We start from the raw sequence: 49,874 nt of genomic DNA on the forward strand, positions 1-49,874 counted from the left end.
GCCGCCAGGCTGGCGTCGGCGGCGGCTACCGCGCGCTCGGCCTGGGCGATGTCGGGCCGGCGCCGCAGCAGCTCGGACGGCAGGCCGGGCGCCGGCAGGGGCATGCGCAGGGCAAGCAGCGGCACGCCCCGTGCCACCGGCCCGGGGCTGCCGCCTGCCAGCAGGTTCAGCGCCTGTTCCTGCTGCGCGATCGCGCGTTCCAGCTGCGGCACCACGCCGGCGGTGGCGTGCAGCTCGGCCTCGGCCTGCGACATCTCCAGGCGCGAGCTGTAGCCGACTTCGAACTGGTGCCGCGCCAGCGCGAACGAACGCTCGCGCGAGGCCAGTGTCTGCCGTGCCAACGCCAGCTGGGCATCCAGTCCTAGCAAATTGAGGTAGCCGGAAGCGGTATTCGCGGCCACCGACAGGGCGGCCGCTTCCAAGGCCGCTTCCTGCGACAGGGCGTCGAAGCGCGCCGCTTGCGTGGTACTGGCCAGGCGCCCGAACAGGTCGAGTTCATAGGCCGCCTGCACGGCCCCTACAAGAGAAGTGACTTCCACCGGCTGCCCCAGCGGCCCGATGGCGCGCGCACGCGTCGGCGCAAACGAGAAGTTCAGGGACGGCTGCTGCGCGCTGCCGGCAATGCGCACGCGCGCCGCATATTCCTGCAGGCGCGCGCGGGCGATGCGCAGGTCGCCGTTGTTGTCGAGGGCGCGCCGCACCAGCATGTCCAGTTGCGGGTCGCCGAAATGCTTCCACCAGTCGCGCGTGACCGCTGCGTCAGCGGCGGGCGCGGTGCGCCAGGCAACCGGCACCTGCAGGGTCGGCGCGGGCGCCGGCTGCGGCGCCATCGCACAGCCGGCCAGCACCAGCGGCGCCACGAGCAAGGCCGCCCTCTTCATCGCGCTTCCTTGTTCGCCTGGGCGGTGTCGATCGTCGCCACCACCGACATGCCGGGCCGCAGGCGCTGCGCCAGCGGCTGGTTCGGGTCGATGCTGATCCGAACCGGGATGCGCTGCGCGATCTTGACGAAGTTGCCGGTCGCATTGTCCGGCGTGATCACCGAGAACTCCGAGCCGGTCGCCGGGGATATCCGCTCCACGTGGCCACGTAAGGTTGCGTTGTTGAGCGCGTCCACCGTGAAACTCACCGGCTGGCCCAGGCGCACATTGGCCATCTGCGTTTCCTTCATGTTGGCGATGATCCAGAGCGTGTTCGGCACCAGGGCGGTGAGCTGGGCGCCGGCGTTGACGAACGCGCCCTGGCGCACCGTCACCTGCCCCAGCTGGCCGTCGCGCGGCGCCAGGATGTGGGTATTGGACAGGTCGATCTCGGCCAGCCGCACCGCGGCTTCGGCATTGGCCACCGCGGCCTCCAGGGAAGCGCGGCTCACGCCGACCGAACGCAGGTTCTGGCGCGCGATCTCGAGCGCCGCCCTGGCCTGGTCGCGCGCAGCCACCGCCTGGGCGCGGGTGGCGCGTGCGGCATCGCGCTCGCGCGCCGACAGCGAACCGTCGGCCGCCAGCTCCTCCACCCGGCGCAGGTCGGCCTCGGCGCGGCGCGCCTGTGCCTCGCTCGATGCCAGCGTCGCCTGGTTCTGCGCGATCGTCGCCTGCGCGCTGCGATTGCTCTGCGCGTAATTCTCGAGCGCGGCGCGGCGGGTGGCCAGTTCGGCGCGCGCCTGTTCCAGCCGCTGGGTCGGGATGCGGTCGTCGATGCGCATCAGGAGTTCGCCCTTGCGCACCGGCTGGAAGTCCTGCACCAGCACCTCCACCACGTAGCCGCTCAGCTGCGGGCTGATGATGGTCACCTGCCCGCGTACCAGTGCGTTCTCGGTGCTTTGCAGCGTGGTGCGGAAAGGCGGCAGCTGCCAGGCATAGAGCACGATCAGCACGCCGGCCAGGGCGATGGCGGCGAAGGCGAGTGCGCTCAGCAGGATGCGGCGCGAACGTTTGTTGACGGGGCTTGTCGATGGTTCGGGCATATCAGTCTGTTACCGGTTCGGGTGGCGGCGGCGCCCCGGGCGGCCGCACTGCCGGCACGGGTTTCGGGGCGGGGAAATAATGCAGCCAGACCGCGTGCACGAAGATCCACACGGCGGCCGTGGCGGCCAGGATGGAAAGGACGAGGAACACGTCGTTGTAGGCCAGGATGTTGGCTTCGCGCGTGGCGCTGGCCGCCAGCGAGGCGACGCCCTGGCGGGTGCGCGCGGCCGGGTCGGCCACCAGCTGGCCGACGGCGGCGGCGCCTGACTGGATGCGGCCGGCCACCAGCGGGTCGAGGCTGCTGAGGTGTTCGGCGATGATCGAGGAATGGTATTTCTCGCGCAGCACCTGGAAGGTGCCGACGATGGCGGAACCGAGCAGGCCGCCCAGGTTCTGCGTGAGGCCGAACAGCACCGAGAAGCTGATCAGGTTGGCCGGATTGGCGATCACGGTGCCGATCAGGGAGATCACCAGCGGTCCGAGGAAGAGCGTCCCGCCGAAGGCGAGCAGGCTCTGGCTCAGGTACATCTGTTCCGGGCGGGTCTGGTTGGTGGCGTGGGCATCCAGCCAGGCGCCCAGCGCCATGATCAGGAGCGAAATCACCTGCGGCGCCATCAGGTGCTGCACGTTGATGGTCAGCGCCGAGACCACCACGCCGGCGATGGTCGCGCACAGCACGATGGCGAACAGGGTCTGCAGCTGGTCGTTGTCCAGGCCCACCAGGCGCAGGAAGCCGACCGCGCCGACGCTCTGCTCGGACAGCACGATGCGCACCAGGATCATCGACAGCGCCAGGCGCAGGATGTTCGCATTGGTGAAGAAGCGGATGTTCAGCAAGGGGTTGGCGCGGTTGTGCTCCACGCAGATCGCCGCCGCCAGCAGGACGATCGAGACCGCCAGCGCAACGCCGATCCAGGGCGCTTCGAACCACCAGCGCACCCGGCCGAAGCTCACCGCCGCGCACAGCAGCGCCATGCCGGGCGCGAACAGCGCGAAGGTGACGAAGTCCATCGGGCGGAAGGCCTGGAAGCGGTCGCCCGGGGGCAGCTTGAGCATCAGCACCGCGCCGAGCGAGACGATGGCCAGGCCCAGCTCGAACATGTACAGGCCGCGCCACTCGGCGATCTGCAGCAGGTCGTTGGAGAAGAGGTAGGCCAGCGGCAGCGCCAGCTGGGCGCAGCCGAGCGCCAGCGCCACGCCGCGCAGGCGCCACTCCTTCTTGAATGCCTGCAGCACGTAGTACAGGCCGAGCGGCGACACCGCCGCCGCCAGCATGCCGTGGGCGGCGCGCACCGCGATGGCCGAGCCGAGGTCATTGACGAACAGGTGGGCGAAGGTCACCAGCGCGTACAACACCAGGAAGAATTCGGTGAACAGGCGTAGCCCGAACTGCTGGCGGAACTTCACCAGCAGCAGGTTCATGGACGCATTGGCCATCACGAAGACGGCCGGCAGCCAGGCGGTCTCGGTGGAATAGGCGCCCAGCGTGCCCTGCAGGTTGACCAGGTTGACGGCCACCAGCGCATTGCCGAGGCCGCCCGTGATGGTGATCAGGATGCCGACGAAGAGGTAGGCGAAACGCAGCGGTGTCGGATGGGCGGGCGTGGACGGAGAGCCGGGGAGCATCGGCTTCTCGTCGGGCGCCCACTCGCGCGGCGCGTACTTGCTCATCCGATCATTCCTCTACCTTTCGTTGCCAGGTTTGCATGATAACCGTTCACGAAAAACCACGTCGGACGGTGGCTGGGGCGTGAGCGGCGCAATAAAGATAAGGAACACGTGATCACTTTGTTACGGCACAAAAATTTACCTTCGGAATTGCCAGATTGAGTATTGCCCTGCCTTTTCTACGTACCTAGAATCAATTTATGCCATGCGGAAATTCTTCCGTGTTTGTTTCACCCGGTACGCAGTCGAGACAGAGTCACCATGGTTCCACGCTTCACGCTCCGCAACATCCTGGCAGCCGCCCTGGCTGCCGCCGCACTGACCCCAGGGATCGCCGTGCAGCAGGAGTTGCAACTTGATCACCGCATGAACGAGCACATCGAGCAGGTGCCTGCCGGCCCGCAGGGCCGCGCCATGCTCGAGACCACCGTGTTCCAGCCGAACGGCCCGGGCCCCTTCCCGCTCATCATCATCAACCACGGCAAGGATCCGGGCCGCCCGAACCTGCAGCCGCGCGACCGCTTCTATCACATGGCTTCCGCCTTCGTGAAGCGCGGCTACGCCGTGATGGTGCCGATGCGCCAGGGTTTCGCCAATTCGACCGGCCGCTACCGCGACTTCGGCTGCGACATGACCGCCAACGGCTATGCCCAGGCGGAAGACATTGCCGCCACCCTCGCCTACGCGCGCCAGCAGAAATGGATCGACGCCAACCGCATCGTGATCGCCGGCCAGTCCTATGGCGGCCTGGCGACCATCGCCCTCGGCACCAAGGAGCTGCCGGGCGTGCGCGGCCTGATCAACTTCGCCGGCGGCCTGCGCGACGACAGCGACCGCTGCGCCTGGCGCTCGGCGCTGGTGACCGCCTTCTCAGAATACGGCGCCAAGACGAAACTGCCGACCCTGTGGATGTATGGCCAGAACGACTCGCTGTTCGGCCCCGAGCTGGCGCAGCGCATGCACGCGGCGTTCGAACAGGCCGGCGGCCGCGGCCGCCTGGTCGAGTTCCCGGCCTTCAAGCGCGATTCGCACGGCATGCTGGCCAGCCGCGACGGCGAAAAGGTATGGCTGGACGACACCATGCGCTTCCTGGCACAGGTCGGCATGCCGACCAAGGTGATCCACGACGTGCCGCCGCCGCCGAGCCCGGCGCGTACCGACTATGCCCAGGTCGACGATGTCGAGGCCGTGCCCTTCCTGTCCGAGAACGGCCGCCGCGCCTACCAGGAATACCTGAGCAAGATGACGCCGCGCGCCTTCGCGGTGTCGCCGAGCGGCGCCTGGACCTGGGCCGAGGAAGGCGAAGACCCGGACGGCCGCGCACTGGCCATCTGCACCGCCAAGAGCAAGGAACCGTGCCGCCTGTACTCGGTGGACGACTACGTGGTCTGGACCGGCGACCTCGACCAGGCAGAGAAGACCTCGGTCACGGCGTCGGTGATCGATGTGCCGAAGCCGGCGGTGGATCCGACTGCGTCGGCGCCGACGACGTCGATCGGCTCCAACAAGGCCACCAACTAGCTTGTCGCGGGCTGGGCGGCTGTCAAGCCTGCGACGCACTGTTTCTGTGCGTAAAATCTAACAGCCGCCAAGAGTCCGACCCAGCGCAAACCGCGCCCCGCCCGCAGCTCCGACAATGGCCCTGACGTCATTTCGGAGAATTGCATGTTTCGCATCATCCACGCCCTGCTGGCGCTGGCCGCGCTGTGCGCCAGCGCCCCGGCCAGCGCCGCGAACAACCACCCCGTGATCCTGGTCCACGGCTTCCTCGGCTTCGGCCCGGACACCTTCGAACACAGCGGTTTCAACTACTGGGGCGGCTACGGCGACATCGCCTCCCACATGCAGGTCTACCGCGGCCCGCGCACGGTGTTCGCGGCCGTGGTCGGCCCGATCAGCTCCAACTGGGACCGCGCGGCCGACCTGTACGCCCAGATCAAGGGCGGCTGCGTCGACTACGGCGCCGCGCACGTGCGCAAGTACGGCCTGCCGGGCCAGCAGCAGAAACCTGCCGGCAAGTGCTGGGCCGCCGATCCGAAGAACAACCCGGAGGCTTACCCGCTCGCGCTCTACCCGGCCTGGGATGCGGAGCATCCGGTCCACCTGATCGGCCACAGCCAGGGCGGCACGACCATCCGCGCCCTGATCGAACTGCTGGAACACGGCTCGCCAGACGACGAAGGCGGCCACGAGCTGTTCAAGGGCGGCAAGGTGGGCTGGATACGCAGCGTCACCACCATCTCGACGCCCCACAACGGCACCACTTTCGCCGACGCCGTGCTGAACGTGGTGCCGCCGCTGCAGTCACCGCTCGGCGACCTGCTCAAGCACCGCTGGGCGAACTGGGAGCTGTCGCCGGACGGTGCGCGCGAATTCAACTTGTGGGCGCGCACCTCGCCACACATCTATTACTACTCGGTGGGCACGCAGGCGACCGAAGCCGGCAGCTGGTGCTGCAACGAGACCGACCGCGTGATCGCGCCGATCCAGACGACGCTCTACCAGTACCCGCGGCTCGACATGATCCCGGCCTTCAAGGCCATGGCGGGAGAATGGATCGTGCCCTCGCTGCTCCAGAACGGCCTGGGCGGCTATACCCAGACAGGCGCCGGGCGGGTAGCGATCGACAGCGAGTGGTTTCCCAACGACGGGGTGGTGAACACGGCCAGCATGCGGGCGCCGACGGGGCATCCGGTGCGGAACTACGACGGCAAGTCGGTCAAGGGGACCTGGAACTTCCTCGGCACCTACAAGGGGTATGACCACTTCGACATCCTGAACTGGCCGAATCCGGGGCCGTCGGCAAATCCGGTGTATGAGCGGATCAGCGACATCATCTTCAGCTTGTAAGATGACTTGACGCAATAGCCTTCGCCTAAGTCGAACGTATCGTGGCTGACGTTTCATTTGAAAAATGGAGCGTCTGCCATGAGCAGCGACTTGACCGATCAAATCACTGCTACGCTTGCGGAGTTCTCGAGCGCGACCAGGCTGTTCGAGTTCAAAATCGGTGACGCCCCGTGTTCCACACTTCTTGTCGAGGCTTTCGCTGCCGAGGACGCTTTGCTCGACATTCCGGTATGCGACGTCGTTGCGCTATCCACCGACGCCTATCTGGAAGCGGAGCCCCTGCTGGGCCAACCGGCCTCGCTGCAAATTACCCTCGCGGACGGAGAACAGGAAAGCATCGGCGGCGAAATCTGCGCCGTATCCGTTCTTGGCAGCGATGGCGGGCTGGCACGATACCGACTCCGTATCTCTCCCTGGATATGGCGGCTAGAACATGTTCGTAACAGTCGTGTGTGGCAGGACAAGACGATCGTGGAGATTGTCGATGAGGTATTCGCCTCCTACCGGCCCGTAGCGCGCTGGCGCTGGAGCGCCAATACCGCGTCGTATATGGCTACTGTGCCGTCACGCAGCTACTGCTGCCAATACCGCGAACGGGACCTCGATTTCGTGCGCCGACTCCTGGCCGAAGAAGGCCTTGGCTGGCGAACCGAGCAAACGGAAGACGGTCCTTGCCTGGTGTTGTTCGCGGACAGTACCTCGCTCGATGCAGTGCCGGATCACCGAAGCTGCCGCGATGGCACCGGCGTCCGCTATCACAACGCAAGTTCTGTAGAAGAGCACGATACCGTGCAGGTGCTGGTGGAACACAAGCGCCTGCACGCCTCGCTGACGACCCTGCAAAGCGCTGACTACAAGGCCAAGCAACTGGTCGGCGCGGCGTCTCTTTCCGTCACGAAGGCCAAATCGCTGCCGGAACTCGAATCCTACGACGCTCCCGGGCAGTACGCATTCACCGACGCGGCGTCGGCGCGGCGCCATGCCGATCTGCAGATGCAAGCTGCCGAAGCAAGGGGGCAACTGTGGCAAGGGCGCTCCACCGTTCGTACCATGCGCGCGGGAACGCGGCTGACCGTCACCGGCATGCCACTGGGGCGGCTCGGCGATGCTGCCGCGTTCACCATCCATCACGTCACGAGCATTGGCGTGAACAACATGCCGCCGCCGGCGCAGCTCGCCCTTGCCGAACTGTTCGGCCCGCTTCCAGAACTGCTGGCAGAGGCTGTCCGCGCCCGGCAGGACGGCCTGGCCCAGGTCATCGAGCAGGCCCAGAAAACCGGCTATGCCAACTGCTTCGCTGCAATTCCCGCAGGGGTTCCATGGCGCCCGCAGCTGCACCAGGGAGAGGACCGCATCAAGGCCAGGCCGACCGCACATGGCGCACAAACTGCGATTGTCATCGGCGCCGATGGCAACGACCGCCCAGACAAGGCTGACGACGCTTACTGCGATCGTCTGGGACGCATTCGCATCCGTTTCCATTGGCAGGACAGCGGACATGCGAGCTGCTGGGTACGGGTAGCGCAGCGCCTGGCTGGTAGCGGCATGGGGTGCCAGTTCCTTCCCCGGGTCGGACAGGAAGTGCTGGTGCAATTCCTTGAAAATGATATCGATCGGCCGGTCGTGATTGGGGCACTGTACAACGGCCGGGGTGAAGGCGGCATTGCGCCCACGCCGGGCGGCCGGACTGGTGCGCCGGACGATCGGGAATGCTTCGGGCGTGCGCACGACCATGCGTACTCGGCACAAGCCAACCTCGCTGGCGGCAACAGCCCGGCCTGGCATGGTGCGTCGAGCGACACCGACGGCCACCGCAACGGGGCTGCCCAATGGGGCCTGCGCACGGCCGGGATTGGCGAGAGTGGCTATAACCAGCTGCTGATCGACGACAGCGATGGGCAAGGCCGCGCCCAGCTCAGGACCACCCAGTCGGCGACCGAGCTGAATCTTGGACATCTACTCCACGCCGCCGACAATTACCGTGGCAGCTCGCGAGGGCGCGGCGCCGAACTGCGTTCCGACAGGTATGGCGCGGCGCGCGGCGGATCGGGGCTGCTGGTATCGAGCTGGCAGCTCAGGCACGATGCAGCCTCGCACGATGTCGCCGGTGAGAATGCGACTGGCGCCAGCCTGATCCGCCAGGCAGCTGCCACGGCTGGCACGCTGCACCCCGCAGCGACGCTCCATCAGACCGTGGGACTGGCGGCTCACGCCGGCAGCGTCAAGGCCAACGCAAGCGTCCTGGACGGCAAGTGCGGACCAGTCAAGGCGATGTCGAATGCCGTGTCGGCGCCGCAGACCGAGAACGGCGCTGCCCTCGTTACGGTATCCGCCAAGGACGTCTTCGGCGCCAGCGCCGGGCAAAGCCTGCAGCTGGCGAACGGCGAGACCGTCACCTTGGTAAGCGTACAGGACACTCAGCTGGCCGGCGGCGCAGGGCTTCGGCTGCACACCGGCCAGGTCATCGGCGCGCTGGCAGGCGCCACCGGCTCCGGCGCGGGCAGCGCCGGCCTGCAACTGATCGCCGCCCAGGACGAGATCGGCCTGCAGGCGCAGGCGGACACGCTCGCCGTACAGGCACGCGACGACGTGAAGCTGGTCAGCGCCAGCGCGCATATCGACTGGGCCGCCGCGCAAGGAATCGTGCTGTCGACCGCCGGCGGCGCCAGCCTGACGATCGATGGCGGGAACATCAGTGTGCAATGCCCCGGCAAACTCAGCGTCCATGCGAACAAGAAAAGCCTGACCGACCCGCAGCAACTGGGGTATCCAATGCCTGCCCTACCCCGCAGCGTGTGCGTCGAATGCCTCAAGCGCGCCCTTGCAGTGGGTGCGGCCTTTTCCATGGTGGAGTGAGATGCTGACTGATCCATTTGCCGAAGACTGGCTGGACATGCTGCGCCAGCGCTTTCACGACCGTCCAGCTGCTCACGCACTGCATGTGCTGATCGATGGCGCCTTCGTACCGGGCCTGCACCGGCGTATTGGCGTCGACCGCAAGGCGCTTCTGTTCGAGGGCCTGCCGGCGAGTGGGCCGAGCACGCTGGACGTGTCGCCCTTCATTGTTCCTTTCGATCCCGAAGACCGTGCGCTCAGGGCCGTGCTGCGCAAGTGCCAGGGCTGGCCCATGGTCAGCGCGATCGAATCGCCGGAACCATGGCCGGACCTGGCGGCACGGCTGGCGGCATGGTGCATCGTCGAAGTGGACGGCCAGCGTTTCAATTTCCGTTTCGCCGATACCCGGCGCCTTCCCGTCATCGTGAAGACGCTCGAGCGCGCGCAGCGCGGGCAGTTCACCGGGTCTGCCGTGAGCTGGAGCTACATCGGAAGAGACGGCAACTGGAAGACGCTTGCGCTCGAAGGATCGGGCGAGCCCATCGCTACCGCTCCGCGACTCGACGATGCCCGGTTCGCGCCGCTGGTGGAAGACAGCCGCGTCGACGAGGTGCTGGCGCGGCTCGCCGACCACCCCCATCGTGGTGCGTACCGCCCGTCGCAGGCCCATGCACTGGTTTCCTCCGCACTTGCGCCGGCTCTCGAAGCCGGCTTAGGCGACGGTGATATCGTCGGCTGGTGTGGCTGGCTGCTGGCGCACGGCAAACGGGACGATGAACCGGACATCGCGCGATTGTTCACGGCGTGGAAGGCACACGCGCTCTTGATGGAGGCGGCTGATGCAACTGAAACATAAGATTCTCGTTGGCGTACTGAGTGTTGCAGGCGTGGTTGGCGTCGCTCTCTCGCAATACCGGAGCTCGCATGCAAGCGTTAGTCTGCACGGTGTGAACTACAGCGACCGCGAATTCAGCTATTTCATTTCCGATCCCGAGAACCCGCAAAAAACTATCGGGGGCGAACATATTGCCCCTTTCGCAGGCGGTGGTACAACCTGCTGTGCCGTGCTCCCATGGAAGTGGAAACCGGGCACCAAAGTACGACTCACGACGACTCACTGGCTGAAGAAGCTGCCTGACGGGAGCCTGCCTGAGGTGACCGAAGAACACGAGGTCGAAGTGCCAGAGTATGCCGAGGCTGGTGAGCTTTGGGTCATCAGAAATGGTGAAGGAAAGATCAGCGTAGTTTCCAGCAATGTTCAGCCGGATCATCTTGCTTGGCCCGGCGAGATAAAAGGTTGGCCGGTCCCATCTGTTCAGTACCAGCGTGAAAGATGGGAGATCTATCGCGACGTCGAGAGATCCTATGTTGATGCTTTCGAATCCTTGTTAAAAGAGCTGGAGCAAGATCCAGACAATCATGTAATAAAGATGTGGAAACACGACACTGAATACAGCTCCTCGGAAATAACAGGATTTACAGGCCCTAATGATCCGCGTTATATCAGACACCTGAAGAAAACCTACATTGAAGGGCTCGAGCGAAGCAGAAGCGATCTTGAAGAAATCATGAAAGCCAAACCATGAATGCATTTCTTTCTACACGAGTCGGCCCTGAATTTGAAAAATCCTCCATACCCGACGCCTTTTTTGACAAGGCACAAAAAATGGAACTTAAACAGTTTAGCAATAGGGAAACCGTACCAATTTGCTCACCAAGATCCTCATGCGAAACTAACTTATTCTTCGGCTTCTTCTTCGACGGCACAGGCAACAACTACACCGCCGCCGAAAAAACAAAAGACCATTCGAACATCGCCCGCCTGTACGACTGCTTCCCGGGAATGAGCGTTCCTGGCGTGCTCCCAAAGTCCACCGACTGGGAATACAAGCCCACGGAGCACAAGCACTTCTTCAGGGTCTACGTGCCTGGCGTCGGTACGGAATTCCCGCAAGTGAAGGACAACGGAACCGGCACCGACAAGACTTTTGGCGGCGGCACCGGTCTCTGGGGCGAGCGCCGCATCATCTGGGCGCTTGCTCAGGCCATCAATAATGTTCATCGCTTTTTTGTCGGCTCTGTCTTGATCTCGCCTGCAGAGATGAACAACTTATTCGAAACGCTGTCGCTCACGAAAAGCACGCGTAGCGTTGTTGAGGGAAGATTTGATCCCGATGCCGGCGCGGACATCTCGACTACTGGCACGCAGACGAAATACATCCTGAGCGGGGTGCTCTCCCGCCTGCACAAGGCCGTCTCCGCGCACTGGATCGACCAGAGAACCGGCAAACCTGCGAAGAAAGAGCCCGGCGTCGTCAAGACAATCTACATTTCCATCTTTGGCTTCTCGCGTGGCGCAACCATGGCACGGGCCTACACCAACTGGCTACACGCGCTGTGCCTGCTCGACGCCCAACTCTGCGGTGCGAAGCGAATGTCGCTTGGCGGCTTCCCAGTGGTGTTCGACTTTCTTGGCATTTTCGATACGGTCGCCTCGGTCGGCGTGGGCAACACGGTATCCGGTCGCAACGGCCATGGCGCCTGGGCCGATGCGGAAGACAGCCTCCGCATCCCCTCCGGAATGAACTGCCTCCACTTGGTCGCCGCACACGAACTCAGGCGCAGCTTTCCCCTGGATTCGATTTCAGTGAATGGCACCGTTCCCGCCGGCTGCAAGGAAATCGTCGTTCCCGGCGTGCATTCCGACATCGGAGGTGGCTATTGCCCGCGCGAGCAGGGACGTGGCTCCGATCCGAACGGTGCGGACATGCTGTCGCGGATCCCCCTGATCATGATGTACAAGGAGGCTCGACTGAGCGGCGTACCACTAAAACTCGAACTGGCGACGGAAGCCACCAAGGCCAAGTTCGCAGTCAGCAGGGAGACGATCCAGGCCTTCAATGCCTATCTCGACACCTGCAAGGAAAAGCAGGGGCCCTTGCACCGCATCGTGCGCGAGCATATGCGCAAGCAGATCGAGTGGCGTGTCCACCGCAAGGTATCAGGAAAAGCGCCGCTGCAAAACAGTCGTAGCTTCCTTCAGGCGTCCACGTATTACCAGAACGACCTGCACAGTGCAGCGCTGCAGTTCGACGACGAAATCAAGGCTTTCTTATCGTGGCTGCAATCCAAAGGCCCGCACTTTCGACCAGCCCCCCAGCAACCCGGCTTTGGGGACCAGCTTTATTCGGAATGGGAAGAAATTGCTACCTTCTGGCAAGCGCTCGCACATCCATGCGATGCGACGCTCGACCTGTTCGACAACTATGTCCATGACTCACGAGCTTCATTCAAGCTCAGCGGACCCGATACCGAGCAAAAGATGCATGACTATCTGCGTCGATGCGTCAAGGAGCGTGAAAAGGCATTCACCGTCATCAGCAAGGCAGATCACAGGTCACAGGTGACGCTTGAAGAACATCGCGCTGCTGAAGAGTATGCAAAAACAAACAAGATTCCGCGCTTTCGTGTCGGTGGTCATGAATCATGGGACGGGGCATTCGGCGTCATGTCGAGGGCGGGCTATCTCAGATACAGGAAAATCTATGCCGGAAGCGACACGTCCTTGATTTCTTGAACGATGACGCTGGAGACCATAGTCACCAGCGTCATCGGATAGACAAGCGCCGACGCTTCTGAGCAGAGCAGCGGGTATTCAGTGCACGCTGCGCAGCCCCCGCGCCAGATCCGACAGCCGGTAGGGCTTGCTCACGAAGGTGAAGTCTCCCAGCCGGTACTGGTCCAGCTTGAGCGCCGGCTGCGGATAGCCCGAAGCCAGCATCACCTTGATGCTCGGGTAGTTCTCGCGCGTGTACTCGGCCAGCTCGATGCCGTTGACGCCGTTCGGCATGACGATGTCGGTGAACAGGATGTCCACGTCGCGGGTGGCCAGCACGTTCATGGCTTCCTGGCCGCTGGCCGCGGTGGTGACCTCGTAGCCCATGCTCATGAACAGCGCCGAGGCCACGTCCAGCAGGTCCGGCTCGTCCTCGACGATCAAGACCGTTTCCGAGTCGGCGCGCGAGAGCTCGCCGTCCTGCGAAGTCACGGCCGGCAGGTAGATCGCGATCGTGGTGCCCTCGCCCAGCGTGCTCTGGATGACCACCTCGCCGCCCGACTGCTTGATGAAGCCGTACACCTGCGACAGGCCCAGGCCCGTGCCCTTGCCGGTCTCCTTGGTGGTGTAGAAGGGTTCGAAGGCGCGTTGCACCGTCTCGGGCGCCATGCCGGTGCCGGTGTCGGTCACCGAGGTGCACACGTAGGGTCCCGGCGCCAGCCCCGGGACCTCGCCTTCCTGCAGCGTCAGCTGGGCGGTGTCGAGCGTCAGCCGGCCGCCGTCGGGCATGGCGTCGCGCGCATTCACGACCAGGTTGAGCAGGGCCGATTCGAACCGGGCCGCGTCCACCACCGCGCTGCCGGCCTGGGGGTCGAGGTTGAATTCGAACTCGATGCCGGAATGCCCGGCGCGGCGCAGCACCGACTCGAAGCCGGAGATCAGGCGGTTGATGCTGCGCGTTTCCGGCTGCAGCGGCTGCTGGCGCGCAAAGGCGAGCAGCTGCTGGGTGAGCGTGGCGCCGCGGTCGATCGCGCGGCGCATGCTGTCCAGGGTCTTGGCGTCGCCGCCGCCCTGGCGGTTCATGCTCAGCACCTCGAGGCCGCTGGCCAGCACCGACAGCAGGTTGTTGAAGTCGTGCGCCACGCCGCCGGTGAGCTGGCCGATCGATTCCATCTTCTGCGACTGGAACAGGGCGAGCTGGGCCTGCTCCAGCGCTTCCTCGGTGCGCTTCTTCTCGGTGAGGTCGCGCGTGATCTTGGCGAAGCCCAGGATCTTGCCGTCGTCGTCGCGAATGGCGTCGATGATGACGTGGGCCCAGAAACGGGTGCCGTCCTTGCGCTGGCGCCAGCCTTCGGCCTCGTAGCGGCCCTCGCGCGCGGCGGTGCCGAGCGCGCGCTGCGGCATGCCGCCCGCGCGGTCTTCATCGGTGTAGAAGCGCGAGAAATGACTGCCGAGGATCTCCTCCAGGCTATAGCCCTTGATGCGTTCGGCACCGACGTTCCAGTTGGTCACCAGGCCTTCGGGCGAGAGCATGTAGATCGCATAGTCGGTGACGCCCTGCACCAGCAGGCGGAAGCGCTGCTCGCTCTCGCGCAGCGCGTCCTCGGCCAGCTTGCGCTGGGTGACGTCGCGGGTGATCTTGGCATAGCCCAGCAGGTTGCGCTCTTCGTCGTAGATCGGGTCGATGACGACGTGGGCCCAGAAACGGGTGCCGTCCTTGCGCACGCGCCAGCCTTCGGCCTCGTATTTACCGTGCTCCAGGGCCTGCGCCAGCGCGCGCGCCGGCAGGCCGTCCTCGCGGTCTTCCGGCGTGTAGAAGCGCGAGAAGTGCTCGCGCAGGATCTCGTGCGGCTGGTAGCCCTTGAAACGCTGCGCCCCGGCGTTCCAGCTGGCGATGTGGCCGGAGGGATCCAGCATGTAGATGGCGTAGTCGCTGATGCCGGCGATGAGGTACTGGAACCGTTGTTCCTCGGTCAGCGGCGGCTTGGACGGGTGGTGCGTGTTCATGACCGGGACCTTGCTATGTCTGGAGCGGCAAATATCCTATCATACCGATACTCAGCAATAGGATGCCACGCAATTGACCCGCATTCGCCTTGTATACGCAAGATCAATATTGGAAATTGCGCCACCCTCCGCGTGATCTGCCGGATTTGACGTTACAATACCGAGTTGTATCCTCAGCAGGCCTTCCGTTTGACAATGACCCAGGCACCTACCGACACCCTCGACCTCAGCCGCTGTGCGGACGAACCGATCCGCACGCCCGGCAGCATCCAGCCGCACGGCTTCATGCTGACGCTGTCGCCGGCAGCGCTCGTGGTGCAGCAAGCCAGTGCCAACCTCGAAAGCTGGATCGGCACCCCGGCCCAGGAAGCCATCGGCCGGCCGCTCGCCGAGGTCGTGGGCGAGACGGCCGCGGCGCGCATCGGCGCCGAGATCGAATCCAACGCGGCGGTGTCGCGACCAGCCTATATCGGCACGATCACGGCCGGCAACGGCGCCCATTTCGACGTCCTCGTCCATGCCTGGGACAGCCTGCTGATCCTCGAATTCGAAGGGGTCGAGCGCCGCCGCGCCGCCGACTTCCGCCACCTGTACCCCCTGATTGGCGACTTCCTCGTCAAGATCAACCAGCCGGCCTCGATTCCCGAGATGTCCGAACTGGCGGCGCGCCGGGTGCGCGAAGTGACCGGCTACGGCCGGGTCATGGTGTACCAGTTCGACACCGACGGCCACGGCCAGGTGCTGGCCGAATCGAAGGAAGACGGCTACGACTCCTACCTGGGGCAGCATTTCCCGGCCAGCGACGTGCCGGCCCAGGCGCGCGCCCTGTACACGCTGTCGCCGATCCGCGTGATCCAGGACGCCAACTACGTGCCGGCGCCGCTGGTGCCCGGCCTGAATCCGGCGACCGGGGCGCGCAACGACCTGTCCTTCGCCTCGCTGCGCAGCGTCTCGCCGGTGCACCTGCAGTACATGCGCAACATGGGCACGCTGGCCTCGATGTCGGTGTCGCTCATCGTCAAGGGCAAGCTGTGGGGCCTGATTTCCTGCCACAACGCCGAGCCCCGTCCGGTCTCGGTCGAGAAGCGCACCGCCTGCGAGCAGCTGGGCCAGATCCTGGCGCTGGTCATCGAGTCGCGCGAGGACGCGGCCGAACTGCAGTTCCGCCTCGACGTGCGCCGCATCATGGTCGAGATGCTGGGCCACCTGACCAAGGGCGCCGACTTCCTGGAAAACATGAGCGGCGTGTTCCCCGAACTGCTGCGCTTCGGGCGCGCCGGCGGGGTCGCCATCGTGGTGGACGACCGCGTGCTGACCTATGGCGACACCCCAAGCGAGCCGCAGATCCGCGCGCTGGCCGACTGGCTGTCCCTGCACGGGCACACCGAGGTGTTCCACACCGATCACCTGAAAGAGGTCTATCCTCCGGGTGAAGACATGGTGCGCAATGCCAGCGGCCTGCTGGCCCTGCCGATCTCGCGCATCCACCAGCATTACCTGCTGTGGTTCCGCCCGGAGGTGGTGCAGACCATCGAGTGGGCCGGCAACCCGCGCGGCAAGCAGGCCGCGCCCGACGACCCCACCCAGCTGACGCCGCGCCTGAGCTTCGACGCCTGGCGCGAGACCATCCACGGCCGCAGCCTGCCCTGGCATGGCGCCGAGATCGAGCTGACGGTCGAATTCCGCAGCGCCCTGCTGGGCATCGCGCTCGAGCGCGCCGAGCAGATGGCCGAACTGGCCGAGGAACTCGGGCGCGCCAACAAGGAACTGGAAGCCTTCTCGTATTCGGTCTCGCACGATCTGCGCGCGCCGCTGCGCCACATCGTCGGATTCTCCGACCTCCTGATCGAATCGGCCGGCGCCGAAGACCCGGAACGGCGCCAGCGCTTCCTGAAGAACATCAAGGAGTCGGCCCGCCTGGCCGGCAAGCTGGTGGACGACCTGCTGTCGTTCTCGCAGATGGGCCGCGCCGCCCTGCGCCCGACCACGGTGGACATGAACGACCTGGTGTCGGCCTGCATCGACAAGCTCGGCATGGAAATGCAGGGCCGCAACGTCGACTGGCACATCGAGCCGCTGCCGAAGATCTGGGCCGACCCGACCTTCCTGCACCTGGCGGTGACCAACCTGCTGTCGAACGCGGTGAAGTTCACCAGCCAGCGCGACCCGGCGGTCATCACCATCAGCTCCGAGGAAGACGCCGACTTCACCGTGTTCCACGTGGCCGACAACGGCGCCGGCTTCAACATGGAATACGTGCACAAGCTGTTCGGCGTGTTCCAGCGCCTGCACCGCATGGAAGACTTCCAGGGCACCGGCATCGGCCTGGCCAACGTGCGCCGCATCGTCGAGCGCCACAACGGCCGCGTCTGGGCCAACTCCGTACAGGGACAAGGCGCAACCTTCTCCTTCAGTATTCCGAAACACAATCCTACCGAGGCAGACAATGCTCAAGCCCATACTTCTCGTCGAAGATAATCCGCACGACCTGGAACTGACGCTGATCGCGCTGTCGAAGAGCCAACTGGCCAACGAGGTCGTGATTGTGCGCGACGGCGCGGAAGCGCTCGACTACCTCAACCGCCGCGGCGAGTTCAAGGAGCGTGCCATCGGCAACCCGGCCGTGATCCTGCTCGACCTGAAGCTGCCCAAGGTGGATGGCCTGGAAGTGCTGAAGGAAATCCGCGAAACCGAAACGCTCAAGAGCATCCCGGTCTGCATGCTGACCTCGTCGAAGGAAGAACAGGACGTGGTGCGCAGTTACGAGCTGGGCGTGAACGCCTACGTGGTCAAGCCGGTGGACTTTACCGAGTTCGTGCGCGCCATCGCCGACCTGGGCATCTTCTGGGCGGTCCTGAACGAACCGCCGCCGGGCTCGCGCCGCTACGTCAAGCCCAAGTGATTCTGCGCCGCCGGCTGCGGGGGTGACACGCCGGCCTTCTGGTCGCGCTTCGCGCGGCGCAGCAGGTGGCGGATGCGCGCGCTCAGCGCGTCCGGATGGTAGGGCTTCTGCAACAGGTGCACCGACGCGTCCAGCTTGCCCTCGTGCGCGAGCACGCCTTCCGCATAGCCCGAGGTGTACAGCACCTGCGCGTGCGGCAGGCGGCGGCGCACGATCTCGCCCAGCTGCAGGCTGCTGACCGGTCCCGGCATGATCACGTCGGTGAACACCAGGTCGATGTGGCGGCCGCTGTCGATGATCTCGAGCGCGCTTTGCGCGTCTTCCGCTTCCAGCACCTCGTAGCCCAGCGCCGACAGGATGCCGCAGGTCGAGCTGCGTACGTCAAGCTCGTCCTCGACCACCAGGATCGTCTCCAGCCCGCCCGCCAGCGGCGCGCTGTGCACGGGCTCGATGACCGCGGGCGCGGCGTCGCTGCGCGGCAGGTAGATGCGCACACTGGTGCCCCGCCCCACTTCGCTGCGCATCACCAGTTCGCCGCCCGACTGCTTCACGAAGCCATAGGCCATCGACAGGCCCAGGCCGGTGCCCTGCCCGGTCGGCTTGGTGGTGAAGAAGGGCTCGAAGGCGCGCAGCAGGATCTCCCGCGGCATGCCCTTGCCGGTGTCGGCCACCTCGATCATCATGAAACTGCCCTGCGGGACCTCGGGGGGACGCTCGTCGTCGGGAGCGACGTTGCAGGCGCGGATGGTCAGGGTGCCGCTGCCGGCCATGGCGTCGCGCGCATTGATGGCCAGGTTCAGCAGCACGTTGTTGAGCTGGTTCGGGTCGACCATGGTGCTGCCCAGGCCCGGCTCGATGTCGGTGACGACGCGCGCGCTCGGCCCCAGCACGCGGCGCATCATGTCGTCCATTTCGCGCAGCAGGTGGCCGGGATCGACCACCACCGATTGCAGCAGCTGGCGCCGCGCGAAGGCCAGCAGGTGCGCGGCCAGCTTGGCGCCGCGCTCGACTCCGCCCAGGGCCATGTCGACGCGGCTTCTCGCGTTGTCGTTCAGGTTGCCCACCAGCTTGAGCAGCTGCAGGTTGCCGCCGATGATCTGCAGGACGTTGTTGAAATCGTGGGCCACGCCGCCGGTGAGCTGGCCGATGGCTTCCATCTTCTGGGCCTGGTGCAGCGCCGACTGGCTGGCGGCCAGCTGTTCCTGGCTCACGCGCAGCGAGGCAAAGGCGGCATCGCGCTGGCGCCGCGCGATGCAGGCGCCGCTGTGGTAGCGCACGCGCGCCACCAGCTCGCGCGGGTCGGGCCACTTGACCATGTAGTCGTTGGCGCCCACGGCGAAGGCGCGCGCCTTGATCTCCGGGTCGTCTTCGGAAGACAGGACGATGACGGGAAGGTCTTCGGTATCGGGATGGGCGCGCAGGCTGGCGGTGACGTCGAAGCCGTCCAGGTCCGGCATGCGCAAGTCGACCAGCACGACCGTGGCACGCACCTCGCGCGCCACCTCGACCGCCCGCGCCGGACTCGACTCGTAGCACAAGGTGTGGCTGATACATCCCTGCAGTCCATGCGCAATGATGTCTTGCGCAAAAGGCTCATCATCGATGAGGAGAACGGAGCATTCGGGACGATCGTCAATCATTGCGGCGGGCTCGTTAATACGACACGATCTTGCAAAAAGGTAAGCATTGATTCTACTATATTTTACAAATACGGCGCACGATTGACGGATTTGAGTGGCATCTTGCAAGTGGGCGCTAGCGCCGCCATCTATGCGGCATGCCTAAACGCCGGCCAGAACCGATCGAAGCAGCTCCAGTCGCCGATGCGCACTGCCCCCTGTGCGGCCGCGTGCTCGGTACGGTGAACATCGACCGCCATCACCTGATCCCCAAGACCTTCAAGGGCAAGGATCAGTTCCCCATCCATAAAATCTGCCACCGCAAGATCCATTCGGCCTTCACGGAACGCGAACTGCTGCAGACCTATCACACCTGGGAAGCGCTGCGCGGACACGAAGACATCCGCGCCTTCGTCGACTGGGTGGCAAAGAAGCCGCCGGATTTCTACACACGCACCTATACCTCGAACAAGAAGAAATTTCGTTGAATCCGATGCGACGCAAGCGCACTTTCGCTTGACAAACGCGGGCACAGCGGATTTGATGCGATGCAAGTCCAACAACCGGCTTGCCCATGGATTTCGACGACTATTCCCGCCATGACGCCACCTCCCTCGCCGCCCTCGTCGCGGGAGGCGAGGTGACGCCGCACCAGCTGCTCGAGCTGGCGCTGGCGCGCCACAACCAGGTCCATGGCCGCGTCAACGCGGTGGTGCGGCTGATGGAGAACGAAGCACGCCGCCAGCTGCAAGGTCCGCTGCGCGGCCCCTTCGCCGGCGTGCCCTTCCTGCTCAAGGATACGCTGCAGGACTATGCCGGCCTGCCCACCACCAACGCCAGCCGCACGACACGTGCGTATGTGCCCGGGGAGCACGCCGCCGTGGTGCGGCGCTATCTTGACGCCGGCCTGGTCGTCTTCGGCAAGACCAATCTGCCCGAGTTCGCCCTGAAGGGCGTGACCGATCCGGAACTGTTCGGCCGGACCAGCAACCCGTGGAACCTGGCGCACACGCCGGGCGGCTCGAGCGGCGGCACGGCGGCGGCCGTGGCCAGCGGCATCGTGCCGATGGCGGCCGGGAACGACGGCGGCGGCTCGATTCGCATCCCGGCCGCCTGCTGCGGCCTGTTCGGGCTGCGGCCTTCGCGCGGGCGCGTCTCCGCCGGCCCCGGCGTGGGCGAAGTCTGGTTCGGCGCATCGAGCGAAGGCGTGCTCTCGCGCAGCGTGCGCGATTCCGCGCTGGCGCTCGACGTGCTGCAGGGCGCCGAGCCGGGCGACCCGTTCATCGTCGCGCCTCCGTCCGCGCCCTACGCGGAACTGATGCGGCGTGACCCGGGCCGGCTGCGCATCGGCTTCACCAGCGCCTCGCCGATCGGCACCGAGGTGCATCCCGAAGCGGTGGCGGCGGTGAACCATGCGGCCACGCTGCTGCGCGGCCTGGGGCACGACGTGGAGGAGGCGGCGCCGGAGATCGACGGCGCGGCCCTGGCGACCAGTTACCTGCACATCTATTTCGGGCAGGTGCCTTCCTTGGTGGCGCGCATGCGCTCGCTCGGCGCAAGCGGCGGCGAGCCGGAGCTGATGACGCGCCTCCTGGTGACGCTCGGCGGCGCGCTCAAGGCGCCGGCGCTGGCGACGCAGCTGGCACAGTGGAACACCTTTGCGCGGGCATTGGGACGCTTCCACCAGCGCTACGACCTGCTGCTCACGCCGACGCTGGCGCATCCGCCCGTCAAGCACGGCACCGGCGACTTGCCTGCGGCGCGGCAGGCGCTGCTGGGCTTCCTGCAGCGCACCGGCATGCTCGGCCTGCTGGCGCGGCTTGGGCTGCTGGACAGCACCGTCGAACAGATCGCGCGCGACAACCTGCGCTACGTGCCCTTCACCCAGCTGTCGAACCTCACGGGGACGCCGTCGATGTCGGTGCCCTTGCATTGGACGGGCGATGGCTTGCCGCTGGGGGTGCAATTCGTGGCGCCGTTCGGGAGGGAGGACGTGCTGCTGCAGCTGGCGCATCAGCTGGAGGGGGCGCAGCCGTGGTTCGATCGGTTGCCGGCGATGACGCGGAACGAAACGAAGGCACGCGGCGCCACCAAAGTTACAGTTCCCTGATTCATCCACAAGCTTCATCAACGTCGTCCCGGCGAAGGCCGGGACCCAATTCCGTTGCCTACCGAGATCGCTTCGCGGATGCGGAGCGACATGCGAAAGAACTTGGATTTCGGCCTGAGCCGGAAGTCGTAGGCGCCAGTGGCGCGTACGACGAGCAAATAACGCGACGACTCATCGGATAGCACCGCATTCGAACTGCCAAAAACAAAAAGGGCTGCACTTGCGTGCAGCCCTTCGTATTCTGGCTCCCCGACCTGGACTCGAACCAGGGACCTGCGGATTAACAGTCCGTCGCTCTACCGACTGAGCTATCAGGGAAAGGAGGCCGCATTATAGCGGTCCGTTTCCGGTTTGCCTAGTGCTGCGCATAAACAGTTTGGCCGCCAGCAGCCGCGGGGCCGCTTTGTTATAGTCGTCGCACTTTTCACAACCGCGATTTCCAATGACTTCCCCACGCCTCTTCGGTACTCCGCTCTCCCCTTCCGCCACCAAGGTCATGCTGCTCGGCTCCGGTGAACTCGGCAAGGAAACCATCATCGCCCTGCAGCGCCTGGGCGTGGAGACCATCGCCGTCGACCGCTACCCGAACGCCCCGGGCCACCAGGTCGCCCACCGCGCCCACGTGATCGACATGACGGACGGCGCCGCCCTGTCCGCCCTGATCGCGCTGGAAAAGCCCGACCTGGTGGTGCCGGAGATCGAAGCCATCGCCACCGAGACCTTGCTGGCCCTCGAAGAAGCCGGCAAGATCACCTGCATCCCGACCGCACGCGCCGCGATGCTGACCATGAACCGCGAAGGCATCCGTCGCCTGGCCGCCGAGGAACTCGGCCTGCCGACCTCGCCCTACCGCTTCGCCAGCAGCCTGGAAGAACTGGAACAGGCCTGCGCCGCGGTCGGCTTCCCCTGCGTGGTCAAGCCGGTGATGTCCTCGTCCGGCAAGGGCCAGTCGAAGCTCGACAGCGCTGCGGACGTCGTAAAAGCCTGGGAAGTCGCCGCCAGCGGCGGGCGCGTCGATGCCGGCCGCGTGATCGCGGAAGGCTTCATCGACTTCGACTACGAGATCACCCTGCTCACCGTGCGCTCGATCGGCAGCGACGGGCAGGTCGAGACCAGCTTCTGCGAGCCGATCGGCCACAAGCAGGTGCAGGGCGACTATGTCGAATCCTGGCAGCCGCAGCCGATGAACCCTGCCGCACTCGAACGCGCGCGCGACATCGCGGCCAAGGTGACGGCCGACCTGGGCGGCTGCGGCGTGTTCGGCGTCGAGCTGTTCGTCAAGGGCGACATGGTGTGGTTCTCGGAAGTGAGCCCGCGCCCGCACGACACCGGCATGGTGACCATGGCCAGCCAGGTGCAGAGCGAGTTCGAATTGCACGCCAAGGCGGTGCTGGGCCTGCCGACCGATGCGTCGCTGCGCGCGCCGGGGGCCTCCGCCGTGATCTACGGCCAGCATGAGGCGGCGGGGATTGCCTTCGAAGGCGTGGCCGATGCCCTGCGCGTGCCGGGCGTGGACCTGCGCCTGTTCGGCAAGCCGGAGTCGTTCGAACGGCGCCGCATGGGCGTCGCGCTGGCGACGGCGGATAATGTCGAGACCGCGCGCCAGCGGGCGCTGGAGGCCGCGGCGCGGGTGAAGCCGGTGCTTCGCTAAGTCTAACTGACTAAATTTAGTCGATTCTAAAAGTGCCCTGATGGCTGTTTGCCGTCGTGAACTAAAGCTAACCGTCGTTGCTCGCTCGGATAAGGGCAACCAGCTCAGCATTCACAACTGGCGCGGCCATATGATCTCTTACAGTACATGAGCCAGCACGAAAAATGCAGCGGCAACGCTACTGCAGGAAACTTTTCCAGCTGGTGAAACAGAAGTACAGTCGGTGTCGGTTTACACTACTTGGAAGGAGCAAGAGAGCACGCCTTCGACTTCATCAGGTGGCTCTACACTCCTGAGGTGCCAGCAAACCTGCGTAAGGGCTTGTCGCCAATCAAGTGCCAATCGCAGTATTTCAACGACTAGGTGGTCGAAGGCAGCCTCGACAATTCGGCGTAATTTTCGTGTCGCAATATGCGTAATGAGTTGCCATCTACATATGCGCTAATACAAAATACATTGACACCGATGAGGCAACACATGTTGCATAAGAAACCATGAATAACAACATTCTTAGTTCCCTGACGCCCGAGCAAATACAGAAAATTCGTAATCGTTGGTCGAACGATAGTGCATGGGTAGGATTTCCTGACGCGGAACGTGACACGGCTCAGGAGAGATGGTTTGACAATTTACTTGTCCAACCAGTCTGGTTCTCCAACGCAACATCCAACGATGTAACTGTCGTTGTCGCGCGCAAAGGTGCCGGCAAATCAGCTGCGAGGCTGACGAGTATGGAATTACGTAAGCGGAGTGCGGATACTCTTATTGTTGAGGCCTCTGCAGATGAACTTGCGTCACTGCATGCAGAGCGCCTTTCAAAAGCAACTCAGCGGGGTTACGGAGCAGTTTCAGATTGGATGCAGATTTATGCAGATATGATATGCCGCAGACTTGCCCAAGAAATGAGCGGGCAACTGATTACAAACGATGATGAGATTGCAATTCGCGCATGGGCGAAAACGAAAGGAATTACAGAGCGAGACTTTGGCGAGCGCATTGTAGACGTATTAAAAACACTCGTCCCTTGGGCAAAGAGCGTAACCGCCGAAAATGCTGACCAAGAAAAAGGTAGTGAAGAAAGGATAGCTAGAATAGCAAACGCTACAAAATTCGCGCTATATGTTGACGACTTTGACAACCTACAAGAGGAAGGGGGCGCCACTAGCATTCGATTAATCCGCGATGCCATTGAAGCCGCTGACAGAATTACTCACCAAAACAAAAATGCTGAAGTTCACCTATTTATGCGGCAAGATTTGTGGCTAATGATCAATCCCGGATGGCATTATTCTGACAAAGTTAGCGGTATCGTCCCGCTAAATTGGGACGTAGGCGATTTGAGAAAATGGACGAGTCACCGACTTCGGCGTGCTATCGGGCTTGCACTAGGAATTTCTCCTGAGAAAATCCGAGTACCGTTTGATGACATGTGGCATGTATTTTTTTCGCCAGAGGTGACTCTGAAAGACAGATCAACGAGCGATTCTTTTAGTTATTTCGTTCGTCGGTCAATGTATACGCCACGTAGTCTTCGCGCTATGATTAAAAGCGCGCTAGATGCCGCAGACCGTCTTCCAGTCTCAGATTTATCGATCCAAGATTCGGAGTGGAGTTACTCAACCGGCCAACTTGAGTTTTTGAAAACAGAGTTCGGATCACTTTGCAATGGACTAGACATCTGCTTACAGTCGTTCACTGGAAAGCCTCTCGAATGGCTAGCCTCAGATTTGTATAAACATCTCAGGGGACTTATTGGGAACGGTCAAGTGAGGCTTCAAGATCGAGTTTCACATGGGGAGCCGCATATCGCCCTTGCGCGATTCCTTTACCGAATTGGTTTTCTAGAGGTACGCTATCCTGAAAATGGTCGTTACGAAGTTCGTGACGTGATGCGCTATCCCGATCATTGGAAGAGCGTTAGAACAGATGACGCGGTCCGCTGGGCAGTTCGAAGTGCTTTCTTTAATGGCCTAAAGTCTCATCGTGGATGAGCGCCCGCCACTCGGAGTTGCGCATAAATTAAACGTGTGCAGGCGTCAAATAGGCATCAGCTGGGCTCAACGACCGAAGTGCGGCCTGCACTTCGGTTCGCCAACGCTGCTTAGGCTCTCAATATAATTAGCGTCGTGTCACTATAAAATAGGCTGATATCGCGGTAGACGCGGACAAAGGACGTTGGAGTAGAAGCTGGCATCGCTTAAAGCAACCCCTGCGGCGATAGCGAAGCATTCGCGGTTTATGTCATCGCGCCCTCGAACACTCATCCCAGTTGGCGTTAGTGCGAACAACGCCACTAACATTCTTCGCGCAAATTGCTTCGCGTACATCTAGCACATCCGCTTATTGCTGCCAGAACACTACTTGCCAGGACGGCAACAATCCGTTAGTGAACTACAAATCATCCCGTTGCCGCTCTCTAGCGCAAAAATCGGGAGAGGGGCGGCCAACATGGCCGGCCCCTCCCACACCACCCGGCATGCGGGTCCGCACCGGGCGGTTGGAACGGTTGAGGTCATGGTGCCATACCCGGCGCACAATGCTTGCTCTCATCTTTGTTCAACCCGGTCAATCGGGTTCTTCGCTGTCGGAGGAAGCGTCGGCTTCACCTTGGCCTCCAGTTAACGAGCCCCGTTACCGGGCATCTGAAGCATTCCCAATCGAATGGTCGAGCAGATTCCAGCTCCCATTCCTTCGGTCCTTCAGCACCAGTCTTTAGCCTCGCCGGCCATACCAGCACCTACTACGACCTCTGCTGACTTCTCGCTCCGGCTTGCGCGTTCCGGTTGCCATTGGCAACCGTCACCCCTTTCAGGCACAAGGCGAGATCTCCTCAGGTAAGAACGCACTCCTTCCCTGCACAACCGCCGGATTTACGCCACCTCGCTTTGACCACAAGAGCTTCGCGGAATGTTGCCCGCTCGCCCTGCTCGGCACCGCCTTCTATCCGGTTCTTGTCCATCGGCTCGCAGTTTCGATCCACACTTCCTCCCCACGCTCGGTCACCCTCACGCAGTTGTGCTTCACTTCGCTCACTGTGGTCAGCTCACGGCGGGACTTTCACCCACAAGAGTGCGCTCATGCTGAGCGCACAACAAAAAGGGCTGCACTTGCGTGCAGCCCTTCGTATTCTGGCTCCCCGACCTGGACTCGAACCAGGGACCTGCGGATTAACAGTCCGTCGCTCTACCGACTGAGCTATCAGGGATTAGAGGCCGTATTATAGCAGCGCTTTTCGATTTCGCGAAGTGTCGCGCTATCGAAAGGCAATATTTCCTAGCACTGCGTCCGGCGGATCAGCTTCGACAAGGCCTCCAGCACCAGCTGCGGCTCCGACATCTGCGGGAAATGCGCACTGCCCTTCGCGATCACGCGCTCGCCCAACGGCGACAGGCGCACCAGCGCTTCCTGGTTGCGCTCGCGCTCGCGTTGCGCCGCGCCGGACACCATCAGGCGCGGCAGCCGCTTGCCGCCCGACAGCACGGTGATGGGAATCGGCGGAAACTCCGGCGCCTCCGCAATCTCGGCCACCGTCTCGGCTTCGTTGCTCACCTCGTCATTCGGATCCTGCGGCGAAAAACGGTCCAGCAGCCCCGTGACCGCACGCTGCAGCGCCGACCGGTAGCGCTTCATGTTGAGGACGTCGTCGGGCGCGGTCGCCTCAAGGAACAGCACGCCGCAGGTTTCTTCGGGATAGACGCGCGCAAACAGGTTCGCGTGCAGGCCGCCGAAGGAATGCGCCACCAGCAGGAACGGCGGCCTGGCCTCGATCTCGCGCAAGAGCGCGCGCAGCTGCAGGATGACCGTGGTGCCCATTTGCGCCTCGCGCGGGCGCGCGCTGCCGCCGACGCCGGGGCGGTCGTAGGTGATGACCGTGCCCAGTTGTTCGATCTCGGGAAACAGCTTGAACCAGGTTTCGAGCGCGCTGCCGGCGCCGCCGAGCATGACGATGGTCGGGCTGCCCTGCCCCGATTGCGAAAAACGCAGCACCTGTCCCGCGACCGCGATCCGTTTGTTCGATGGTAGATGCTTCACTTGCTTGATCCTGATGAGTTGACGTTGCCAGCTTACCCATTCCACATGTAAATACGCAACTACCAAAACGCATTCACACGTAAAAACAAAAAAGCCACATCGTGCGATGTGGCTTTTCTGGAAATTCTGGCTCCCCGACCTGGACTCGAACCAGGGACCTGCGGATTAACAGTCCGTCGCTCTACCGACTGAGCTATCAGGGAATTGATGACAGCATTATATGTTTGCGGTGACAGCGTGTCAAATTCGACGCGTGTCGCGCAGCCACTTTTGCTGCTCTTCGGAATCAACTCTCGTCAGTTCCGAAGAGCCGCGATTTTAAAGAACTTTGGCCACGGCGTCAACGACGCGGTCGAGGTTGGTCGAGTTCAGGGCGGCGACGCAGATACGGCCGGTGTCGACCGCGTAGATCGACCCTTCGCGCAGCTTGCCGACCTGTTCTTTCGTCAGGCCCGAGTACGAGAACATGCCGACCTGCTCGCGCACGAATTCGAAGTCGTGGCCCGGGGCTTTTTCCTTGAGCTTCTCAACCATGAGGTTGCGCATCTCGCGGATGCGCACGCGCATGCCGGCCAGCTCCTCTTCCCACAGCTGGCGCAGTTCCGGGGTCGACAGCACCATCGCGACCACCTTGGCGGTATGCGTCGGCGGGTTCGAGTAGTTGGTGCGGATCACGCGCTTCAGTTGCGACAGCACGCGCGCCGACTCTTCCGCACTGGTGGCCACGATCGACAGCGCGCCGGCGCGCTCGCCGTACAGCGAGAAGGATTTCGAGAACGAGTTCGACACCAGCAGCGGGATGCCGGTCTCGGCGAAGCGGCGCACCACGGCGCCGTCTTCGGCGATGCCGGCGCCGAAGCCCTGGTAAGCCATGTCGAGGAAAGGCACCAGGCCGTTATCGACCACGGCCGCGATCACCTGGCTCCACTGATCCTGGCTCAGGTCGGCGCCGGTCGGGTTGTGGCAGCAGGCGTGCAGCACCACGATCGAGCCGCGCGGCATCGCCTTCAGGGAGGCCAGCATGCCCTCGAAATTCACGCCGTGGGTGGCCGGGTCGTAATAGGTGTAGTTGTTGACGGCGAAGCCGGCGCTCTCGAACAGCGCGCGGTGGTTTTCCCAGCTCGGGTCGCTGATGTAGACGTCCGATTCAGGGGCAAAGCGCTTGAGGAAGTCGGCGCCCAGCTTGAGTGCGCCGGTGCCGCCCAGGGCCTGCACGGTGATCGCACGCTTCTCTTGAATTACGGCGCTGTCGGCCCCAAATACCAGCTCTTGCACGGCCTTGTCGTAACTTGCCAGCCCTTCGATCGGCAGGTAGGTACGCGGCGCCGGCTGTTCCATCAGCTTCGCTTCCGCCTTTTGCACGCACTGCAGCAAAGGAACCTTGCCGTTGTCGTCGTAGTAGACGCCCACCCCCAGGTTGATCTTGGCCGGGTTGGTGTCGGCGTTGAATGCTTCGGTGATGCCCAGGATCGGGTCGCGTGGCGCCATTTCGATGGCGCCGAAGAGGCTGGCGGAGGCTGTGGAAGTCATCGTGATAAACTGAGTTGTCGGTGGGTTCGCAGCGGTTGTATAGACATAGACGTCAGTGCTGCACTGCGTCATGTGGACTCCCATTCTAGCAAAGGTCTGAAAGTATGGCAGATTTATCCATCGCAAATGCCCCGGAACCGACCGTCATCACCTACCCCGGATCGCCCTTCAAACTGCACCAGCCCTTCCCGCCGGCCGGCGACCAGCCGACCGCGATTGCCGGACTGATCGAAGGCATCAATGACGGCCTGATGTACCAGACCCTGCTCGGGGTGACCGGTTCCGGCAAAACCTACACGATGGCGAACGTGATCGCGCAGGCGGGGCGTCCGGCCATCGTCTTCGCGCCCAACAAGACGCTGGCGGCCCAGCTGTATGCGGAGTTCCGCGAATTCTTCCCGCAGAACGCGGTCGAGTATTTCGTGTCCTACTACGACTACTACCAGCCGGAAGCCTATGTGCCGCAACGCGACCTGTTCATCGAAAAGGACTCGTCGATCAACGAGCACATCGAGCAGATGCGCCTGTCGTGCACCAAGTCGCTGATGGAGCGGCGCGACGTCGTCATCGTGGCCACCGTGTCGGCCATCTACGGTATCGGTAACCCGAACGAATACCACAAGATGATCCTCACGCTGCGCCACAAGGACAAGGTGGCGCAGCGCGACATCATCGCGCGCCTGATCCAGATGCAGTACACCCGCAACGAGATGGACTTCTCGCGCGGCTCCTTCCGCGTGCGCGGCGACACCATCGACATCTTCCCGGCGGAACACGCCGAGCTGGCGATCCGCGTCGAGATGTTCGACGACGAGATCGAATCGCTGCAGCTGTTCGACCCGCTCACGGGACGCGTGCGCCAGAAGATCCCGCGCTTTACCGTGTACCCGGGCTCGCACTACGTCACGCCGCGTTCGACCGTGCTGCGCGCGGTGGAATCGATCAAGGCCGAGCTGCGCGACCGTCTGGAATACTTCCGCAACGAGAACAAGCTGATCGAGGAACAACGCCTCGAGCAGCGCACCCGTTTCGACCTCGAGATGCTGGCCGAGATCGGTTTTACGAAAGGCATCGAGAACTACTCGCGCCACCTGTCCGGCTCGATGCCGGGCGAACCGCCGCCGACCCTGATCGACTACCTGCCCAAGGACGCGCTGATGTTCATGGACGAGTCGCACGTGATGGTTGGCCAGCTCAACGCGATGTACAACGGCGACCGTTCGCGTAAAGTGAACCTGGTCGACTACGGCTTCCGCCTGCCTTCGGCGCTGGACAACCGGCCGCTGAAGTTCCAGGAGTTCGAGAACAAGATGCGCCAGACCATCTTCGTCTCGGCCACGCCGGCCGAGTACGAAAAGGGCAAGGCCGACAACGTGGTCGAGCAGGTGGTGCGCCCGACCGGCCTGGTCGACCCGAAGGTCATTGTCAAGCCAGCGCGCTCGCAGGTCGAAGACCTGATGAGCGAAATCACCGACCGCATCGCCAAGGACGAGCGCGTGCTGGTGACCACGCTGACCAAGCGCATGGCCGAGCAGCTCACCGAATACCTGAGCGACCACGGCATCAAGGTGCGCTACCTGCACAGCGACATCGAGACGGTGGAGCGCGTGGAGATCCTGCGCGACCTGCGCCTGGGCACTTTCGATGTGGTGGTCGGCATCAACCTGCTGCGCGAGGGCCTGGACTTGCCGGAAGTGTCGCTGGTGGCGGTGCTGGACGCGGACAAGGAAGGCTTCCTGCGTTCCGAACGCAGCTTGATCCAGACCATCGGCCGCGCGGCGCGTAACCTGAACGGCGTGGCGATTCTCTATGCGGATCAGATGACCGATTCGATGAAGAAGGCCATCGACGAGACCGAGCGCCGCCGCGCCAAGCAGATCGCCTTCAACGAGGCGCACGGCATCGTGCCGAAGGGCGTGAACAAGAAGATCAAGGACATGATCGACGGCGTCTACAGCAACGCGGCGCAGAAGGCCATGGGCGAAGGCATGGTCGACGAAGAGGCGACGGCCAAGGTCGAGGCCATGAGCGAGAAGCAGATCAGCAAGGAGATCAAGCGTCTCGAGAAGCTCATGGTGGACCACGCCAAGAACCTTGAGTTCGAAAAAGCGGCGCAGGTGCGCGACCAGCTGCATGTGCTCAAGCAGCAGGCCTTCGGGGCGCCGGGGGCGGACAACGTCGTGTCGATGCTGGGCAAGTAAGCCTGCACCATACCCAAGACCGTTCCCGGCTTACCTCGGGAACGGTTTTTTTTCGCCTCAGGTTTTTTCTGTTGCGGTGGAATTTCGTGCATTTTCATCAAGGCCGGCTGTGTAGACTGCTGTCCATGACGCCTCATACCAAACTCAAAGTCGCCAACGCTCTCATGCTGCTGGGAGCCGTGCTGGTCCCGATCAGCTTTTACCGCTTCCTCGCCATGGTGTCTCCCGCTCCTTATCGCATGAGCTCGCTGGGAGAAGGATTGCTGAACCTGGGAGGCCTGGTCGCCTTCGCGCTCGTTGTCGGCATGGCCGGCTTTGTCTGGTCCCTGCGCGTGGAAAAGCGCCATCCCTCGGTGCAGGTCGGCGGGACATTTGCGATCCGCATCCTCGTCTTCATCGTCGTCTTCATCCCGATCGTTGTGGGCAGCTTCTGACATGAAACTGAAACCGCAATATGCATTGGCGGCGGCATGCCTGGCTGCGCTGGCCCTGCCTGCAACGGCCGCCGCCTCGTCCACCCAGGTCTTCATCGACAACGGCGAATTGAACTACGTGGGCAGCCTCACGGCCGAGGCCAACCAGCGCGCCTTCGCGTTATTCAGCAAGGCGCAGCCCAGGCCGGCGATCCTGTCGATCCGCAGCAAGGGCGGGGTTACCGGCGCCGGCATCGAACTGGGCCGCTGGGTGCATGCCCAGGGCCTGACGGTCAAGGTGATGGAATATTGCTTTTCCTCGTGTGCGAACTACGTCTTCCCGGCGGCGCCGCGCAAGATCGTGAGCAACTTTGCCGTCGTCGGCTACCACGGCGGCCTCAGTAGCATGTCGTTCCAGCTCGATGGCGAACAGGAAGCCATGCTGAAGACACTGCCCGCCGGGCAGCGCGAGGCGCTGCGCGCCAAGCTGGAACAGGCCGTGCGGGAGGCGGCCGCACCGCAAGCCGCGGAAGAAGCCCGTTATTTTGCCCTCATCGGGGTAGAGCAACGCATCACGACGCTGGGCCAGTCGCCTGCGCATGCGCAGGCCGAGACCGAACAATCGGTCGGGTGGACTTATTCGATCGCGGACTTCGCCAAGCTCGGCGTGCGCGACATCCGGGTCGTCAATCCGCCGTGGAAGCCGGCATTCGTCAACAGCGACAAGACAGTCATTACCATCGGGGTGGATTAGTCCGGCCGATTGAACATCCTGGGGTCGAAGCTGAATGACCTGGCGATCGACAGCTTCACGTCCGCGTAGGCCGGATGCTCCGGGTTGATGACCAGGTTGACGCCCTCCCCCACGATTACCGACGGCACCCGCATGTAGAGGTGGAGGCATTTCTGCAGGAAGGCGGTGCCGAATTGCGTTGCGCTGCCGCCGTCGTCGAGGTCGTCCCAGCCTTCCGGCAGCTCCTCGCGCGACACGTCGATGCCCAGCTCGGGATCGTCCGGCAAGTCCACCGTCACCAGCACCAGGCCGGGTTCGTTGCCATCAAGGTGGACGAATTTTTCCAGCACCGCCATCTCCGCCGTCATGGCGGTGTACAGCGCGGCGCAGCCTTCTTCGTGCCAGTGTCCGCCGCTCTTGCGCGCGCCTTCGCAGCTGCGGTCTAGCGCCACGTCTTCTTCCGCGATTCTCCAGGTTCGCATGCGAGCTTGTCCCCGCATTGTCCCGGAACCAGCATACACCGGCCTGGGGCGCGGACCGCGCACGGATGGGATGGTCTCTTAGTCGACCCGCTCGCGCAGCTCGGCCAGGATGCGCAGCAGTTCCGACAAGTCGGCCGGCTTGACCAGGTGCCGGTCGAAGCCGGCCTGGCGCGCGCGTTCGCGGTCTTCGCTCTGGCCGTAGCCGGTGAGCGCGATCAGCATGGCGTTGGCGGTATCCGGCGAGGAGCGCAGGCGGCGCGCGAGCTCGTGGCCGTCCATGTCGGGCAGGCCGATATCGAGCAGCATGACTTCGGGCCGTTCGCGCAGGGCGCGCGCCAGGCCGCCGGTGCCGTCGTACTCGACGCTCACCACGTGGCCGTGCGCCTCGAGCAGCGTGGCGAGCATCTGCGCGGCGTCGGCATTGTCATCCACCACCAGCACCCGCACCGCACCGTCATTGGCCTGGTCAAGCGGCTGCTGCGGCTCCTGCGCCTCGGCGCCGGAGAGCAGCGGCAGGCGGATCACGAATTCGCTGCCCTTGTTCGGGCCCTCGCTGAAGGCCGCCACCCGCCCGCCATGCAGCGCCACCAGGCTCTTGACCAGCGCCAGGCCGATGCCCAGGCCGCCCTGCGAGCGGTCCGGCGTGCGCTCGGCCTGCGTGAACAGGTCGAAGATGTAGGGCAGCACCTGCGGCTCGATGCCCTGCCCGTTGTCGCTCACCGCGATCACGGCTTCGCCGCCTTCGTTGCTCACGCGCAGGGCGATCCGGCCGCCCGAAGGCGTGTACTTGGCGGCGTTATTCAGGATGTTGGAGACGACCTGCACCAGGCGCGTGCGGTCGCCCGACACGGACAGCGGCTGCTGCCACTGCTCGACCCGCAGCTCGTGGCGCTTCATGTCCAGCAGCGGGCGCACCTGTTCGACGGCGCCGCCCACGACCGCGGCAACGTCGAGATCTTCCTTCTCGATCTCGGCCAGGCCGCGCGTGACGCGCGAGACGTCCAGCAGGTCGTTCACCAGGTTGGTCATGTGCTCGGCCTGGCGCACGATGATGTCGCTGGCGTGGCGCGCGCGCTGCGGGTCGAGCGAGCCGCGTTGCAAGAGCTGGGCGGCGGTCGTGATCGGCGCCAGCGGGTTGCGCAGCTCGTGCGCCAGCATCGCCAGGAACTGGTCCTTCTGGCGGTTGGCGGCGCGCAGCTCGTCTTCCACGCGCTTGCGCATGGTGACGTCGCTGCCTTCCACGAAGATGCCCTCGACGTCGCCCTTCGGACCACGGATGGGCTGGTACACGAAGTCGACGTAGCGCTCTTCCAGCGGTGCGCTGGCTTCGCGCTGGACACGCACCGGCACCGCGTGGCCCACGAACGGCTGGCCCGACTGGTAGACCTGGTCGAGCAGCTCGAAGAAGCCCTGGTCGGCGACCTCGGGCAGGGCCTCGCGCGCCGGCATGCCGATCAGCTTGCGCCGGCCGATCAGCTGCAGGTAGGACTCGTTGGCGATCTCGAACACGTGGTCCGGACCGCGCAGCACGGCGAAGATGCCGGGCGCCTGCTCGAACAGCCCCATCAGGCGCTGGTTTTCCTGTTCGCGATAGCGTTCCGCCAGCACCTCGCCGGTCATCTCGACGCAGGCGCAGTACATGCCGGCCACGGTGCCGTCCTCGTCGCGCACCGGCGAATACGAGAAGCGGAACCAGGTGTCCTCGTCGTAGCCGTGGCGGTTCATGCGCAGCGGCAGCCGGTCCATGTAGGTGGATTCGCCCTTGAGCGCGCGCACGATCAGCGGATGGATGTCGTCCCAGATCTCGCGCCAGATGTCGTGGAAGCGGTCACCCAGCGCCGTGGGATGCTTCTCGCCGAGGATGATCGCGTAGGAATCGTTGTACAGGAAGCCGAGCTCCGCCCCCCAGGCCACGAACATCGGGAATTTCGAGTTGAGCATCAGGCCGACCGTGGTGCGCAGGGCCTGCGGCCAGGTGCGCGGATGGCCGAGCGGGGAATGCGACCAGTCGTGCGCCCGCATCATGGCCCCCATGTGGCCGCCCCCGCTCAGGAAGGGCAGCCATTCGGAAGGAGTCTCGTGTTCGGGTTTCATGCCTGGGTCAATACGGATGTGGTCGCAGCAGTGCGCATGCCAAAAGTGTGCCAGAAAGCTGAGGTTTGGCCCCGCACCGCTGCTCTCATAGTGTCTGGACGAATTCGCGGATGCCGCCCAGCAGCATTTCGACCGACATGGCCGTCAGGATCAGGCCCATCAGGCGCTCGAAAGCGGTCATGACCTGCGGACCCAGGCGCTGCTGCAGCTTTTCCGCGCTCAGGAACACCGCCAGCCAGACCACGCCGACGGCGGCCAGCGCCGCCACGTGGACCATGGTCTCGTTGATGCTTCCGGAGCTGAACAGCAGCACGGTGGCCAATGCCGACGGCCCAGCCAGTGCGGGAATGGCCAGCGGCACGATGAAGGGCTCGCCTCCCTCACTGCGGCCGAGCACGCCGTCCGGATGCGGGAAGATCATGCGAATGGCGATGATGAGCAGGATAACCGCGCCACCGATACGCAGGGCCACCGGCGACAGGTGCAGCGCTTCCAGGAAGTGCTGGCCGAAGAACATGAACACCAGCAGGAGCAGGAAGGCGATGGCGCATTCGCGCACCACGATGCGGGGGCGGCGCTGGACCGGGACTTCCTTGAGGGCGGCGGCGAACAGGGGAACGTTGCCGAAAGGATCAGTGACGAGGATCAGCAGGATGAAGGTCTGGAAAAAACTTTGGGTCATCGATTTTTAGGTTTTTATTGTTAAATATGTGCGGATGGCCGCGACGCATCTTAGCAGAGTATTACGTTCAAGGCTCGACCGAATGGGTGCGCTTGAGGGTGCGCAGCACGAAGGTCGAGCGGCTGTGGCGAATACCCGGAATCTTGTACAGGCGCTGGCGCAGGAAGCGCTCATAGCCCTCGGTGCCGGCCACCGCCACCTTGATCAGGTAGTCGTAGTCGCCGGTCAGCAAACTCGCCTCCATTACCTCGGGCAGTTTCGCCAGTTCTTCACCGAAGCGGATCAGCATGTCGTCGTCATGGCGTTCCAGCGTGACCTCGATGATGACGGTGTCCGGCAGGCCCAGCACACGCTGGGACAGGATGGCGGCATAGCCTTCGATATAACCCTGCTCTTCCAGCGCCCGGACCCGGTTCCAGCAGGGAGTGGGAGACAGGTAGACGCTCTCGGCCAGCTTCTGGTTGGTGATGCGGCCATCGACGCGCAGGATGCGCAGGATCTTCCGGTCGATCTCGTCGAGGACGTCCTTTTTTGGCTTGCTGTCGGCTTCCATGAGAAGAAACTCCTAATGTTTTACATTTACATAGGAGATTCTCCCATATTCCCCTTAAAAGAGGGAAACAATGAAAGCACCTTTTTGCCCCCTGCCACTACGATGGAGGGGTACTTCATCGAGACATTCCGCGCCGTCCTGAACCTCCGCCACGAACGGAGCTGCATCGCGCGCCGCGGGCGCCGCTTCAAGAGAGCGGCTTAGCAAATGAAACGGGCAGGAAAGGCTTGCGCCTTCCCTGCCCGTTCGCCTTGCCCTTGCAGGCCCGGTCGATTACTTCTCGAACTTCTTCATCCACGCCGCCAGCTGGTGCGGACGCAGGCCGTCGTAGTCTTCGAACGGCTGGTGGATCCACGGGTTGTGCGGCAGGTCTTCCAGGTGGTAATCCGGCTTGAAGGCCGAGGTGCCTTTCACCCAGATGACGGCCGAACGCACTTCCGAGACGTCCGGGTAGTTGGTCTGCAAGTGCTCGCGCACCTTCTGCAGGGTCACGCCCGAATCTGCCAGGTCATCGACCAGCAGGATGCGGCCGGCCAGCGGGCCCTTGGTCATCGTCATGTACTTGGCGATGTCCAGGTTGCCCTGCTTGGTGCCGGCTTCTTCGCGGTAGGAGCTGGTCGACAGGATCGCCAGCGGCACGTCGAAGATGCGCGAGATCACGTCGCCGGGACGCACGCCGCCGCGCGCCAGGCACAGCACCATGTCGAACTTCCAGTTCGACTCGTAGACTTGCAGCGCGAGGCGCTCGACCAGGCGGTTGTACTCGTCCCACGAAACCCAGAGGTCCTTGTCGGTCGATGCAGGGGTGTTCATTTCAGGTCATTCCTATTTTGGGAACCTCGACAAACCTACTGCGCGTTGCATTGTCGGCCTGTGATGCTCGCTGTACGTCCGTACAGCTGCGCTTCTCGGCCAACACTGCCGCCGCTCGCTACGGTTTTTCGAGGTCCCTGTTGTTATTAAACTGCGAACGGGTGGCGCAGCACGATGGTTTCTTCGCGGTCCGGGCCGGTCGACACCATGTCGATCGGCACGCCAACCAGTTCTTCGATGCGCTTGATGTAGGCGCGGGCATTGGCCGGCAGGTCTTCCATCGACTTGGCGCCGACGGTCGATTCGGTCCAGCCCGGCATCTCTTCGTAGACCGGCTCGCACAGCGCGGCTTCTTCGGCGCCGACCGGGAAGATGTCGACCTCGCGACCGTCGATCTTGTAGCCGGTGCAGAGTTTCAGCGACTCGATGCCGTCCAGCACGTCCAGCTTGGTCAGGCACATGCCCGACACGCCGTTGATTTGCACCGAGCGGCGCAGCAGCGCGGCGTCGAACCAGCCGCAGCGGCGGGCACGGCCGGTCACGGTGCCGAACTCGTGGCCGATGCGCGACAGGTGCTCGCCCACGCCGGCGTCGGTCGGCAGTTCGGCCGGGAACGGGCCCGAACCCACGCGGGTCGTGTAGGCCTTGGTGATGCCGAGGATGTAGTGCAGCATGCCCGGACCGACGCCGGCGCCGGCGGCGGCATTGCCCGCCACGCAGTTCGACGAGGTCACGAACGGGTAGGTGCCGTGGTCGACGTCGAGCAGCGAGCCCTGCGCGCCTTCGAACAGCAGGCTGCCGCCGGCCTTGTGGGCGGCGTACAGCTGCGACGAGACGTCGCCCACCATCGGGCGCAGGCGCGGCACGAGTGCCATGGCGTCGTCGTAGGTCGTCTGGAAGTCGATCGGATCGGCGCCCAGGTAGTTGACCAGCACGTGGTTGTGGTACTCGAGGTTTTCCTTGAGCTTCTCGGCGAAGCGCTCTTCGTTGAGCAGATCGGCGATGCGGATCGCACGGCGGGCCACCTTGTCTTCGTAGGCCGGGCCGATGCCCTTGCCGGTGGTGCCGATCTTGTTCTCGCCGCGCTTGGCTTCACGTGCCTTGTCGATGGCGACGTGGTAAGGCAGGATGACCGGGCAGGCTTCCGAGATCTTCAGGCGCGACACCACTTCGATGCCGGCGGCCTGCAGCTTGTCGATTTCGCGCATCACGTCCGGGACCGAGACGACGACGCCGTTGCCGATGTAGCAGGCCACGCCTTCGCGCATGATGCCCGACGGGATCAGCTGCAGCGCGGTCTTCTGGCCCTTGATCACGAGGGTGTGACCCGCGTTATGGCCACCCTGGAAACGGACGACGCCGGCCGCATGGTCGGTCAGCCAGTCGACGATCTTGCCTTTACCTTCATCGCCCCACTGGGTGCCGATGACGACGACGTTCTTTGCCACGTTAGTATTTGACATCACTTAACCTAAGTTTTTGAGAATCCAATTTCCGTTTTCGAGGACGAGCACGCGGTCGCACTCGAACTCGTCCTGAACATTGTCGTGACCCGGCATGGACTGGATCACGACTTCGCCTGCCTTGCGCAGGTCAGCGATTTTTTCCTTCAGTTCCGGCGCATTGCCCCACGGCGCGCGGATCGAATGCTTGCGCTCGGCGGTCGGCAGCAGCCGCGCCAGTTCGCGCAGGTCGAGCGAGAAGCCGGTCGCCGGACGCGCACGTCCGAAGGCCTCGCCCACATGGTCGTAGCGGCCGCCGCGCGCCACCGCGTTCGGCAGGCCCGGCACGTAGAGGGCGAACATGGCGCCGCTTTCGTACTGGTAGCCGCGCAGGTCGGCCAGGTCGATCGCTACTTCGGCACGGCCGATGGCGCTTGCCGCGAGCGCGGCCAGCTCGGCCAGCGCGCGGGTGATGCCCGGCAGGGCCGGCAATTCTTCCCTGGCGCGCGCCAGCACCTCGACGTCGCCGTACAGGTGTGGCAGCGCCAGCAGGGCCTTGCGGGTGGCGGGCAGATAATCTTGGGTGAGCCCGTCCAGTCCAGGCGCATCCTTGGCGCGCAGCATGGCGATGAGCTGGGCTTCGTCGCGGCGCGCGGCCGGGTCGTCGGCCAGCAGGGCGCGCAGGATGCCGACGTGGCACAGGTCGAGGCGAACGCTGTCGAAGCCGGCCAGCGCCAGCGCACCGAGCGCCAGTTCCTGGATCTCGGCGTCGGCTTCCAGGCCGGCGTGGCCGTAGATCTCGGCGCCGATCTGGATCGGCTCGCGGGTGGCGTGCAGGCCCGACGGACGGGTATGCAGCACGCTGCCGGCGTAGCACAGGCGGGTGACGGTTTCCCGATTCAACAGGTGCGCGTCGATGCGCGCCACCTGCGTGGTCATGTCGGCGCGCAGGCCGAGCAGGCGGCCGGACAGCTGGTCGACCACCTTGAAGGTGCGCAGTTCGGTGTCCTGCCCTGCTCCGGCCAGCAGCGACTCGACGTACTCGAGCAGCGGCGGCATCACCAGTTCGTAGCCGTACAGGCGGAAGGTATCGAGCATCTTGCGGCGCAGATCCTCGATCTTGCGCGCTTCGGACGGCAAGACATCGGCGATATTTTCAGGCAGAAGCCAGTTCGGCATGGGCGGAGCTAACGGGTTGTTGACAAGAGCGGTACAAAGGGCACGGGCGTGCTGGCGCACGGTGCGAGCGCCGAATCGGCAATTTTACCCGAAAATGATAAGGCGTAGGCGGGGGATGTTGGTTTGACAGGTCTGGCGGCTTGCCATAGTGCCATGTTGCAACGCTTGTCTATACTGATGAGGCTGGCACTGACCTGCGTAAACTTGGATCCCGGCCTGCGCCGGGATGACGGTTTTTCGGTTGGAGGTGAAAGGAATCGTTAAAGACTTTCAGCCAGCGAAAAAACCAACGTCATCCGGCGAAGGCCGGGATCCAATTTTGCCGGCGTACTACCGGCGCAGAAACGGCTTACTTCCCGCCCGGCTGCTTGAAGTACTTGAAGAACTCCGAATTCGGATCCACCACCATCACGTCGCCACGGTTCTTGAAGGTCGCGCGGTAGGCTTCCAGCGAACGGTAATACTTGGCGAATTCCGGGTTCTTGCCGAACGACTCGGCATAGATCACCGATGCCTTGGCATCGCCGTCACCCTTGATCTTCTCGGCCTCGCGGAAGGCTTCGGCGATGATCACGGTGCGCTGGCGGTCGGCGTCGGCGCGGATCTGTTCGGATTCGGCGGCGCCGGTGGAACGCAGCTCGTTGGCCACGCGCACGCGCTCGGCCTTCATGCGTTCGTACACCGAGTTGTTGATCTGCTCGATGTAGTCGACGCGCTTGAGGCGCACGTCCACCACGCCCACGCCGATCTCCTTGGCTTCGGCCACGACCTTTTCCTTCACCGCGTTCATCACGGCGCCGCGCTCGCCGGAAATCACTTCGCGCACGGTGCGCTTGGTGATCTCGTCGTTCAGGGCTGCCTTGATGATCTGCGACAGGCGGTCGCGGGCACGGGCCTCGTCGCCGCCGAAGCTGACGTAGTACAGGCGCGGGTCGGTGATGCGCCACTTCATGAAGGCATCCACCAGGATGTTCTTCTTCTCGGCCGTGATGAAACGGTCGGCGTCAGGCGTGTCGAGCGTCAGGATGCGCTTGTCCAGGTAGATCACGTTCTGGAACGGCGGCGGCAGCTTGAAGTGCAGGCCCGGCTCGGTGATCACGTCGCGCACCTGGCCCAGGGCGAACACGATGGCGAAGCGGCGCTGGTCGACCACGAACACGGTGGACGACAGCAGCATCAGGGCAATGAAGCCCGCCACAAATAAAGTTACGAGGCGGTTCATTAACGGCTCTCCCTGTCACGTGAGGAATCGCGGCTGCGGCTGTCGCGCTGGCGCACCGAATCCATGGCTTGCATGACGTCCGACGGCGGCGCCGACTGCGGCACCTGCACCGGACCCGAACGGGCGCCGACACTTTCGTTGCCGGCGCCTTGCTGGATCAGCTTGTCCAGCGGCAGGTAGATCATCGGATTGCCCGCGCGCGAATCCACCATCACCTTGCTGGTGCTGGAGAAGATCTGCTGCATGGTATCGATGTACATGCGGTCGCGGGTGACGGCCGGGGCCTTCGCGTACGCGGCCACCACCTGGTCGAAGCGCGAGGCGTTACCGGTCGCGTTCTCGACCACCATCGAACGGTAGGCCTCGGCATCCTGCTGCAGGCGGAAGGCCTGGCCGCGCGCCTGCGGGATCACCTGGTTGGCGTAGGCTTCACCCTCGTTGCGGGCGCGGGCGCGGTCCTGGCCGGCCTTGACGGCGTCGTCGAAGGCTTCCTGCACCTGCTCCGGCGGCTGCACGCCCTGCATGGTCACGTTGGTGACCAGGGCGCCCAGCGCGTAGCGGTCGAGGATCTGCTGCATCATCTGGTGCACGTCGGCGGCGACCTTCTCGCGGCCTTCGTACAGGACGAAGTCCATCTTGCTCTTGCCGACCACTTCGCGGATGGCGGTCTCGGCCACCTGGCGCACGGTCTCGTCGTTCTCGCGGTTGTTGAACAGCCACTGGACCGGGTCCTTCAGCGTGTACTGCACCGCGAACTGGATGTCGATGATGTTTTCATCGTCGGTCAGCATCAGCGACTCTTGCGGCTGCTTGTTGCGCACGTTGGCGCGGTAGCCGATCTCGGCGGTACGGATCGTCGACACGTTGACGGTCTCGTGGGCCTGGATCGGGTACGGCCAGCGCCAGTTGAAGCCGGCGCCGGTTGTATGGCTGAGCTTGCCGAACGTCGTGACGACGCCGGTCTGGCCTTCCTGCACGATGAAGGCGCCGCTCGCCAGCCAGATCAGGCCGACGATCACTGCCACCACGCCGGCGCCGATGCCGGCGCCGCGCATCTCGCCGCGGCCGCCCGGGCCACCGCCGCCGTCGCCGCCGTTGTTGCGGCCGCCGAAGATGCGGTTCAGGCGCGCATTGAAATCGCGCCAGAGTTGATCGAGGTCGGGCGGGCCTTCACCCGGCCGGCGGCCCTCCTGGGCCTTGTGGTCACCGTCGGGTTTATGGCCCCAACGTGGGTCGTTCAGCGACAGTTTGATGCCGCAACGTTTTAGTAAAGAAACGAGCATAGGCTAGTGTGGCCCGAGATGGGTGGAGGTTGTCATATTGTTCTCTGCAGAATTGGCCAGGGAGCCGCCCACCGCCGGTTCTTCCCCATTGCGCGACTGTTCCTGTTCTGCGCGTGCCGCCAACGCCGCCTCGACGATGGCATCTCGCAGCAGGTCCAGACCGGCCCCGCTGTGGGCGCTGATGAAAACGCGGCTGATCTTATCATATTCATCACGCTCGACCCCGGGCTCCAGCCCGGCCGCATCGATCTTGTTCCAGACCAGGATCTGGGGCACATGATCGGCGCCGATCTCGCGCAAGACTTCGTTCACCTGCTCGATCTGTTCCATGCGCACCGGCGAGTTGCCGTCGACCACGTGCAGCAGCAGGTCGGCGTGGATGGTTTCTTCCAGCGTGGCGCGGAAGGCCGCCACCAGCTGGTGCGGCAGTTCGCGCACGAAGCCGACGGTATCCGAAATCACCACGTTGCCCACCTCGTCGCCCAGGTACAGGCGACGGCTGGTGGTGTCGAGCGTCGCGAACAGCTGGTTCGCAACATACACCCCGGCCTTGGTCAAGGTATTGAACAGGGTCGACTTGCCGGCGTTGGTATAACCGACGAGGGAGACCGAGAAGGTCTGGTTGCGCCCGCGCTGGCGGCGCTGGGTCTCGTGCTGCTTGCGCAGCTTGGTGAGCCGGGTGCGCAGCATCTTGACGCGCTCGCCGATCAGGCGGCGGTCGGTCTCGAGCTGGGTTTCACCCGGGCCGCGCAGGCCGATACCGCCCTTCTGGCGCTCCAGGTGGGTCCAGCCGCGGATCAGGCGCGTGGCCAGGTGCTGCAGCTGGGCCAGCTCCACCTGCAGTTTGCCCTCGTGGCTCTGGGCGCGCTGGGCGAAGATGTCGAGGATCAGGCTGGTACGGTCGACCACGCGCACCTCGAGCCTGCGCTCGAGGTTACGCTGCTGGGCAGGCGACAGGGCGTGGTTGAAGATGACGAGCTCGATGCCCTCGGCCTTGCAGGCCATCTTGATTTCGTCGGCCTTGCCGCTGCCGACGAAATGGGCGGGATCGGGACTGCTGCGCTTGGCCGTGATCGTGGTGATCGGTTCGGCGCCGGCGGAGCGCGCAAGCAGCGACAGCTCTTCCAGGCTGGCGGTGAAATCACCGCTACCGAAATCGATGCCGACCAGCGCTGCGCGCATGGAGGTGTTGCCGGGGGCGTCAGCCATCGGCCTTACTCGGCTTCGGAGTCGAGGTTAAGGTTGACGGCGCGAGCCGGGACAACGGTGGAAATGGCATGCTTGTAGACCATCTGGGTCACGGTATTACGAAGCAGGACGACGTACTGGTCGAAGGATTCGATGTGGCCTTGCAGCTTGATGCCGTTGACCAGGTAGATGGAGACGGGGACGTGCTCCTTGCGCAAAGCGTTCAGGAATGGGTCTTGTAACAGTTGCCCTTTGTTGCTCATAACAGCTCCGTAATGTTGTTGTAGTTTAAAAATAGTGGCGGTTTGCCAAATTTCAAGTGCCTGAGCCGCATTCAGCTGTGGCGAATGAAAGCCCTGAGCTACTGTAACCTGTTTCGCCACTCTTTGTCGTACTGCTATGCCCCAGCACTGATTTAATTCTGCTCCTTGGCAAAAGGATTCTTACCGGATTTGAATTCGATGCGCACTGGGGTGCCGACCAGGTTGAAGGTATCGCGGAAATGTTTTTCCAGATAGCGCTTGTACGGGTCGCTGACGGCTTCGAGCGCATTGCCGTGGATGACGATGATGGGCGGATTCTGGCCGCCCTGGTGGGCATAGCGCATCTTCGGACGGGTGCTGCCCTTGCGTTTCGGCTCCTGCTTCTCGATCGCTTCCTGCAGCGCGCGCGTCAGGCGCGGGGTCGACAGGTTGGCGGTGGCGGCGGCATAGGCCGAGTCCACCGACTTCATCAGCTGGCTGATGCCGGTGCCCTTCAGGGCCGAGACGAAGTGGGTCTTGGCGAAGGACAGGAAGTCGAGCTTGCGGTCGAGGTCATTCTTGACCTGGTCGCGGTCGTCCGACTGCAGGCCGTCCCATTTATTCACGGCCACCACCAGCGCCCGGCCCGATTCCAGGATGAAGCCGGCGATGTGGGCGTCCTGCTCGGAAATGTCCTGCTGGGCGTCGAGCAGCAGCACGATGACGTTGGCGTCCGAGATCGACTGCATGGTTTTCACCACCGAGAATTTCTCGATGGCCTCGAAGATCTTGCCGCGGCGGCGGATACCGGCGGTGTCGATCAGGGTGTACTTCTTGCCGTCGCGCTCGAACGGCACTTCGATCGAGTCGCGGGTGGTACCCGGCATGTCGAAGGCGATCACGCGCTGCTCGCCGACCAGGGTGTTGATCAGGGTCGACTTGCCGACGTTGGGACGGCCGACGATGGCGATCTTGATGCCGTGGTCGGGATGTTCCGCTTCGTCTTCTTCATCCGGACGGTTGGCGAAGGCGAAGTCGAGCGCCTCGTTCACCAGGTCGTGCACGCCGTCGCCGTGGGCGGCGGAAATGACGTACGGGTCGCCCATGCCGAGCTCGTAGAAGTCGGCGGTGACCGAAGTGTACTTCATGCCCTCGGACTTGTTGACCACGAGCATGACCTTGCGGCCCGACTTGCGCAGGTAATCGGTGATGGTCTTGTCGTGCGGGGTCAGGCCCTGGCGGCCGTCGACGATGAACACGACGACGTCGGCTTCCGCCACCGCCTGGCGCGTCTGCAGCGCCATCTCGAACATGATGCCCTCTTTGGCCACCGGTTCGAAACCGCCGGTGTCGATGACCAGGAACGGCCGTTCGCCGATCCGGCCTTCGCCATAGTGGCGGTCGCGGGTCAGGCCAGGGAGGTCGGCCACCAGCGCGTCCCGCGAGCGGGTCAGGCGGTTGAATAGGGTCGACTTCCCGACGTTCGGGCGACCAACGAGTGCAATTACCGGCTTCATGTAGTTATTCTATTCGACCGCGATGGCGGCCACAGTTCCATTTTGTGTTTGAAAAATCAGGTGCGATCCAGCCACCAGAGGAGTGCCGATGACGGCGCTGCCGTCGGTAGCGGCGCGTGCGAGGAAGCTGCCATCCTCGCGCGACAGGAAGTGCACGATGCCCTGGTAGTCGCCCACCGCCACCGCACGGCCGAAGGAGACCGGAGTCGACAGGCGGCGGAAGGCCAGCTTGTCGTTCTTCCAGGCGCTCGAACCGGTGTCGCGGTTGAAGGCGTACAGCGCGCCCTTGTCGTCCGCCGCGAACACGAAGCGCTGGTCGACGGCGACGCCGACTTCCGACGACAGGTCGCGGGTCCACTTGGGCGAACCGGCGCTGGCATCGAAGCAGGCGACCCGGCCCTGGTAGGACGCGGCGCAGACCTCGCCCTCGAACAGCACCGGGGCGCCGCCGATGTCGGTCACGCGTTCCAGCTCGGTGGCGCCGCGCGCCACGCCCACTTCCTGGTCCCAGCGCGGCGCGCCGGTGGCCAGGATCATGGAGGACAGGCGGCCGGCCGGCTGGGCGACGATGACGTCGCTGCCGTTGACGATCATGCCCGGTGCGGTGCGCAGGGTCAGCGACGGGGTCACGCGCTGCACGGTCCATTTCTTTTCGCCGGTCTTGGCATCCAGGCCGACGATGCGGTTGTCCAGGCTGCGGGCGACGACGATGCCCTGCCCCACCACCGGCGAGGACAGGAGTTCGCTCGACAGCTGCGAGGTCCACAGTTTCTTGCCATCCATGTCGAAGGCGAGGACGGTGCCTTTGGTACCGCCGACCACGATCAGGTTGCCGTCGGTGCCAACGCCGGCCGACAGTTCGCTGCCGGCCTTGATGCGCCACAGCTGCTTGCCGCTTTCAGCCTCGACACGGGCGATGTCGCCATTGCCGCCGGCCACGACCACGGTGTTGCCCGCCAGCGCAGGCGAGAAGGTGTACGGACCGGCCTTGCCGATGTCGAGCTTCCACGCGGTGCGAACGGCCATCGTCGCCTTCAGTTCCACCAGCGGCGCCGGCTGGTCGGTCTTGGATTTCGACGCGAACGGATTGAGCGAGCTGAGTTTGTTGGCCATGCTGGACGGGCTCAGGCTCGAGCAACCCGTCACCAGGGCCAGTACACCAACACCGACAAGTTTGCTGCTGATACGCATATTCTTTAACCTTGTTCCTGGACTGTAGAGCTGTAGAGGACGCAAAGCCCGCGCACGCCTTCGCGGCCTGCGCGGGCCTGTCAATCTTGGAGTTTACGCGGCCGCGGCGTTGGCTTTGGCGTCTTTCGCTTCCGGCACGGTGCCGCCGATGGCTTCGAGCTTGATCTGGACCAGCTGGCGGCCCGGATTATCCTTGTGCATCGCAGCCAGTGCGGCCACATAGGCCTGGCGTGCTTCGGTGATCTTGTTTTGCGCCACCAGCACGTCGCCCTTGCGGTCGGCCACTTCGGCCGAGAACTGCTCGGGGAACTTGTCGTTCAGCAGCTTGAGGGCGGCATCGTAGGACTTCTCGTCCAGCAGCACGCCGGCCAGGCGCAGTTTCGCGATCGCCTTGTACTCGTCGTTGCCCTTGTCCACCACCCACTGCAGCTGCGCCTTGGCGGTCTTCAGGTCGTTCGCATCGAAGGCCGTCTTGGCGGCGGCCAGGCTGGCCATCTGCGCGTACACGGTGCCTTCGTACTTCTGCTTGATGTCGCCGGCGATGCGCTGGGACTTGGCATTGTCGCTGGCGACCAGGGCAGCCTGCAGCTCGTCGTACAGCGCCGAGGCCTCGACGGCCTGGGAGCGCTGGCGCGACTGCCAGAAGTTGTAGCCGGCGTAGGCGAGGAGCGCGACGATCAGCACGCCCATGATGAGGTTGCCGAAACGGGCCCAGAAGGCCTTGAAAGTCGCTATCTGTTCCTGTTCTTCGAGGTCGTATGCCATGGTCTGCTCAGTGTCTGTTTGTTATTTGGAATGGTGAATCGGTGCTGTTACGGACGGTGGTGATGACCGTGCTCGTTGCAAGTCTCGTCGTCGCAGTCGTGGCCGCCGCCTCCGACGATCTGGTCGACCACGTAGTCGACCACTTCCTCGAAGGGCACGCTGGCCTGCTGCTGCTCGCCGGCCTCGCCGCGCATGGACTTGACCGCGGCCTTCTGGTTCGCGATCTCGTCTTCGCCGATGATCACGGCGAACGAGGCGCCGCTGCCGTCGGCCTTCTTCATCTGGCTCTTGAAGCTGCCCGCGCCTGCCGGCGTTGCGCAATGTAACACAACATCCAGGCCGGCATCCCGCAGGCGCTCGCCCAGGATGAAGGCTTGCAGCTGGGCGTCCTCGCCCTGGTGCACCAGGTAGACGTCGCACTGGCTCGGCGCCTGGGTCTCGCCCAGGCCCTTCATCAGTTCGATGATGCGCTCGATGCCCATCGCAAAGCCGACCGCCGGGGTGGCCTTGCCGCCGAACTGTTCGATCAGCGGATCGTAGCGGCCGCCCGCGCAGATGGTGCCCTGCGAGCCCAGCTCGTCGGTGACCCATTCGAACACGGTGCGGTTGTAGTAATCCAGGCCGCGCACCAGGCGCGGGTTGATGGTGTACTGCACCGCATTGCGGTCCAGGATCTTGCGCAGGCCGTTCAGGTGCGCCAGCGACTCTTCGCCCAGGTAGTCGAGCAGCTTCGGTGCGCCGTTGACCATTTCCTGCATGGCCGGGTTCTTGGTGTCCAGGATGCGCAGCGGGTTGCTGTGCAGGCGGCGCTTGGCTTCGGCATCCAGGATGTCGTCGTGCTTCTCGAAGTAGGCGATCAGGTCGGCGCGGTGGCGCAGGCGCTCGTCGGCATTGCCGATCGAATTCAGCTCCAGGCGCACATTCTGCAGGCCGAGGTCGTCCCACAGGCGGCGGCACAGCATGATCAGTTCCGCGTCGATGTCCGGGCCCGAGAAGCCGACGGCTTCGGCGCCGAACTGGAAGAACTGGCGGTAGCGGCCGCGCTGCGGACGCTCGTGGCGGAACATCGGGCCCTTGTACCAGAGGCGCTTGGGGCCGTCGTACACGAGGTTGTGCTCGATCACGGCGCGCACGGCGCCGGCGGTGCCTTCCGGACGCAGGGTCAGCTGGTCGCCGTTCATCGAGTCTTCGAAGGAGTACATCTCCTTCTCGACGATGTCGGTCACGGCGCCGATAGCGCGCGCGAACAGCGAGGTATCCTCGACGATCGGGGTGACGATCTTCTGGTAGCCGTAGCTCTTCAGGATCGTTTCGGCGGTGTTCTCGAACAGCTCCCACATCGGCGCATCGGCCGGGAGGATGTCGTTCATGCCTTTGACGGCGACGATTTTTTCTGGTTTGGACATTGTTAGTACCGTTAGCCTTAAAACCGTCGTACCGGCGAAGGCCGGTACCCAAGTTCTGCGTGCATCTCGACTGCTCGTGCAACTTGGATCCCGGCCTTCGCCGGGATGACGGTGGTGTATTTTATTGTGCGACTGCCTCTTGGCGGCCGTAATTCTTCTGTACGTAATTCAGCACGATGGTCTTGAACTCATCCACGATGCGCTCGCCGCGCAGCGTGGCCACCTTCTGCCCGTCCACGAACACCGGCGCCGCCGGCGACTCGCCGGTGCCCGGCAGGCTGATGCCGATGTTGGCGTGCTTCGATTCGCCCGGACCGTTCACGATGCAGCCCATCACGGCCACGTTCATCGCTTCCACGCCCGGATAGGTCTTCTTCCATTCCGGCATCTGCTCGCGCAGGAAGGTCTGGATGTTGTCCGCCAGTTCCTGGAACACGGTCGAGGTCGTGCGGCCGCAGCCCGGGCAGGCGATCACCATCGGGGTGAACTTGCGCAGGCCCATGGTCTGCAGGATCTCCTGGCCGACCATCACCTCCCTGGTGCGGTCGCCGCCCGGTTCCGGGGTCAGCGAAATGCGGATGGTGTCGCCGATGCCTTCCTGCAGCAGCACCGACAGCGCGGCGGTCGAGGCGACGATGCCCTTGCTGCCCATGCCGGCCTCGGTCAGGCCCAGGTGCAGCGGGTAGTCGCAGCGGCGCGCCAGTTCGCGGTAGACCGCGATCAGGTCCTGCACGCCCGAGACCTTGCACGACAGGATGATCTTGTCGCGCGCCAGGCCCACTTCCTCGGCCCGCACGGCATTCTCGATCGCCGAGGTGATCAAGGCTTCGTACATCACGGCCTGCGCGCTCCACGGGGTGGCACGGGCGGCATTCTCGTCCATGATGCGGGCCAGCAGGGATTGATCCAGCGAGCCCCAGTTGACGCCGATGCGCACCGGCTTGTCGTACTTCGCCGCGATTTCGATCATCTGGGCGAACTGGGTGTCGCGCTTGGCGCCCTGCCCCACGTTGCCCGGGTTGATGCGGTATTTGGAGAGCGCCTGCGCGCATTCCGGATAGTCGCGCAGCAGCAGGTGACCGTTGTAGTGGAAGTCGCCCACCAGCGGGGTGTCGATCTCCATGCGGTCGAGCTGTTCGCGGATCGCCGGCACCGCGGCGGCTGCCGCCGGGGTGTCCACGGTGATGCGCACGATCTCGGAGCCGGCGCGCGCCAGTTCCTTCACCTGGATCGCGGTGCCGATCGCGTCGGCGGTATCGGTGTTGGTCATCGACTGCACCACCACCGGCGCGTCGCCGCCGACCCAGACGGTGCGATTGCCATGCGAGACCGCGACCTTGCGGCGCGCGCGGCGCGGCAGCGGGCCGGAAGGAATCGGTTCGCCAATGCAGGGTTCGTTCACGATCATGTTCCGTTCCATTACTTCAAAGAGACTTGAGCAAACTTTTTGCCCGGAGCCTGTTCCAGGCTGACAGGCGAACCACGCAGGGTCGCGCTGACGGCAGCCGGATTACCGACGGTCAGCATGCCCGGCGCGGTGACGTCGAAGGTTTCGGTCGAGCCGGCCTTGACCTCGCGCCACAGCAGGCGCTTGCCGCCGACGACCACGCCGATCCAGGCATCTTCACGCACGTTCAGCACCAGCGCATTGCCGCCGGCGGCTGCGGGCGCTGCAGGTACGGCGGTCACGGGCGCTGCCAGCGTGGCCGGCGCCGTGGCCGCGGGCGCGGTGCCCGGCGCAGCG

At 64.0% G+C, this 49,874-nt stretch carries 39 protein-coding genes and 3 tRNA genes; 15 read left to right on the forward strand and 27 right to left on the reverse strand.

The annotated features are described in order from the left end of the window. The 3 genes from B2R83_RS00005 to B2R83_RS00015 form a co-directional block, all read right to left on the reverse strand. Positions 1–881, reverse strand: an 881-nt coding sequence (locus B2R83_RS00005) for a TolC family protein (RefSeq protein ID WP_292037585.1), incomplete at its 3' end; no start/stop codon positions are given. Next, positions 878–1,963, reverse strand: a complete 1,086-nt coding sequence (locus B2R83_RS00010) for an HlyD family secretion protein (RefSeq protein ID WP_036212373.1) — start codon at positions 1,961–1,963, stop codon at positions 878–880. The genes B2R83_RS00005 and B2R83_RS00010, both read right to left, overlap by 4 nt. 1 nt (position 1,964) lies before the next feature. Further along, positions 1,965–3,635 (reverse strand): MFS transporter, encoded by a 1,671-nt coding sequence (locus tag B2R83_RS00015; protein WP_292037588.1) that lies wholly within the window; start codon positions 3,633–3,635, stop codon positions 1,965–1,967. A gap of 258 nt (positions 3,636–3,893) precedes the next feature. Here B2R83_RS00015 and B2R83_RS00020 point away from each other — a divergent pair, with 258 nt between their 5' ends. From B2R83_RS00020 to B2R83_RS00045, 6 genes are all read left to right on the forward strand, one after another. Next, the gene (locus B2R83_RS00020; RefSeq protein ID WP_292037590.1) at positions 3,894–5,153 is read left to right on the forward strand and encodes a dienelactone hydrolase family protein; all 1,260 of its coding nucleotides are present in this window, start codon (positions 3,894–3,896) and stop codon (positions 5,151–5,153) included. A 144-nt stretch (positions 5,154–5,297) separates the two neighbouring features. Then, positions 5,298–6,482, forward strand: coding sequence for an esterase/lipase family protein (locus B2R83_RS00025; RefSeq protein WP_292037591.1), 1,185 nt, complete (start codon positions 5,298–5,300; stop codon positions 6,480–6,482). Positions 6,483–6,560: 78 nt separating this feature from the next. Next, a complete protein-coding gene (locus tag B2R83_RS00030; protein WP_292037593.1) occupies positions 6,561–9,338 on the forward strand; it encodes a type VI secretion system Vgr family protein in 2,778 nt (925 codons plus the stop codon). A gap of 1 nt (position 9,339) precedes the next feature. Next, on the forward strand, positions 9,340–10,173 hold the full coding sequence (locus tag B2R83_RS00035; protein ID WP_292037594.1) for a DUF4123 domain-containing protein: 834 nt from the start codon (positions 9,340–9,342) through the stop codon (positions 10,171–10,173). Continuing rightward, positions 10,157–10,903: a DUF3304 domain-containing protein gene (locus B2R83_RS00040; protein ID WP_292037595.1), complete on the forward strand. Its 747-nt coding sequence runs from the start codon at positions 10,157–10,159 to the stop codon at positions 10,901–10,903. The genes B2R83_RS00035 and B2R83_RS00040 overlap by 17 nt, the downstream gene beginning before the upstream one ends. Then, positions 10,900–12,894, forward strand: a complete 1,995-nt coding sequence (locus B2R83_RS00045; protein ID WP_292037596.1) for a T6SS phospholipase effector Tle1-like catalytic domain-containing protein — start codon at positions 10,900–10,902, stop codon at positions 12,892–12,894. The genes B2R83_RS00040 and B2R83_RS00045 overlap by 4 nt, the downstream gene beginning before the upstream one ends. A gap of 78 nt (positions 12,895–12,972) precedes the next feature. Here the strand turns inward: B2R83_RS00045 and B2R83_RS00050 are convergent, their stop codons facing one another. Further along, complete coding sequence (locus tag B2R83_RS00050) at positions 12,973–14,880, reverse strand: hybrid sensor histidine kinase/response regulator (protein ID WP_292037597.1); 1,908 nt, start codon at positions 14,878–14,880, stop codon at positions 12,973–12,975. Between the two features lie 195 nt (positions 14,881–15,075). On the opposite strand from B2R83_RS00050, the gene B2R83_RS00055 reads away from it, so the two are divergent. After that, positions 15,076–17,358, forward strand: a complete 2,283-nt coding sequence (locus tag B2R83_RS00055; protein WP_292037598.1) for an ATP-binding protein — start codon at positions 15,076–15,078, stop codon at positions 17,356–17,358. Beyond that, complete coding sequence (locus B2R83_RS00060) at positions 17,327–17,782, forward strand: response regulator (RefSeq protein WP_036212382.1); 456 nt, start codon at positions 17,327–17,329, stop codon at positions 17,780–17,782. Before B2R83_RS00055 ends, B2R83_RS00060 begins: the two co-directional genes overlap by 32 nt. Here B2R83_RS00060 and B2R83_RS00065 read toward each other — a convergent pair. Beyond that, positions 17,764–19,422: a response regulator gene (locus tag B2R83_RS00065; RefSeq protein ID WP_292037599.1), complete on the reverse strand. Its 1,659-nt coding sequence runs from the start codon at positions 19,420–19,422 to the stop codon at positions 17,764–17,766. The two genes, B2R83_RS00060 and B2R83_RS00065, sit on opposite strands and share 19 nt — an antisense overlap. A gap of 137 nt (positions 19,423–19,559) precedes the next feature. Here B2R83_RS00065 and B2R83_RS00070 point away from each other — a divergent pair, with 137 nt between their 5' ends. Together B2R83_RS00070 and B2R83_RS00075 are read left to right on the forward strand one after the other, a co-directional pair. Beyond that, positions 19,560–19,889 carry an HNH endonuclease signature motif containing protein gene (locus B2R83_RS00070; RefSeq protein ID WP_292037600.1) on the forward strand — a complete coding sequence of 110 codons (330 nt, stop codon included), beginning with the start codon at positions 19,560–19,562 and terminating at the stop codon, positions 19,887–19,889. A gap of 86 nt (positions 19,890–19,975) precedes the next feature. Then, positions 19,976–21,511 carry an amidase gene (locus B2R83_RS00075; RefSeq protein ID WP_292037601.1) on the forward strand — a complete coding sequence of 512 codons (1,536 nt, stop codon included), beginning with the start codon at positions 19,976–19,978 and terminating at the stop codon, positions 21,509–21,511. A 242-nt stretch (positions 21,512–21,753) separates the two neighbouring features. Here the strand turns inward: B2R83_RS00075 and B2R83_RS00080 are convergent. Next, a tRNA-Asn gene (locus B2R83_RS00080) sits at positions 21,754–21,829 on the reverse strand. Between the two features lie 124 nt (positions 21,830–21,953). On the opposite strand from B2R83_RS00080, the gene purT reads away from it, so the two are divergent. Further along, positions 21,954–23,162: a formate-dependent phosphoribosylglycinamide formyltransferase gene (gene purT, locus B2R83_RS00085; protein ID WP_292037602.1), complete on the forward strand. Its 1,209-nt coding sequence runs from the start codon at positions 21,954–21,956 to the stop codon at positions 23,160–23,162. A 494-nt stretch (positions 23,163–23,656) separates the two neighbouring features. Then, on the forward strand, positions 23,657–25,153 hold the full coding sequence (locus B2R83_RS00090) for a P-loop ATPase, Sll1717 family (protein WP_292037603.1): 1,497 nt from the start codon (positions 23,657–23,659) through the stop codon (positions 25,151–25,153). A gap of 1,138 nt (positions 25,154–26,291) precedes the next feature. On the opposite strand, the gene B2R83_RS00095 is transcribed toward B2R83_RS00090, so the two are convergent. The 4 genes from B2R83_RS00095 to B2R83_RS00110 form a co-directional block, all read right to left on the reverse strand. Next, positions 26,292–26,367 (reverse strand) — tRNA-Asn (locus B2R83_RS00095). A gap of 68 nt (positions 26,368–26,435) precedes the next feature. After that, positions 26,436–27,194 carry an alpha/beta fold hydrolase gene (locus B2R83_RS00100; protein WP_027867124.1) on the reverse strand — a complete coding sequence of 253 codons (759 nt, stop codon included), beginning with the start codon at positions 27,192–27,194 and terminating at the stop codon, positions 26,436–26,438. Positions 27,195–27,321: 127 nt separating this feature from the next. Beyond that, positions 27,322–27,397, reverse strand: a tRNA-Asn gene (locus B2R83_RS00105). Positions 27,398–27,512: 115 nt separating this feature from the next. Beyond that, positions 27,513–28,724: an aromatic amino acid transaminase gene (locus tag B2R83_RS00110; protein ID WP_292037605.1), complete on the reverse strand. Its 1,212-nt coding sequence runs from the start codon at positions 28,722–28,724 to the stop codon at positions 27,513–27,515. 104 nt (positions 28,725–28,828) lie between these two features. On the opposite strand from B2R83_RS00110, the gene uvrB reads away from it, so the two are divergent. From uvrB to B2R83_RS00125, 3 genes are all read left to right on the forward strand, one after another. Further along, a complete protein-coding gene (gene uvrB / locus B2R83_RS00115) occupies positions 28,829–30,925 on the forward strand; it encodes an excinuclease ABC subunit UvrB (RefSeq protein WP_036212401.1) in 2,097 nt (698 codons plus the stop codon). 125 nt (positions 30,926–31,050) lie between these two features. Then, positions 31,051–31,359: a hypothetical protein gene (locus B2R83_RS00120; protein WP_292037608.1), complete on the forward strand. Its 309-nt coding sequence runs from the start codon at positions 31,051–31,053 to the stop codon at positions 31,357–31,359. Position 31,360: 1 nt separating this feature from the next. After that, positions 31,361–32,092, forward strand: a complete 732-nt coding sequence (locus tag B2R83_RS00125) for a hypothetical protein (RefSeq protein WP_292037609.1) — start codon at positions 31,361–31,363, stop codon at positions 32,090–32,092. On the opposite strand, the gene B2R83_RS00130 is transcribed toward B2R83_RS00125, so the two are convergent. The 17 genes from B2R83_RS00130 to B2R83_RS00210 all read right to left on the reverse strand — a co-directional run. After that, complete coding sequence (locus tag B2R83_RS00130; RefSeq protein WP_292037610.1) at positions 32,089–32,553, reverse strand: RES family NAD+ phosphorylase; 465 nt, start codon at positions 32,551–32,553, stop codon at positions 32,089–32,091. The genes B2R83_RS00125 and B2R83_RS00130 overlap by 4 nt on opposite strands. Positions 32,554–32,631: 78 nt before the next feature. Continuing rightward, positions 32,632–34,647 carry a hybrid sensor histidine kinase/response regulator gene (locus B2R83_RS00135; RefSeq protein WP_292037611.1) on the reverse strand — a complete coding sequence of 672 codons (2,016 nt, stop codon included), beginning with the start codon at positions 34,645–34,647 and terminating at the stop codon, positions 32,632–32,634. An 85-nt stretch (positions 34,648–34,732) separates the two neighbouring features. Further along, entirely contained in the window at positions 34,733–35,329 is a 597-nt protein-coding gene (locus B2R83_RS00140; protein ID WP_036212406.1) for a MarC family protein, read from the reverse strand. 67 nt (positions 35,330–35,396) lie between these two features. After that, entirely contained in the window at positions 35,397–35,882 is a 486-nt protein-coding gene (locus tag B2R83_RS00145; protein WP_292037614.1) for an Lrp/AsnC family transcriptional regulator, read from the reverse strand. Between the two features lie 273 nt (positions 35,883–36,155). Beyond that, the gene (locus B2R83_RS00150; RefSeq protein WP_036212409.1) at positions 36,156–36,695 is read right to left on the reverse strand and encodes a phosphoribosyltransferase; all 540 of its coding nucleotides are present in this window, start codon (positions 36,693–36,695) and stop codon (positions 36,156–36,158) included. Between the two features lie 146 nt (positions 36,696–36,841). After that, on the reverse strand, positions 36,842–38,158 hold the full coding sequence (locus tag B2R83_RS00155) for an adenylosuccinate synthase (RefSeq protein WP_292037617.1): 1,317 nt from the start codon (positions 38,156–38,158) through the stop codon (positions 36,842–36,844). A 3-nt stretch (positions 38,159–38,161) separates the two neighbouring features. Continuing rightward, positions 38,162–39,316 carry an ATP phosphoribosyltransferase regulatory subunit gene (locus tag B2R83_RS00160; RefSeq protein ID WP_292037618.1) on the reverse strand — a complete coding sequence of 385 codons (1,155 nt, stop codon included), beginning with the start codon at positions 39,314–39,316 and terminating at the stop codon, positions 38,162–38,164. Positions 39,317–39,665: 349 nt separating this feature from the next. Beyond that, complete coding sequence (gene hflC, locus B2R83_RS00165) at positions 39,666–40,538, reverse strand: protease modulator HflC (RefSeq protein WP_292037619.1); 873 nt, start codon at positions 40,536–40,538, stop codon at positions 39,666–39,668. Further along, positions 40,538–41,821: an FtsH protease activity modulator HflK gene (hflK, locus tag B2R83_RS00170; RefSeq protein ID WP_292037620.1), complete on the reverse strand. Its 1,284-nt coding sequence runs from the start codon at positions 41,819–41,821 to the stop codon at positions 40,538–40,540. The genes hflC and hflK overlap by 1 nt, the downstream gene beginning before the upstream one ends. A gap of 3 nt (positions 41,822–41,824) precedes the next feature. After that, positions 41,825–43,003 carry a GTPase HflX gene (gene hflX, locus B2R83_RS00175; RefSeq protein ID WP_036212418.1) on the reverse strand — a complete coding sequence of 393 codons (1,179 nt, stop codon included), beginning with the start codon at positions 43,001–43,003 and terminating at the stop codon, positions 41,825–41,827. Between the two features lie 32 nt (positions 43,004–43,035). After that, positions 43,036–43,272 carry an RNA chaperone Hfq gene (gene hfq / locus B2R83_RS00180; RefSeq protein WP_026354376.1) on the reverse strand — a complete coding sequence of 79 codons (237 nt, stop codon included), beginning with the start codon at positions 43,270–43,272 and terminating at the stop codon, positions 43,036–43,038. A 152-nt stretch (positions 43,273–43,424) separates the two neighbouring features. Further along, positions 43,425–44,768: a ribosome biogenesis GTPase Der gene (gene der / locus B2R83_RS00185; RefSeq protein ID WP_292037621.1), complete on the reverse strand. Its 1,344-nt coding sequence runs from the start codon at positions 44,766–44,768 to the stop codon at positions 43,425–43,427. Between the two features lie 9 nt (positions 44,769–44,777). Further along, positions 44,778–45,959, reverse strand: coding sequence for an outer membrane protein assembly factor BamB (gene bamB, locus B2R83_RS00190; protein WP_292037622.1), 1,182 nt, complete (start codon positions 45,957–45,959; stop codon positions 44,778–44,780). A 93-nt stretch (positions 45,960–46,052) separates the two neighbouring features. Next, a complete protein-coding gene (locus B2R83_RS00195; RefSeq protein WP_292037623.1) occupies positions 46,053–46,724 on the reverse strand; it encodes a YfgM family protein in 672 nt (223 codons plus the stop codon). 47 nt (positions 46,725–46,771) lie between these two features. Then, entirely contained in the window at positions 46,772–48,130 is a 1,359-nt protein-coding gene (gene hisS, locus B2R83_RS00200) for a histidine--tRNA ligase (protein ID WP_292037624.1), read from the reverse strand. Between the two features lie 121 nt (positions 48,131–48,251). After that, entirely contained in the window at positions 48,252–49,538 is a 1,287-nt protein-coding gene (gene ispG, locus B2R83_RS00205) for a flavodoxin-dependent (E)-4-hydroxy-3-methylbut-2-enyl-diphosphate synthase (RefSeq protein WP_292037625.1), read from the reverse strand. An 11-nt stretch (positions 49,539–49,549) separates the two neighbouring features. Then, the coding region (locus B2R83_RS00210; protein ID WP_292037627.1) for a DUF4115 domain-containing protein at positions 49,550–49,874 on the reverse strand (325 nt) is incomplete at its 5' end.

Source organism: Massilia sp. UBA6681, from assembly GCF_002454935.1.
Taxonomy (GTDB): domain Bacteria; phylum Pseudomonadota; class Gammaproteobacteria; order Burkholderiales; family Burkholderiaceae_D; genus Telluria; species Telluria varians.

Excerpts from the sequence above, each read along its gene's own strand:
- B2R83_RS00010 (WP_036212373.1), bottom strand. The coding sequence starts at position 1,963 with ATGCCCGAACCATCGACAAGCCCCGTCAACAAACGTTCGCGCCGCATC.
- B2R83_RS00015 (WP_292037588.1), bottom strand. The coding sequence starts at position 3,635 with ATGAGCAAGTACGCGCCGCGCGAGTGGGCGCCCGACGAGAAGCCGATG.
- B2R83_RS00020 (WP_292037590.1), top strand. The coding sequence starts at position 3,894 with ATGGTTCCACGCTTCACGCTCCGCAACATCCTGGCAGCCGCCCTGGCT.
- B2R83_RS00025 (WP_292037591.1), top strand. The coding sequence starts at position 5,298 with ATGTTTCGCATCATCCACGCCCTGCTGGCGCTGGCCGCGCTGTGCGCC.
- B2R83_RS00030 (WP_292037593.1), top strand. The coding sequence starts at position 6,561 with ATGAGCAGCGACTTGACCGATCAAATCACTGCTACGCTTGCGGAGTTC.
- B2R83_RS00035 (WP_292037594.1), top strand. The coding sequence starts at position 9,340 with ATGCTGACTGATCCATTTGCCGAAGACTGGCTGGACATGCTGCGCCAG.
- B2R83_RS00040 (WP_292037595.1), top strand. The coding sequence starts at position 10,157 with ATGCAACTGAAACATAAGATTCTCGTTGGCGTACTGAGTGTTGCAGGC.
- B2R83_RS00045 (WP_292037596.1), top strand. The coding sequence starts at position 10,900 with ATGAATGCATTTCTTTCTACACGAGTCGGCCCTGAATTTGAAAAATCC.
- B2R83_RS00050 (WP_292037597.1), bottom strand. The coding sequence starts at position 14,880 with ATGAACACGCACCACCCGTCCAAGCCGCCGCTGACCGAGGAACAACGG.
- B2R83_RS00055 (WP_292037598.1), top strand. The coding sequence starts at position 15,076 with ATGACCCAGGCACCTACCGACACCCTCGACCTCAGCCGCTGTGCGGAC.
- B2R83_RS00060 (WP_036212382.1), top strand. The coding sequence starts at position 17,327 with ATGCTCAAGCCCATACTTCTCGTCGAAGATAATCCGCACGACCTGGAA.
- B2R83_RS00065 (WP_292037599.1), bottom strand. The coding sequence starts at position 19,422 with ATGATTGACGATCGTCCCGAATGCTCCGTTCTCCTCATCGATGATGAG.
- B2R83_RS00070 (WP_292037600.1), top strand. The coding sequence starts at position 19,560 with ATGCCTAAACGCCGGCCAGAACCGATCGAAGCAGCTCCAGTCGCCGAT.
- B2R83_RS00075 (WP_292037601.1), top strand. The coding sequence starts at position 19,976 with ATGGATTTCGACGACTATTCCCGCCATGACGCCACCTCCCTCGCCGCC.
- purT (WP_292037602.1), top strand. The coding sequence starts at position 21,954 with ATGACTTCCCCACGCCTCTTCGGTACTCCGCTCTCCCCTTCCGCCACC.
- B2R83_RS00090 (WP_292037603.1), top strand. The coding sequence starts at position 23,657 with ATGAATAACAACATTCTTAGTTCCCTGACGCCCGAGCAAATACAGAAA.
- B2R83_RS00110 (WP_292037605.1), bottom strand. The coding sequence starts at position 28,724 with ATGACTTCCACAGCCTCCGCCAGCCTCTTCGGCGCCATCGAAATGGCG.
- uvrB (WP_036212401.1), top strand. The coding sequence starts at position 28,829 with ATGGCAGATTTATCCATCGCAAATGCCCCGGAACCGACCGTCATCACC.
- B2R83_RS00120 (WP_292037608.1), top strand. The coding sequence starts at position 31,051 with ATGACGCCTCATACCAAACTCAAAGTCGCCAACGCTCTCATGCTGCTG.
- B2R83_RS00125 (WP_292037609.1), top strand. The coding sequence starts at position 31,361 with ATGAAACTGAAACCGCAATATGCATTGGCGGCGGCATGCCTGGCTGCG.
- B2R83_RS00130 (WP_292037610.1), bottom strand. The coding sequence starts at position 32,553 with ATGCGAACCTGGAGAATCGCGGAAGAAGACGTGGCGCTAGACCGCAGC.
- B2R83_RS00135 (WP_292037611.1), bottom strand. The coding sequence starts at position 34,647 with ATGAAACCCGAACACGAGACTCCTTCCGAATGGCTGCCCTTCCTGAGC.
- B2R83_RS00140 (WP_036212406.1), bottom strand. The coding sequence starts at position 35,329 with ATGACCCAAAGTTTTTTCCAGACCTTCATCCTGCTGATCCTCGTCACT.
- B2R83_RS00145 (WP_292037614.1), bottom strand. The coding sequence starts at position 35,882 with ATGGAAGCCGACAGCAAGCCAAAAAAGGACGTCCTCGACGAGATCGAC.
- B2R83_RS00150 (WP_036212409.1), bottom strand. The coding sequence starts at position 36,695 with ATGAACACCCCTGCATCGACCGACAAGGACCTCTGGGTTTCGTGGGAC.
- B2R83_RS00155 (WP_292037617.1), bottom strand. The coding sequence starts at position 38,158 with ATGTCAAATACTAACGTGGCAAAGAACGTCGTCGTCATCGGCACCCAG.
- B2R83_RS00160 (WP_292037618.1), bottom strand. The coding sequence starts at position 39,316 with ATGCCGAACTGGCTTCTGCCTGAAAATATCGCCGATGTCTTGCCGTCC.
- hflC (WP_292037619.1), bottom strand. The coding sequence starts at position 40,538 with ATGAACCGCCTCGTAACTTTATTTGTGGCGGGCTTCATTGCCCTGATG.
- hflK (WP_292037620.1), bottom strand. The coding sequence starts at position 41,821 with ATGCTCGTTTCTTTACTAAAACGTTGCGGCATCAAACTGTCGCTGAAC.
- hflX (WP_036212418.1), bottom strand. The coding sequence starts at position 43,003 with ATGCGCGCAGCGCTGGTCGGCATCGATTTCGGTAGCGGTGATTTCACC.
- hfq (WP_026354376.1), bottom strand. The coding sequence starts at position 43,272 with ATGAGCAACAAAGGGCAACTGTTACAAGACCCATTCCTGAACGCTTTG.
- der (WP_292037621.1), bottom strand. The coding sequence starts at position 44,768 with ATGAAGCCGGTAATTGCACTCGTTGGTCGCCCGAACGTCGGGAAGTCG.
- bamB (WP_292037622.1), bottom strand. The coding sequence starts at position 45,959 with ATGCGTATCAGCAGCAAACTTGTCGGTGTTGGTGTACTGGCCCTGGTG.
- B2R83_RS00195 (WP_292037623.1), bottom strand. The coding sequence starts at position 46,724 with ATGGCATACGACCTCGAAGAACAGGAACAGATAGCGACTTTCAAGGCC.
- hisS (WP_292037624.1), bottom strand. The coding sequence starts at position 48,130 with ATGTCCAAACCAGAAAAAATCGTCGCCGTCAAAGGCATGAACGACATC.
- ispG (WP_292037625.1), bottom strand. The coding sequence starts at position 49,538 with ATGATCGTGAACGAACCCTGCATTGGCGAACCGATTCCTTCCGGCCCG.